This window comes from Rhizobium hidalgonense (genome assembly GCF_002914525.1).
GTDB classification, from domain to species: Bacteria; Pseudomonadota; Alphaproteobacteria; order Rhizobiales; family Rhizobiaceae; genus Rhizobium; species Rhizobium hidalgonense.
Genome location: NZ_LODW01000046.1, coordinates 112,011 through 167,423 on the forward strand (window position 1 = coordinate 112,011; position 55,413 = coordinate 167,423).

The 55,413-nt window shown below is 59.3% G+C and carries 46 protein-coding genes and 4 pseudogenes (1 of these 50 cut by a window edge); 22 read left to right on the plus strand and 28 right to left on the minus strand.

What is annotated here, in order from left to right; genetic code table 11:
- On the minus strand, positions 1-298 hold the beginning of the coding sequence (locus ATY29_RS08685) for an ABC transporter substrate-binding protein (protein WP_097535975.1). Its footprint begins 1,628 nt before the window's first position; 298 of the gene's 1,926 nt are visible here — the first part of the coding sequence; its start codon is at positions 296-298; its stop codon lies beyond the left edge, outside the window.
- 181 nt (positions 299-479) lie between these two features.
- Here ATY29_RS08685 and ATY29_RS08690 point away from each other — a divergent pair, with 181 nt between their 5' ends.
- Positions 480-1,628 carry a LacI family DNA-binding transcriptional regulator gene (locus tag ATY29_RS08690; RefSeq protein WP_244597376.1) on the plus strand — a complete coding sequence of 383 codons (1,149 nt, stop codon included), beginning with the start codon at positions 480-482 and terminating at the stop codon, positions 1,626-1,628.
- A 117-nt stretch (positions 1,629-1,745) separates the two neighbouring features.
- Here ATY29_RS08690 and ATY29_RS08695 read toward each other — a convergent pair.
- Positions 1,746-2,126, minus strand: a pseudogene (locus tag ATY29_RS08695) (potassium channel family protein); the annotation flags it as partial.
- A 1,404-nt stretch (positions 2,127-3,530) separates the two neighbouring features.
- Positions 3,531-3,731, minus strand: a complete 201-nt coding sequence (locus ATY29_RS08700; protein ID WP_097535977.1) for a hypothetical protein — start codon at positions 3,729-3,731, stop codon at positions 3,531-3,533.
- Positions 3,732-4,247: 516 nt separating this feature from the next.
- Between ATY29_RS08700 and ATY29_RS08705 the strand changes: the two genes are divergently transcribed.
- Positions 4,248-4,532: a helix-turn-helix transcriptional regulator gene (locus tag ATY29_RS08705; protein WP_165779411.1), complete on the plus strand. Its 285-nt coding sequence runs from the start codon at positions 4,248-4,250 to the stop codon at positions 4,530-4,532.
- Positions 4,522-5,844, plus strand: coding sequence for a type II toxin-antitoxin system HipA family toxin (locus tag ATY29_RS08710; protein ID WP_097535981.1), 1,323 nt, complete (start codon positions 4,522-4,524; stop codon positions 5,842-5,844). The genes ATY29_RS08705 and ATY29_RS08710 overlap by 11 nt, the downstream gene beginning before the upstream one ends.
- A 526-nt stretch (positions 5,845-6,370) precedes the next feature.
- On the opposite strand, the gene ATY29_RS08715 is transcribed toward ATY29_RS08710, so the two are convergent.
- Positions 6,371-8,584, minus strand: coding sequence for an amylo-alpha-1,6-glucosidase (locus ATY29_RS08715; RefSeq protein ID WP_097535983.1), 2,214 nt, complete (start codon positions 8,582-8,584; stop codon positions 6,371-6,373).
- A 7-nt stretch (positions 8,585-8,591) separates the two neighbouring features.
- Entirely contained in the window at positions 8,592-9,686 is a 1,095-nt protein-coding gene (locus ATY29_RS08720; protein WP_097535985.1) for a glycosyltransferase family 4 protein, read from the minus strand.
- A gap of 509 nt (positions 9,687-10,195) precedes the next feature.
- Here ATY29_RS08720 and ATY29_RS08725 point away from each other — a divergent pair.
- Positions 10,196-10,636, plus strand: a complete 441-nt coding sequence (locus ATY29_RS08725) for a lipid-binding SYLF domain-containing protein (RefSeq protein WP_097535987.1) — start codon at positions 10,196-10,198, stop codon at positions 10,634-10,636.
- A 422-nt stretch (positions 10,637-11,058) separates the two neighbouring features.
- On the plus strand, positions 11,059-13,242 hold the full coding sequence (locus tag ATY29_RS08730) for an ATP-binding protein (RefSeq protein ID WP_097535989.1): 2,184 nt from the start codon (positions 11,059-11,061) through the stop codon (positions 13,240-13,242).
- Between the two features lie 515 nt (positions 13,243-13,757).
- Here ATY29_RS08730 and ATY29_RS08735 read toward each other — a convergent pair.
- Positions 13,758-14,621: an NmrA family NAD(P)-binding protein gene (locus ATY29_RS08735; protein ID WP_097535991.1), complete on the minus strand. Its 864-nt coding sequence runs from the start codon at positions 14,619-14,621 to the stop codon at positions 13,758-13,760.
- A gap of 117 nt (positions 14,622-14,738) precedes the next feature.
- Here ATY29_RS08735 and ATY29_RS08740 point away from each other — a divergent pair, with 117 nt between their 5' ends.
- Positions 14,739-15,638 (plus strand): LysR family transcriptional regulator, encoded by a 900-nt coding sequence (locus ATY29_RS08740; RefSeq protein ID WP_097535993.1) that lies wholly within the window; start codon positions 14,739-14,741, stop codon positions 15,636-15,638.
- A 253-nt stretch (positions 15,639-15,891) separates the two neighbouring features.
- On the opposite strand, the gene ATY29_RS08745 is transcribed toward ATY29_RS08740, so the two are convergent.
- The 3 genes and pseudogenes from ATY29_RS08745 to ATY29_RS38500 all read right to left on the minus strand — a co-directional run.
- Positions 15,892-16,245, minus strand: coding sequence for a VOC family protein (locus tag ATY29_RS08745; protein ID WP_244597368.1), 354 nt, complete (start codon positions 16,243-16,245; stop codon positions 15,892-15,894).
- Between the two features lie 213 nt (positions 16,246-16,458).
- Positions 16,459-16,881: an SDR family NAD(P)-dependent oxidoreductase gene (locus ATY29_RS08750; protein WP_097535995.1), complete on the minus strand. Its 423-nt coding sequence runs from the start codon at positions 16,879-16,881 to the stop codon at positions 16,459-16,461.
- Between the two features lie 42 nt (positions 16,882-16,923).
- Positions 16,924-17,016 (minus strand): annotated as a pseudogene (locus ATY29_RS38500) (Y-family DNA polymerase); the annotation flags it as partial.
- A 244-nt stretch (positions 17,017-17,260) separates the two neighbouring features.
- Between ATY29_RS38500 and ATY29_RS08755 the strand changes: the two are divergent.
- Entirely contained in the window at positions 17,261-17,515 is a 255-nt protein-coding gene (locus ATY29_RS08755; protein ID WP_025418446.1) for a hypothetical protein, read from the plus strand.
- A gap of 461 nt (positions 17,516-17,976) precedes the next feature.
- On the plus strand, positions 17,977-18,237 hold the full coding sequence (locus tag ATY29_RS08760) for a sunset domain-containing protein (protein ID WP_375164590.1): 261 nt from the start codon (positions 17,977-17,979) through the stop codon (positions 18,235-18,237).
- Positions 18,238-18,869: 632 nt separating this feature from the next.
- On the opposite strand, the pseudogene ATY29_RS38325 reads toward ATY29_RS08760, so the two are convergent.
- From ATY29_RS38325 to ATY29_RS08780, 4 genes and pseudogenes are all read right to left on the minus strand, one after another.
- Positions 18,870-19,096: pseudogene (locus ATY29_RS38325) on the minus strand (hypothetical protein).
- A gap of 591 nt (positions 19,097-19,687) precedes the next feature.
- Positions 19,688-20,326 carry an RES family NAD+ phosphorylase gene (locus tag ATY29_RS08770; protein ID WP_097535997.1) on the minus strand — a complete coding sequence of 213 codons (639 nt, stop codon included), beginning with the start codon at positions 20,324-20,326 and terminating at the stop codon, positions 19,688-19,690.
- Complete coding sequence (locus tag ATY29_RS08775; RefSeq protein WP_097535999.1) at positions 20,326-21,102, minus strand: hypothetical protein; 777 nt, start codon at positions 21,100-21,102, stop codon at positions 20,326-20,328. Before ATY29_RS08775 ends, ATY29_RS08770 begins: the two co-directional genes overlap by 1 nt.
- 273 nt (positions 21,103-21,375) lie before the next feature.
- A complete protein-coding gene (locus ATY29_RS08780; RefSeq protein WP_097536001.1) occupies positions 21,376-22,305 on the minus strand; it encodes a LysR family transcriptional regulator in 930 nt (309 codons plus the stop codon).
- Positions 22,306-22,401: 96 nt separating this feature from the next.
- Between ATY29_RS08780 and ATY29_RS08785 the strand changes: the two genes are divergently transcribed.
- Complete coding sequence (locus tag ATY29_RS08785) at positions 22,402-23,487, plus strand: aldo/keto reductase (RefSeq protein ID WP_097536003.1); 1,086 nt, start codon at positions 22,402-22,404, stop codon at positions 23,485-23,487.
- Between the two features lie 540 nt (positions 23,488-24,027).
- Here ATY29_RS08785 and ATY29_RS08790 read toward each other — a convergent pair.
- The 3 genes from ATY29_RS08790 to ATY29_RS08800 form a co-directional block, all read right to left on the minus strand.
- Positions 24,028-24,243, minus strand: a complete 216-nt coding sequence (locus ATY29_RS08790; RefSeq protein WP_097536005.1) for a hypothetical protein — start codon at positions 24,241-24,243, stop codon at positions 24,028-24,030.
- A gap of 266 nt (positions 24,244-24,509) precedes the next feature.
- Entirely contained in the window at positions 24,510-25,136 is a 627-nt protein-coding gene (locus ATY29_RS08795; protein WP_097536007.1) for a response regulator transcription factor, read from the minus strand.
- A gap of 51 nt (positions 25,137-25,187) precedes the next feature.
- Positions 25,188-31,136 (minus strand): AAA family ATPase, encoded by a 5,949-nt coding sequence (locus tag ATY29_RS08800; RefSeq protein WP_097536009.1) that lies wholly within the window; start codon positions 31,134-31,136, stop codon positions 25,188-25,190.
- Positions 31,137-31,952: 816 nt separating this feature from the next.
- Here ATY29_RS08800 and ATY29_RS08810 point away from each other — a divergent pair.
- The 3 genes from ATY29_RS08810 (at position 31,953) to ATY29_RS08820 (ending at position 33,452) form a co-directional block, all read left to right on the plus strand.
- Positions 31,953-32,477: a SixA phosphatase family protein gene (locus ATY29_RS08810; RefSeq protein ID WP_097536068.1), complete on the plus strand. Its 525-nt coding sequence runs from the start codon at positions 31,953-31,955 to the stop codon at positions 32,475-32,477.
- Positions 32,478-32,793: 316 nt separating this feature from the next.
- Entirely contained in the window at positions 32,794-33,156 is a 363-nt protein-coding gene (locus ATY29_RS08815) for a hypothetical protein (protein WP_097536011.1), read from the plus strand.
- 26 nt (positions 33,157-33,182) lie between these two features.
- Positions 33,183-33,452, plus strand: coding sequence for a hypothetical protein (locus ATY29_RS08820; protein ID WP_097536013.1), 270 nt, complete (start codon positions 33,183-33,185; stop codon positions 33,450-33,452).
- 486 nt (positions 33,453-33,938) lie between these two features.
- Here the strand turns inward: ATY29_RS08820 and ATY29_RS08825 are convergent, their stop codons facing one another.
- Positions 33,939-35,009, minus strand: coding sequence for a LacI family DNA-binding transcriptional regulator (locus ATY29_RS08825; protein WP_097536015.1), 1,071 nt, complete (start codon positions 35,007-35,009; stop codon positions 33,939-33,941).
- Between the two features lie 316 nt (positions 35,010-35,325).
- Between ATY29_RS08825 and ATY29_RS08830 the strand changes: the two genes are divergently transcribed.
- The 4 genes from ATY29_RS08830 (at position 35,326) to ATY29_RS08845 (ending at position 39,842) form a co-directional block, all read left to right on the plus strand.
- Positions 35,326-36,072 carry an ABC transporter substrate-binding protein gene (locus ATY29_RS08830; RefSeq protein WP_244597377.1) on the plus strand — a complete coding sequence of 249 codons (747 nt, stop codon included), beginning with the start codon at positions 35,326-35,328 and terminating at the stop codon, positions 36,070-36,072.
- 58 nt (positions 36,073-36,130) lie between these two features.
- A complete protein-coding gene (locus ATY29_RS38175; RefSeq protein WP_097536019.1) occupies positions 36,131-37,639 on the plus strand; it encodes an amino acid ABC transporter permease/ATP-binding protein in 1,509 nt (502 codons plus the stop codon).
- 22 nt (positions 37,640-37,661) lie between these two features.
- The gene (locus tag ATY29_RS08840) at positions 37,662-38,465 is read left to right on the plus strand and encodes a Gfo/Idh/MocA family protein (RefSeq protein ID WP_310856043.1); all 804 of its coding nucleotides are present in this window, start codon (positions 37,662-37,664) and stop codon (positions 38,463-38,465) included.
- Positions 38,466-38,711: 246 nt separating this feature from the next.
- Positions 38,712-39,842 (plus strand): NAD(P)/FAD-dependent oxidoreductase, encoded by a 1,131-nt coding sequence (locus tag ATY29_RS08845; protein ID WP_097536021.1) that lies wholly within the window; start codon positions 38,712-38,714, stop codon positions 39,840-39,842.
- Positions 39,843-40,062: 220 nt separating this feature from the next.
- On the opposite strand, the pseudogene ATY29_RS37575 reads toward ATY29_RS08845, so the two are convergent.
- Positions 40,063-40,284, minus strand: a pseudogene (locus ATY29_RS37575) (hypothetical protein).
- A gap of 393 nt (positions 40,285-40,677) precedes the next feature.
- Here ATY29_RS37575 and ATY29_RS08855 point away from each other — a divergent pair.
- Positions 40,678-40,890 (plus strand): hypothetical protein, encoded by a 213-nt coding sequence (locus ATY29_RS08855; RefSeq protein ID WP_097536025.1) that lies wholly within the window; start codon positions 40,678-40,680, stop codon positions 40,888-40,890.
- A gap of 1,359 nt (positions 40,891-42,249) precedes the next feature.
- Here ATY29_RS08855 and ATY29_RS08865 read toward each other — a convergent pair.
- The gene (locus ATY29_RS08865; RefSeq protein ID WP_097536029.1) at positions 42,250-42,486 is read right to left on the minus strand and encodes a hypothetical protein; all 237 of its coding nucleotides are present in this window, start codon (positions 42,484-42,486) and stop codon (positions 42,250-42,252) included.
- 88 nt (positions 42,487-42,574) lie between these two features.
- Positions 42,575-42,757, minus strand: coding sequence for a DUF3606 domain-containing protein (locus ATY29_RS08870; protein ID WP_097536031.1), 183 nt, complete (start codon positions 42,755-42,757; stop codon positions 42,575-42,577).
- 498 nt (positions 42,758-43,255) lie between these two features.
- Between ATY29_RS08870 and ku (ATY29_RS08875) the strand changes: the two genes are divergently transcribed.
- Genes ku (ATY29_RS08875) through ATY29_RS08885 form a run of 3 tightly spaced genes read left to right on the plus strand, consistent with a single transcriptional unit; the run spans position 43,256 to position 45,253 of the window.
- The gene (gene ku / locus ATY29_RS08875; protein WP_097536033.1) at positions 43,256-44,164 is read left to right on the plus strand and encodes a non-homologous end joining protein Ku; all 909 of its coding nucleotides are present in this window, start codon (positions 43,256-43,258) and stop codon (positions 44,162-44,164) included.
- 12 nt (positions 44,165-44,176) lie between these two features.
- Complete coding sequence (gene ku, locus ATY29_RS08880; protein ID WP_097536035.1) at positions 44,177-44,986, plus strand: non-homologous end joining protein Ku; 810 nt, start codon at positions 44,177-44,179, stop codon at positions 44,984-44,986.
- Positions 44,987-44,989: 3 nt separating this feature from the next.
- Positions 44,990-45,253: a hypothetical protein gene (locus ATY29_RS08885; RefSeq protein ID WP_097536037.1), complete on the plus strand. Its 264-nt coding sequence runs from the start codon at positions 44,990-44,992 to the stop codon at positions 45,251-45,253.
- Here ATY29_RS08885 and ATY29_RS37580 read toward each other — a convergent pair.
- Positions 45,141-45,659: a response regulator gene (locus ATY29_RS37580; protein WP_097536040.1), complete on the minus strand. Its 519-nt coding sequence runs from the start codon at positions 45,657-45,659 to the stop codon at positions 45,141-45,143. The genes ATY29_RS08885 and ATY29_RS37580 overlap by 113 nt on opposite strands.
- A gap of 563 nt (positions 45,660-46,222) precedes the next feature.
- Entirely contained in the window at positions 46,223-47,752 is a 1,530-nt protein-coding gene (locus ATY29_RS08900) for a cation:proton antiporter (protein WP_097536042.1), read from the minus strand.
- A gap of 97 nt (positions 47,753-47,849) precedes the next feature.
- Here ATY29_RS08900 and ATY29_RS08905 point away from each other — a divergent pair, with 97 nt between their 5' ends.
- On the plus strand, positions 47,850-49,085 hold the full coding sequence (locus ATY29_RS08905) for a flavin monoamine oxidase family protein (RefSeq protein WP_097536044.1): 1,236 nt from the start codon (positions 47,850-47,852) through the stop codon (positions 49,083-49,085).
- 762 nt (positions 49,086-49,847) lie between these two features.
- Positions 49,848-50,096 (plus strand): hypothetical protein, encoded by a 249-nt coding sequence (locus ATY29_RS08915; RefSeq protein WP_097536046.1) that lies wholly within the window; start codon positions 49,848-49,850, stop codon positions 50,094-50,096.
- Between the two features lie 186 nt (positions 50,097-50,282).
- Here ATY29_RS08915 and zwf read toward each other — a convergent pair whose 3' ends face one another.
- From zwf to ATY29_RS08940, 6 genes are all read right to left on the minus strand, one after another.
- Positions 50,283-51,752, minus strand: coding sequence for a glucose-6-phosphate dehydrogenase (gene zwf / locus ATY29_RS08920; protein WP_097536048.1), 1,470 nt, complete (start codon positions 51,750-51,752; stop codon positions 50,283-50,285).
- A gap of 393 nt (positions 51,753-52,145) precedes the next feature.
- Complete coding sequence (locus tag ATY29_RS08925) at positions 52,146-52,331, minus strand: helix-turn-helix domain-containing protein (RefSeq protein ID WP_097536070.1); 186 nt, start codon at positions 52,329-52,331, stop codon at positions 52,146-52,148.
- Between the two features lie 66 nt (positions 52,332-52,397).
- Positions 52,398-52,547, minus strand: coding sequence for a hypothetical protein (locus tag ATY29_RS36810; protein ID WP_165779404.1), 150 nt, complete (start codon positions 52,545-52,547; stop codon positions 52,398-52,400).
- A gap of 1,093 nt (positions 52,548-53,640) precedes the next feature.
- Positions 53,641-54,234: a general stress protein gene (locus ATY29_RS08930; protein ID WP_097536050.1), complete on the minus strand. Its 594-nt coding sequence runs from the start codon at positions 54,232-54,234 to the stop codon at positions 53,641-53,643.
- 27 nt (positions 54,235-54,261) lie between these two features.
- The gene (locus tag ATY29_RS08935) at positions 54,262-54,579 is read right to left on the minus strand and encodes a hypothetical protein (RefSeq protein ID WP_097536052.1); all 318 of its coding nucleotides are present in this window, start codon (positions 54,577-54,579) and stop codon (positions 54,262-54,264) included.
- A 323-nt stretch (positions 54,580-54,902) separates the two neighbouring features.
- On the minus strand, positions 54,903-55,413 hold a 511-nt coding region (locus ATY29_RS08940), incomplete at its 5' end, for a sensor histidine kinase (protein ID WP_133118193.1).

Genomic DNA, 55,413 nt, shown 5'->3' on the forward strand with positions numbered 1-55,413 from the left:
AATCGGGCGTGTAGCGCAGGAGTGGCTCGTAGGCCTGATAACGGAACAACATGGAGAGCGAACCGCCGCCGACAAGGGCCATGTTCCAGTCGCCGCCGTACTTGCCGATACTATCCACCGGCTTGATGACCAGGGGATTTTCGGGCAGTCGATCTTTCAGCGGCGGCAATGCGCCGCCCGAAACCTTGTCCTTCAGGATAGCGGCTTCTTTGTAATCCGCCGCTAGCGCAGGCAGTGCGGGCAGGATCAGAACGGCCGAAGTCCCGGCCAGAAACGCACGACGTTTCAGCTTGATCATAGGGGGTTCTCCTCCAGAAATCGTCCGCTCTCCTGTGATTTTTGCCTATCAAAGCGGACCGAAGAGAAGAATACAGTTGGATATCGTTAGGTAAAGCGTTATGTTTTATTAGTAGGAAAGTTGCGTTTGCCGCGTGAAACGTGTAGCGAACGGGCTGCAGCGGTCATGGACGAGGTGGAGAGTGGGAAAACGTGGGCGGACTACCTTACAAACGATCGCGCAAGAGGTCGGCCTCTCCAAATTTGCCGTCTCCCGCTCGCTGGCAGGCAAGAGCGGCGTCAGCGAGGAAACGCGCGCGCTCATTCGCGCAACGGCCGAGCGGCTGGGATACACGCGTCCTGCCGGCCAATCGCAGTCAAACGACATTGCCGTCGTGTTCCACGATCTCGATGCCGTTAACAGCGAGCTTTACATGCAGATCCAGAACGGCGTCCAGCGCGAGGCGCACAGGCTGGGGATGGCGCTGCGCATCCGCTGGACGCATAGCGCCGGGCAACTTGAGGAATTGGCGCACGCATGCTCGGGCCTGATGCTTGTCGGTCCGCATGATCGCGAAGCAGTGGCGGCGGCAACGGCAACCGGCATACCGATCGTGCGTTTCGGATGGGTCGATCCGCTGGAAGAGGCTGATCAGATCACTGGGACAGACCATGAGGCGGGGCAGGCGGTGCTTCAATATCTGGTTGGCCTCGGCCATCGATCAATCGTCTATGTCAGCGGCTCACCCGGCTTCCGCGGGCGGCGTGAGCGGTTTTATGGGGCGCGTGAGATCGCCGAGCGGCACGAGGACGTCTCCTTGCAGGTCTTGGAGTTCGATGAGCAAAACGGCTTTGGCGCGGCATTCCGGGACCTGAAGAAGACGGGTATTCCTCCGACGGCCTTTTTCTGCGCTCATGACGGTCTTGCGTTGACAGTCGTTTCCGAATTGCTGGGGCAGGGATACCGGATCCCCGACGATGTTTCGGTCGTCGGCTTCGGCGACTTTTCACCGGCGACCCAAATTTCGCCGCCACTGACGACGGTGAAAATGGAAGGGCAGGAGGCCGGCGCCGTCGGCCTGCGCCTGCTCATCGAACGCATCGAAAATCCACGGCTCTCCGGTATGCCTGCCCGGCGGGTGATGATTGCCTCACGGATCGTCGAACGCCGTTCTGCTGGTCCTTGCACAGGCTGCACCGAACCTTCCAGGGCGACGCTGGGGGGGGGGAGCCGAGCGCGCGCTCGATACGCTCCAGATGATGGCTTCGTACTGCTCCGGCGGGAGGATCCTCGTAGATTTGAGCGGAAGCTTTTGTACGACAGCATTGGTGGCGATGTCGCGCTCCACTGAAGCTACTCGACGGCACGACGACCGCGGCCGGCGCCGTTATCCTGCCTTATGAGTCGGTAAATGCGTCACCTCCACCCGCTGCGGCAATGCCGCAGCCGTCAGGCTTGAATTGTTCCTTGGGCGGCCCGCCCCGGCGGTCCAGCGCCGTTGGCGGAGAACCTCTTCGTAGAAGCCGGTGGCGAGGATGCCGGCCCAAAGTGCAAAAATGCCGATCCCGCTCGTCATCACCAATCCGGCCAGAACTCGACCTGCAAGGCTCTGCGGGATCTCGTCACCGTAGCCGGTCGTCGACAGCGTTACGACCGCCCACCACATCGCCTGCGGAATGCTGTCGAACCTATCGGGCTGGACGTCTCGCTCGATGATATAACCGGCCAGCGCAGCGCCAAAAAGGACGATGCCGAACACCGATGTCACGCCAATCAGATTGCGCGATTCATTCGCGACCACCTTTGCCAGCAGGCTGAAGAAGGTCGAGTCACGCAACGGCTTGAGAAGGGCGCCCAGCGCATCGCCTTCCTCCAGGCAAGATCCAAATCAATCTCAACTTTCCCGCCTTCGCTCCACGTACTGCGCAATTCAGGTGCGGTTCGATCTCACTGATGAGACGCTGCCGCATGGCGGTCGGCACCAGGCTTCTATCAAATTCCCTTTGCTCTCCGCATGTCAGACAGGCGGCCATGATCATATGTGCTGCGGAGCGACGTTGAGATATCCCGGCGCCCAGTCTTTGACTTCACGAAATTTCGGCAAAGACTTCCTCTCCTCTTGCGAGATTGTTCTAAGTCGCGTGTGTTTTTGAACAGCGCTTCCGCGAGAGCGATGTTGCTAATTTGGCTGGCGAATCAATACCGCAAAAAATAGCCCCGTCGAAACGGGGCAATTAGGGAACGAGGGAAAGGCGAGACCGCGCAAGGGGCGAACCAAACGAAAGTCTTTGCAGAGCGAAGCTTTTCGCGCGCGGTCCCGCTGCTAAACGCCGGGCGCTGTGTCTGGTTTCCGTACGCTTTCGAACCGATACATCAGCCATTGACGGCTTTGAGCGCTAAAAAAGGAACCCCGCGATGAGCGGGGATCAGTAATAGGGGTGTTTTCTAAGCATCGCGCCCAGCCGCGATGCAAGGACAATAATGCACATCTTGCCGATACTTTCAATCATATCATTCCATAAGCATTTGGTTTTACGCTTATATTAACCAAGTCTAAAAAGTAAAATCTACAATTTCCCTTTTAAGCATTTGATCCGTCGAGAATATAACTACAATTTGCAACAATGTTTGATATTGTTAGTTCGGCCGCTCAGTGATCACTTGCTAAACCCTAAGCAACGGGTCTCCTGTACGTTGGGCGGCCGTCACTTTCCCGCCGCCGACAAAGGTCGGTAGTGATCAGTTCAGCCAAAACCTTGCTTCCTCGCCCTCCGTTATTCCGCATCAGTCGGTGGTAATATTCCTCGACTTTCCGTCACGCGGTTCGGCTTCGAATCCGCGATGTCTCACGCCGGGAGCCCGCGCAGAAGGGTTGGAGAAGGAGATGACCATCGCCCTCTGCGCGGCCCGAACCCCGTGGAGGGGGTAGATCGCGACTAGCGCAGGGCAACGCCAGCTAACGATCCGAAGAGTTAACTATCAATGCGAGGCGGTGGTTCCTGTGGCACCAGCCGTTTCACCGCCTTGGGGCGGACGCCTGTGGGCCGCACGGACGCTGCGAACAGGGGGTGCTGACGCAGCAGTACAAGATACTGAAGCCGTGCGGCCCGTCGTCAAAACCCTTAACTACCTGAAGAGGTTCCCGGATCCTATGTTGACCGCGAACAAAAAAGCCCGGCACTGGTTGGCGGGACGAGTCAGCGTGCGTTGAAACGGGCACGAGAGGCTGCGAAAACTCCGCCGCCGAGTGCAGTTAAATCAACAGCCGCAGCAATGCGTCCTCGTCCTTTACCCCGTGTTGGAAAGAATGGATAATCCGTGTTGCGAGATCTTCGCGCGCGGCATCTGTCTCTATTAATTTCAGCGCGACGATCTGGTCATATACCCTTTGGCAGACGGCTATGTCCGCTTCATCCAGCACGTTCTGCGCCTGCGCTATTGGCGATGGGATCATGATAGCCCTCACTTTCCCCGACGAGCGAAGGGTAGTGCTGGGCAGCGAATGTTCAAGCAGGATCGCAACACGAAGTATTTCTACCGTTAATCACACCAATCATTCCGTCGCCTGGGGGCTCCCCTTCAGGCGGTTATCCTGCCTGCTGCCTCCATCAGAACGGGACCGTTTGCTAATGCTCTCCCGCGTGAACTTGATTTGGTCACAGCATGATTTCGTTTGGCGACAGCCGACTGCTCGCGCCGTGATGAGCAGGTCAGAGTTCATAGGAGAACATCACCACCGGCTCGGCTGCGGCGCCCCTGAGCGCTGCGGGCGCTCCTTGTTCAAAATACTGGACGGGAAATGCCCCTATGTGCAATCAACTGAACAAACCTTGACTGCACGTAGAGCTCCTGGCACAATGCCGAAAATTCTGAACGTGATAGGCTTTCGCGTACAAAAAAATTGAGCATGAGGGTGACACACGTGCCGCGCCAGAGAAGCTATTCAAGAGTCACGCGACAAGCCCTCGCCATGCTTGGCAAACTGATCCGCGTCGCCCGGGCTGCGCGCGGACTTACCGCCCAGGAGTTGGCCGACCGCGCTGGCATCAGCCGGACAACACTGTCCAGTATCGAAAAAGGGGCGCCGGGGCCCGAGATCGGCACCGTCTTCGAAGTTTGCGCACTCGTCGGTTTGCGCCTGTTCGACTATGACGAGCGCAGCCTGCAAATGCACAATACCCGCCTTGACGAAAAACTGACCCTGCTGCCCAAGAGTGTCCGCCACACGATGAAGGAGGTCGATGATGACTTCTAGGGTGGACGCTACAAGGGCCTATGTCTGGATATGGCTGCCAGACGCAACGGAACCGGTGGTGGCGGGCCGCCTCGACCAGGATGGCGAGCGCCTGTTCTTCACCTACGGCGCCAGCTACCGGCGCCGCAAGAACGCCATTCCCATCTATGAGCCGGAACTCCCCATTCAGGAAGGCGTCATTGTGCCCATCAACGGCTTGTCCATGGCAAGCTCTATCCGCGACGGCTCACCCGATGCCTGGGGTCGCCGCGTCATCATCAACAGGTTGACAGGCAGAACGCCCGACGCTGCCGGCGTACCCGAGATCAGCGAGTTGACCTTCCTGCTCCAATCAGGGTCCGACCGGATTGGCGCCCTCGACTTCCAGGCGTCGGCCACGGAGTACGTTCCCCGCATTGCCGCGCAAGCCTCGCTCGACGAACTCCTCGACGCCGCAGCCTTGATCGAAAGAGGCGTTCCCTTAACACCAGCGCTCGACCAGGCCCTCAATCACGGCACGTCGATCGGCGGCGCGCGCCCCAAGGTGCTGATCGAAGATGGCACGAAGAAGTTCATCGCCAAGTTCGCGGCCAGCAACGACACATACAGCGTCGTGAAGGCCGAATTCATCGCCATGAAGCTGGCGACAGCCTGCGGCCTCAGCGCCGCAACAGTCTCGATGACCCGCGCCGCACAGAAGGACGTCCTCCTGATCGATCGCTTCGACCGCACGCGCACCAGGGACGGCTGGACGAGACACGCCATGGTCTCCGCCCTCACCATGCTTGGCCTTGATGAGATGATGGCTCGCTACGCTTCCTATGAGGATCTCGCCGAGCTCATTCGCCATCGTTTCACCGATCCAAAGGTCACGCTCAGGGAACTCTACGGACGGATTTGCTTCAACGTGCTGTCCGGCAACACTGACGACCATGCGCGCAACCATGCAGCGTTCTGGGACGGCAAGATGCTTTCTCTGACGCCGGCCTATGACATCTGCCCGCAGGGCCGTACTGGCACCGAGGCCACACAGGCTATGCTCATCAAAGGCCAGGGCCGCGCCAGCACACTCGCCACCTGCCTCGCGGCCGCCGCGGACTATCATCTGAAAGAAGCGGAAGCCGCCGCACTGATCGAACACCAGGTCGCGACCATCGCCGAACGGTGGCAAGCCATCTGCGATGAATGCGAACTGAGCCCGGTCGATCGCAAGCTGTTTGCCGGGCGTCAGTTTCTCAACAGTTACGCCCTTGAGGGAATGAATGGTCAGGCCGCGCTGCACGACACGTTTCGCGCCGCACAGGAGGCGCTGATCGCAAGCGCGGGCGCTTGACCGCGCGGCATTCCATCGACGGCTGGCGCGCGTCGGGCCAAGGCGGTCTGCCCCGCCCCGCCGTCTTGGACGAGCTGGCACCGCGGATCCGGAGCTTCCTCGATCGCAATATGGCGAAATGAAAAGTACGGGCTTCCTGCACCGGCCGAAAACGGTACAGGAAGCCGCCACCGGGGAGGAACGTCACAATGGTGATGGACTTCGGTCCCTGGCTCCTCTTCATCGAACCAGTTCTTAGACGCGCACCTGCGTCGTTTCTTCAGTATCGTTGTCGGTTTGGCCGGGTCTGCGTCAGAGAGTGTTTGCTCCAAATCAGAATGCATTTTCGCGATATACAATCGGGATAACGCGCTTGAAACAGGCCCGGCTTAACGCCGGCGCCTTCAACGGACCTGCCCCACAGAAAATGAGATCGGGGTTGCTGCAATCCGCTGCGCTCGGGAACTTATGACAGTGTAGAAGTTCGCGGATAAACTGTTAGGCCTTATAGTCGTTTGTTTGGGAAGAACGGGTGCAGCCATGACGTTTACACAGTCGTGACGACTCGGATATCGCCTTTACGATCAATGACGTCGACCACGACCTGGCGGCCCGAGCGGCGCAATGCAATATCCGCGGAGCCGGCGCCGATCCGCAGGCGCCGCAACACGACTTCGTCGAGAAAACCGGGAAGCTGCGGCTCATGAAAGCTGATCTGCAACTTCCTCGGATCGAAATCGAGGCCAAGGCATGATTGTAGAAGGAAGAGCGGTGCTGCCGCCGCCCAGGCTTGAGGCGAGCAGGCCACTGGATAAAAAGTCGGGCCCTGCGCTCGCTGACGTGCCAGCCCGCAGAAAAGTTCGGGAAGCCGCCGCAGATCGATATAAGTAGACGCCGCAAAGAGGCCGTCGAATATCCTCGCCGCGGAGGTTCGATAGCCATAGGCGGCGAGACCCTTGGCGATCAAAGCATTGTCGTGTGGCCAGACCGAGCCGTTGTGGTAGCTCATCGGGTTATAACGCGCCTCGGTTGAGGCGACGGTGCGAATGCCCCAACCGCAGAACGATGACGCGCTCATCAGTGTGCGCGCAACCTCTTCGGCCCGTTCTTGATAGGCGATGCCGGTAAATAGCGCATGGCCTGCATTTGACGATCGAACTCTGCAAGGTCGCTTATCACCGTCGAGTGCCATGACATAGGTGCCAAGCTCCTCATCGAAAAAGTGTTCGTCGAAGGCATTGCGTAATCGGTCGGCGCTCGCAAGCAGATCCGCCGCGCGGCCTGGTTTACCGCAGCGCTGGAATATTTCTGCCGCCGACTTCCAGGCCCCGTAAACATAGGCCTGGACTTCGGCAACTGCGATAGGACCCTTGGCTAGACGTCCGTCGGCATGGAAGACGGAATCATGGCTGTCTTTCCAGGCCTGATTGATTAATCCTTCCTCAGTCAGGCGGCCATATTCTACGAAGCCGTCGCCGTCGCGGTCGCCATAGTCCTCGATCCATGACAATGCCGCCTCGATCTGGGGCAGAAGACGCTTGATTGTTACAATGTCGCCGGTTCGTCGGACATAGTCGCCCGCCAGCATGACGAACAGTGGCGTGGAATCGATGCTGCCGTAGTAGCGACGAAACGGAACCTCGCCAAGTTCGGCCATTTCTCCGCAACGGACCTCGTGCAGAATTTTCCCAGGCTCCGCGTCGCGGGCCGGATCTAATTCCTTCGCCTGGTTTGCCGCCAGATAACCCAGAACGCCACCGGCAATCTCCGGTTCGAGCCAAAGCGTCTGCATGGCGGTTATGAGTGCATCCCGGCCGAAGACGGTGCTGAACCATGGAATGCCTGCGTAGGGATAGGGTCCCTCCGGCATTTCGGTCACCAGCATATGCAGATCCGCCGCGCATCGCCTTGCTGCCTCGTTGAAGATCTCGTTGGAGGTAAGGATCGAAGCGGTTTTCGACGATGAGGTTCGAAGGGCACGCCGGGCGTCACGCAAGGCGAAGAAGAAGGACCAGTGGCGCGATTTTTCGTCTTCTCCCGGATCGCACGCAATCTCGATGAACAATGAGCGGGTTTCGTGCGGCGCAAGCCGCAGGTTATATCGGACGAGCACATCGCCGGATTCGTCTGGGGGAGGATCGAAAGAGAGTCTCGTCGACCGCCGACGATGGTCGAGACCTTCATAGGAAAGAAGGATTGCCTCACCCCTGACGATCGGCGTCAGATGTTGGCCCCGCTTGGCTCTCGCAGTTCCGCGTACCTCGAAGAGATCGGCGAAGTCTGCTGCAAACGCAATCTCGATGCGGACGTGCTGCGGAGCTTCGTCGTAGTTGCGCACCGTCAGCCGCTCGTGACACCGCGAGTTCCACAGGAAACGGGTGCGTCGCAGATGCACCTGATCGTGGCCAATAATGAGTTTTCCGGCTATGTCGAAAAGATCGGGATTGGTCAGGTCGCAGGTGAGCGTAGCATTGTCGTCGCGCAATGTGGAAGACAGCAGGATCGGCCTCTGGCCATTTATCGCCAGGGTCAGGTGGGAGAGGTAGCGAGTGTCGCGATGGAAAATTCCCTCCGGACTGTCCGGTCCGGACAGGACGTCACCATTGTGATCGAAAACGCCGAAAGTATCGCCGTGTTTCAGAATTAGTGGCTGTCGCTCGGTGAGGGAAGCGGTCGCCGGTATCGTAAACTGGGCGATCGGCATACCTGAGGCCGCCGGCGCTGGGAGACTGTCGGAGGAATCGATCGGCATTTTTCCCATCCTCTAATCAATTGATGAGCTCCGTACTGACGGCATAGCCGTCTGAATGGCGCAGTCGAGGGATGTTTGGGCGAACACCAGGCAGCCGCCGATATATGTCCAGATAATCCGTAGCCATTCGTTCAGCAGTGAAGCGCTTCTCGAAGGCTCTGCGCACTCCGCTGCGATCAAGCTTCAACGCCCATTCGACATTTGCCGCGGCTTCGGCGACGTTATCCACCAGAATGCCGGAGACGTCGTTGTCAATTAACTCGGGCACCGAACCGCGGCGAAAGGCGATGACGGGCGTGCCGCAGGCCATTGCCTCGATCATGACTAACCCAAAGGGTTCTGGCCAGTCTATCGGAAAGAGCAGCGCACGGGCGTTGCCGAGAAAATCTGCTTTCTGGCCGTCATTGATCTCGCCGATGAATTCGACATTCTGATGACTTCTGACCATCGGTTCAATCACCGTCTCCCAGTAGGTTTTGTCCGCCGCGTCAATTTTTGCCGCAATCTTCAGGGGCATACCGGTTCGGTCGGCAATCTCGATTGCGCGGTCAGGGCGTTTCTCGGGCGCGATGCGGCCGAGAAAGGCGAGGTAATTGCCATTCGGCTTGTCGGTGAGGGTCAACAGGTTGCGCGGTAAACCATGATAGACCGTTCCGGACCAATTTACTGGTGGCATCGGTCGGCGCTGATCGTTGGAGACTGACACCAGCGGAACGTCTGCGAAAACTTGATAGAAAGAACGCAGGTCGGGCAGATCCAGGCGCCCGTGCAGGGTGGTAACCGCTCGATCGGCGAAATCGTGAATCAACGGAAAGTGCAGCATATCGATATGGAAATGCAAGACATCGAACTCACTCGCCCGGCGTCGAACCTGCTCCAGCATGAGGATGTGATACGGCAGTTGATCCTTGACCGCTGAATTGAGCCTCAGAGCAGTATCCGAGCATGGTATCAGCTTCGCGCCGGTGACCGAATCGCCGCTGGCAAAGAGGGTGACGTCGTGGCCCATGGCGACGAGTTCTTCACAGAGAAAAGAAACAATGCGTTCAGTTCCGCCATAGAGCCTCGGCGGAACACTTTCTGCAAGCGGCGCAATTTGAGCGATCTTCATCGCCAATTCTCCTCAAAAAGAGCAACGAACCGTCGGCAGGAAACATGCCCGTAGACCGACACGGCAGCAGGCAAGTGGAAACCCAGCGGGGCAGCAAGCTTTGAAGAGATTGACAGGACAATTCGATGGTGCGGCGTGAAGACGTCGCCGTCGTTACTGTGTGGCCTCAATGCTTCCAGAGTTTCGTTACAGGACATCGTGCACTTCATCAGTGGATAACGGTACAACGCGCTCAAAGTTCGATTACTTCTTGCTGGACGCAAAACGGCGGCAGGAGTCAGATGGCCTTAAAGTTGTGCGGTAAAATAAAACCTGTGCTTCGGTCATGGTGACAACATAGAAGAGCGGTTCGCCTGCACTCCGAGTCTTTTCGTGGCGACGTTCTCGCAGCCGGACTCTACCCGCTTCTCGGAACCAACGACGGGTGAGATTGTTTCAGCTGTAATATTGTCATGACCCTGGCTGCCCTCCTGGCTGGGCAAGCTTCGATTTCTAAGGAGACTCGCATCATGAAGAAATCATCCACATTTCGTTCAGTCGCGGCTGCGGTTGTCGCCGCAGCAGGAATTAGCTTTGCCGGCGCCGCGCATGCCGACAGCGGTACGATCACCTTTGCAGTCTACAAGGCTGCCTTCTTTGTGGGTGGTTCTGGAGGCGAGGGCACGCTGACCTTCCATGGTCGCCGCTATCCAATCTCTGTCGGCGGCATCTCGGGGGGCCTCGCCTTCGGGGCTTCTAAGACCAACTTTCACGGTACCGTTCGCCATATTCGCCGCGCCCGAGACGTGACGGGGGTCTACGGTGCGGCGGGCGGTGGCGGCGCGGTCGGCAAAGGAGCCCAGGTGATTGTCATGACCAATGACAAGGGCGCCCAACTCGAACTCTCGGGCAAGCAGGTAGGCCTGCAAGTCAACGCCGATCTCAGCGGTATTGCCATCACGGTAAAGTAATGGATGCTGGAAGTCCCACCGAGCCGATGTCACGAACCGCTAGACGGCGGCCCGAAAATAAGCGGTGTCTGGCGGTAAGGGACGGCAGCGCGACGATGGCTCGAGACCGCGGGCTGGTGCCGGTGCGCCAGCGGACGTAAAGCAGAAAGAGTGTCCGTCACGCTTGAAGACGGGACAGGGATCGGTGATCTGATTGTCTGGTCAGGGTCTTCCAAGGCTATCGAGGGCGATCCTCGGCGCCAGTACCAGCGCGTCTCGTTGATCGCTTATGTGCTACGCCCGTCTTCTCAGGGACGAACCGCCTACTTATGACGGTCGTGCCGCTTGGTTGAACCATAATAAAGCAGCGAGCCCTTTTTCTCCTAAGCGCTTGTGATAGGGTGCGTGCGAACGATCCGCATTCTTACTCCCACTGGTAGAATATGAGTTCATCCACGTACCTGCCCGCCGAGCGGCTCCAGCAGATCCTCGATAGTGCAGTGGACACGGGCATCATCGTTCTCGATATGGACGGGACCGTCGTCGGCTGGAGCAAGGGGGCCAGCAATCTCCTTGGCTGGACTGAAGATGAGATGGTGGGAAAGACCCTTCTCGAGATCTTTCCACCAGACAAGGATGCAGCAGGCTTGCTTGCGGCAGAACTTGCTGATGCAAAGGCTCACGGCAAAGGTGGCGGCGAGGGATGGCGATATCGCAAGGATGGCGGCAAAATCTGGGCGGTTGGCGAGACCACACCGCTGTTTGCCAATGGACAAAGCCTCACTGGCTTCGTGAAGATACTCAGAGACCGCACGACACAGCGACGGACGGAATCCGCACTTCGTGAACGCACCCGCGCACTCGAGGTTCTCAATCGCGCAGGGGCCATCCTGTCGCGAGAGAATGACCTTGAAAGGCTCGTCCAGGCAGTGACGGACGCAGGCGTCGAACTGACCCGGGCGCAGTTCGGCGCCTTTTTCTACAACGTCACCGATCACGCCGGGGAGAGCTATATGCTCTATTCGCTTTCGGGCGTGCCACCGGAAACGTTCTCTCAGTTTCCGATGCCTCGCAATACCGCGGTCTTTAACGCGACGTTCAGCGGTGAAGGGATCGTGCGTTCGGCCGATATTAGGCAAGACACTCGCTACGGGAACAATCCGCCTCACGCAGGTATGCCGGAAGGTCATCTTCCCGTGCGCAGTTATCTGGCAGTGCCCGTCGTGTCCCGCACCGGTGATGTGATCGGGGGATTGTTCTTCGGGCACGCCGCTATTGACATGTTCAGCGAGGAATCGGAACGAGGGCTGATGGGGCTTGCGGGCGAGGCCGCCGTTGCCATCGACAACGCCCGCCTTTTCGAGGCCGCCCAACGCGAACTACAGGAGCGACGTCGGGCGGAAGACGCGTTAAGACAGTTGAACGCTCACCTCGAAGATCTTGTTAGCCAGAAGACGGATGAGCTCAGCCGCAACGCTGAGGCTTTGCGACAGGCTCAAAAGATGGAGGCAATTGGTCAACTGACCGGCGGCGTCGCTCATGACTTCAATAACCTGCTGCAGATTATCGTAGGCAATCTCGACACGCTCTTGCGAAATCTTCCGGCCGATGCAGGCCGGCTCCGTCGAGCCGCCGTGCAGGCGATGAACGGCGCCGGGAGAGCGGCGGCGTTGACACAGAGGCTCCTTGCCTTCGCAAGGCGTCAGCCGCTCGACCCGAAACCGGTCGATGCCAATACCCTCATTCGCGGAATGTCGGACCTTCTGCATCGAACGCTGGGAGAAATTTACCAGATCGAAATCGTTCTCGCTGGTGGCCTCTGGAAGACGGAAGCCGATCCGAATGCGCTGGAAAGCGCTCTTTTGAATCTCGCCATCAATGCGCGAGACGCGATGCCGGACGGCGGCAAGCTCACGATCGAAACCTTCAACGCGCACCTGGATGAGGCCTATTCCACAAATCATGCGGAGGTGATGCCAGGACAATATGTTGCGATATCGATCTCCGACACCGGGTCGGGCATGGACGTTGACACCGTCGCGCGCGCTTTCGAGCCGTTTTTCACGACCAAGGAACAGGGCAAAGGCACCGGGCTCGGACTGAGCCAGGTTTACGGCTTCGCCAAGCAGTCGAAAGGGCATGTGAAAATATATTCAGAGCTTGGCGAAGGGACGAGCGTCAAGATTTACCTGCCGAGACTGTTATCGGGGCAAGTCGAGGAGGAAACCATTGAACGGCTGCCGCTGCCCGAAGCAGCAGCCGGCGAAATCATTCTCGTCGTCGAAGACGACCCAGATGTTCTGGCCTATTCCGTCGAGTCTTTAAAGGAGCTAGGCTACCGCGTTTTGGAAGCCAAGGACGGTCCGACGGCTCTGCAGATCCTGACGGCTAACCAACCCGTGGATCTTGTTTTCACCGACGTCGTCCTGCCAGGCGGCATGAGCGGCGCGGATGTCATAACGAAGGCGCGGGAGGTCCAGCCTTTCGTGAAGGCTTTGTTTACGACCGGCTACTCACGCAATGCGATCGTGCACCACGGCCGCCTCGACAAAGGTGTCCATCTCCTTCAGAAGCCCTTTTCGCTGAAAGATCTTGCCGTGCGTATCAGAAGCGTTCTGGATCGCTGACATCAAACTCCTTCCTCTGGAGATGAACCTGATGTCGGCGACCTCACGTGCCGTGCGGAGAGGCGGCGGCATGCAATCCGAAGTCAGTCTTCCGGCAACACTCTCAGCGAATGGTTAGCAGCACGGTTTTGTATCGTTGCAAATTTCTTCCTTATAAGAGACACCGGCGACTCAGTTGGGCAAGGCTATGCCTGATATGGTCTAACGGAGTGCCGATGAAGTGTTCTGAAGCGCTGGTTCAAAGGCGATCGTGAAAGCGACAAGATTCCAGATAGGAGCGACAGAAACCGGGATACCAAGTGCGCGGCGACGGCGCTCTTCATAGCCACCCTTCCAAAGCCCTGATAACACGAGGACCTGAGGCTCCAGTTCGGGCCAAAGCTGGAGAAGGCATTGATCGTCTCCTGGCATCGGAGGAAGCCGGCTATATCGTCGGCCGCGAGCTGATCATCGATGGCGGGATGAGTAATCTTAGACATCCTAGGGGCCGCGGCGCCGTTGACGCCTCGGCCTCGTTATCTACCGCTTTCGACCAGCGCGCGGATAGCGGTCTCGAAGGTTGTCTCGCCCTTGCGGGATCCGGCCTCACCGCCATCGAACTCGATCCAGCCTTCGTTGAAGCCATCGAGCATGCGCATACGAGGTCCGGGGTTCTGCATGCCCTGACTGCGGAACAGGGCCTCCCAAGCATCTCTGTCGACCTTCTCGGCATGCACCGGACGGCCAAGCACCGTGGCAAAGGTTTTAGCCATCTGCAGCGGTGTGATGCGGTAATGACCTTCGAGTTCGATGATACGCTTGCCGGTCCAGTTCGCCTGCAGCATCTCTGCGGCAACGGCGCCGACATCGCGAACGCCCACCATCGGGACAGGCTTATCGAGAGGCTGCAGGAAGCTCGGCATCACGCCCTCGCGCGCCGCGGCGATATCCCACGCCGAGTTTTCCATGAACCACCCGGCGCGCAGAAAGGCGATCGGCATGGGCAGCGCGGACAGAGCCTTCTCGACGAGGCCAAGCTGCGTCAGCAGATTTTCTTCCTTCGCCTGAGCGCCGATTGTGGAAAGGCAGACGACTTTCTTCGGTGCAGCCTTCACCAGAGCCGTCTTCAGGGCTTCGATGATTATCTTTGCCACTGGAAAGCCCGATGCCGGATCGAAGGCGGGAGGGATCGACAGGAAAACGGCTTCCGCTCCGGCAAAGGCTGCACCAAGCGCCGCTGCATCCGTCATCTCGGCGATGGCTATTTCGGCACCGCGATCGCGCCAGCTTCCCGCCTTATCCGCATTGCGCATGCAGGCGCGAACTGGCAATCCGCGCTCCAGCAATTTCGCCCCGACAACGGCGCCGACCTGGCCTGTTATTCCGGTTACAGCAAACATGTTCGAACTCCTTTTGACAGCGGCGGACGCCGCGATGGCCAAAGATGCGCCAACGCCGCCTTTGACTGAACTGCGCTTTTGTCAGATAATTCGTGACTTAAAATCAGGAATTGAATGATGTTTGACGGACGATTGGTGAATGGGGTCAGCGTGCTGGCCGCCGTGGTCGAGAGCGGCAGCTTTGCGCGAGCGGCCGAGGCGCTGGGGCTGACGGCATCGGGGGTCAGCCGGGCGGTGGCGCGGCTTGAGAGCCGCATTGGCGTGCGCCTGCTCGACCGGACGACGCGATCGCTGCGGCTGACCGATGATGGCGCGCGTTTCTACGAGCAGGTCGTGCCGCTGCTTGGCGGCATCGAGGAAGCCGCCGCCTATGCTGCCGGAACGACGCAGGCGGTGCGCGGGCGGCTGCGAATCAATGTCGATCCCTATTTCTCCCGGCTGATCCTCGGACCGAAGCTCGGCGTCTTTCTCGACCGCTATCCCGACTTGCAGATCGAGGTGGTGACGCGCAACGAGATCGGCGATCTCGTGGCCGACGGCATGGATGTGGCGGTGCGCTTCGGCGAGATTCCAGCGAAGAGCTCGCTGATTGCCCGTCAGCTTTTTCGAACACGGGTGATCACGGTTGCGGCGCCCTCCTATCTCGCAAAGCATGGCACACCGAAGCTGCCGGCGGACCTCGCCTATCACACATGCATCCAATATCAGGATCCGCTGAGCGGCAGACCTTTCGAATGGGAGCTGCGGCGTGGCAAGAAGGTGGTGCCGATTGAGACCCGCGGCCGCGTCCTGGTCAACGATGCCGGGACGACGCTCGCCACCTGCCTTGCCGGGATCGGCATTGCCCAGGTCTTCTCGCTCGGTATGGAGCCCTATCTCAAGGACGGTCAGCTGGTCGATCTCTATCCGGATTGGCCGGACGAGACCTTTCCGCTGCACTGCTTCTATCCATCGCGCTTTCACGTGCCTGGCAAGGTCCGCGCTTTCATCGATTTCTGTGTCGAAATCATCGGCTAGATGTCGCGGCTGAGACTTGTTTGGCAGATGCCTGCGGCCTCGAAGAAGACATCCAATCACTCTATCGTCCGGCGGTTTCGCCTCGGGTGTTCATAGTGGCGTACGAACTGATTTCGCGAAGTCGTGGAGGAGCCGGTGATCACTTGCTCCTCCGGCAACGGTGGAACAACGCCACAGAGTACTTCAGTCACCCGGCCCCCCTGCAGCGGACATGTCCATCCAGACTGCCTCCCAGACATGCCCGTCGGGATCGTCAAAACTGCGATTGTACAGGATCCCAAGCCTGCGCAGGATTGATGTCGGCTTGTCCGCCATGTGAGGCGGCAGCCTCGTTCATCTGATCGACCGAGTCACGGCCCTCGTAGGAGATCGCGAGCATCACTTCACTTGACGTTGTCGGCGGGATCGGTCGGTTGGTGAAACCGCTCCTCTTGGAGTGGGTCAGGAGCATGACGTTAAGGCTTTGGCCCGCGCCAAGTCCGTCACTGGCATGTTCACAAAAAGCATCTTGGTCATCGCAACTCCAGAAACTGGCAGAGACGAAAATTGCGCCAAGATCGACGGGGGTAGCGGTTCGCGCTTGAGTTGGATCTGCTGTTATCGGCATGATTGGCCTCCAGAGAGTTTTCTAGCGATCGCACTCTGCCGCTGCGCAGGCCTCTACCCACCCCTGATGGGATCTCAAGAGCATAGTTCACGAGGTCAGCTTGCGACCCCACTGCTAAAATTCCACCCCGCCTGAACGCGACCAAACAGGGTGATGAACAGAATTTCTCGATTGCTAAACAGGCTGACAGCTGCATCGCTCAAACCACGATTTCTATTTCATGAAGTCTTCTCTCACCAATGGCTTTGGACGGTTCCCATCGATGTCAACGACCCCGTATTCTCGTGCCAGCTCTGCAACGACATGCGGGCGGCCTGACTTTTCCAGCAAGGCGCTGTCGTTCCAAAGTCTTGCAATCACGCGGCCGACGAAACGAGGCGATTCCGAGTTGGACAGATCCATGAATTCGGCAGCGCGCATCACCGCTTCGGTTCGTACCAAACCAGGATAAAGTGCAAGAGCCGAGACGCCATGCGGCATCAAATCATGCGCACAATCAGCAGCGAGTTTGTTTGCACCGGCCTTAGCGACGCCGTATATGGCGTTGCCTTCGAAGAGTTCGGCTGCCCAGAAAGAGATGTTGACGATTAGGCCGCTCTTCCTCGCGATCATTGCACCGACCGGATCCGGCGCCATGGCGCAATCCGTGCCTTATAGCTCGCTGCCCTACGCCGCGGGCGCCGATCCGCCGATGGCAATCGGTTTGCGGCGCAAACGGATTATCGCGCTGCCGACCGATGCATAAAACCCGTCCATGTCGACATGAACCATTTTTTTCGCACGGCGGTCGGCTCATATCTGTCGGCTTTAGGGATCGCGATGTGATCGGCGTTAAAATTCACGCCGAAACAAAATGAAAACATAACAGAGCGGGATATCAACCGTTACGATGTGCACGGTGTCGCGGTGCGCGAAACCAGCAGCCACCAGATGTGGAATTGGCGCAGCTCCTCGCTGCTTTCACAATTGGCAGGAATCGTGCGATGATTGCGCTGTCCTGCCGACAGGAGTTGCCATGAACCCCAACACCCACAACCGCCTTGTCCTGGAATTCATGGCCATGCGCGCCATGAAGATCACTGACAGCGTGCCGGTCGATACCATCATGGACTATGGAATCGACAAGGGGCTCAGCTTGGGCGAAGTGGAGGCCGCGTTAATTCACGCCAGCACCCAGGAGTGGATTTTGCTGGTTGGATCGAATGTGCATCTGTCGCAAGCTGGATATGCGGCGATCGGGCCAGCGAACGACAACTCGCTTTCCGGCTAATTCTCTCGCAGCAGCGCTAACTCAGACATGTTGCCTTCCGCGCTTTCATCCCAGGATTTCTTGGCGATGAAGTGGGGCAGGGCTTCACAAAACTGAAGTGCGCAGTCATGCGGAGCCTTTCGGCTTCTCGCTCATGCCAAAGACCGCGGTAGTCCTGGACCTCGTTACTTGATCAATTGCTGGACCAGCGGCATTAGATCGATTCTGCCTGGCCATCGCCGATACCCTCGAAATAACCGCCTTCATCGCAGCCCTTGTCGCTGTTACGCAAGGTCCGGATGGGCGGTGCGAAGCCAAAGTTATTTAGCTGCATTTTAGGGATCAGCCCAGATCGGGATTAACTACCAGCTCAACCAGAGCTTGCGTTGCGGGGTGGATTTCGCATGTTATGGGCCATGCCGACCCATCGCTCATTGCCGCCAAGAGATGCTACCAGGAAACAGGGTCGCCCCCGGTTCACGATGGAGGCGCTCTATCTAGCTGTCATCGCGGGAGGCGTAGTTGGATACTTCGGCGTCGAAATAGCAGCTGCGCCATTTGCCTACTTTGCCAGTCGCTGCAATATCAAAGGCAATGTGAGCATCGGCAGCGGTGAGCGGATCTATCATGTGCCGGGGCAGGAGTATTACGATGAAACCAAGATATCTCCTCAGTACGGCGAGAGGTGGTTTTGCTCGGAAGCTGAAGCCCGTGCTGCCGGCTGGCGGCGGGCGGGCAGGTAGCGCGGATTGCGGGCAAATCGGTGCCGAAAACCTAATTCTGTCGTGTGGTCTTATCGCACCGAAAGCGGCCGCGTCCGAGTTAATGATGGCCCGCGTCTGCACCTTTTCGACACCGTCGTCACGGAGGAACTCTAGAGCCGCAGCGCCAACTTGCCCACGCTGACCGGTCCTCCAAGCACAATCGCATTTGACCCTCTCCCTCAGTTTTGGCGGTCGGCTTTACGTCGGGATCTCACATACAGCCGCATGGACACACGATGGAAAACTGTGCGAGCGCCACGACGATACCGAGGTGCACACGATTGAATGAAGTTCGTTATGTATTTCGGGGACAAAGCCCCGACGAGATATTCCGGATTGTACGCTTGTATCGAGGTTTGTTGTCGGGGCAGGGATTCGAACCCCGCGTCACAGCTCGAAAGCTGGAAGCAACCTCGGATACCCGAGGGATAGGGAGAGCGCCACGCTCCGATTACGCTTACGCCCGACTAAACCATTAACTCATTGGCCCTTGCGATTGTTCCTGATAGGGTGGCCTTGGGGGTCACAAAGCACAAGATTGACGAGTGTCTCCACATATCTCGGATCCTTTCCAACGAACGTTCATGCACCGGCGCACGCCTGCGGCGAGGTCAGTGCACTGAGTCGGAAGATGGGGCGTGATGCGAGTAGCGGCGAGCCCGACATACCTCCCGATTTATCGTCGCCATCTCCTCGACCGATTGGCCGCCGTGGTCTTAGAGGCCGCATCGCAAAGAAACGACGAAGCCTGATCGTCCCACTCCACCTCGTAGTACCGATACCATTCACGGACAGCTTTCGACATGATGCGATAGCCGTTTGAAGTGTCCCTTGTCATTGGAAGACCTCAGAAAGGCTTCTGCTTAGACGTGGCGGAATCGCCGGTTGATTGGCCTTGAGAGCATTGGAAACGGATCAATGCCGGCGGGTATCTAGGCAAAAGGAAGAAGGCGCTGGCTCGAATGGAGGCGGCGGAATGAAGGGGCGGGCATAGTCTCAAAGCTCACATGAGGATTTCGCCGTCAAGATCAATCATTGTTTCATAGCGTGCTCCTTTCGGTCGTATCGGATCCATGGTCTGAGCCAGATTGCATGACGCGGCACGTTTCCGTCGCCGTTGCAAACTCACATACGGTTGCCGTTCGTTCGTAGCACCACTATCCCGCTTGCGTTGCGGCAAAAGACCGTGGATCGATGGTTCAAATCCTTTCAAGGCAATAGACGGACATTCCATCTGGTTCCCTATCGTCTCTCTGGTTATACCGTTTTTGAAAAACAGTATAACGCCGAAGCCAGGGGCGCCTGCGGTGAATGCAGCCGCAGGGAAACGACTGCTTCTTCGAAGGCTTGATCCGTCACTGGATATGGGCGTTGGCAGAAATGTACGGTTCGGGAGATCCATTCTGCCAGTCATAGCCGTTGTCAGAGCTCAGATAATCGTTATCCCAGCTCGCCGCCCGTATCCTCGAATTTCCAAAACAAGGTTTGGATCCGAACTGACATCGATGCAGTCCACAACGTCAAAGTCGGCTTCGTGAACGCGGTCGCCGAAAAAGATCACGCAGCTGTTCGGATCGCATCGCCGTGAGGTCCAGACGAGGCCATCCACGTCGGGGTATGCGTTGTGGATCGCACTCGCCCACAACACCGTCTTCCTATATGTCGACTTCGGCGTCTCGATCAGATTGGCGCGCGAAATGCGCCACGCCTTGAGGTCGGGCGCGTAGAGGCTAACGACCCTCAGGTCCCTCTTCGGCCGGATCCGGCTGGTACTGCGGGCCAGGACGGTCGCCAGCCGAACTGTCTTGAAACGGGCGCTCGGGGCGATGTCGTGAAAAATGCTCTCAAAAGCGGCGGCCTCGCGCGTCGTGGCCGCGTAGAGCGACGGCACGCACAGGCTGGCAGCATCGTCGAACGGTGCAAACCGCGTGGGCTGCCCTCGGCACGGATTGAACTCGCCTGCACGGAATGCGGTCGCATGGGTGCGATGGAGCGTGTCTCCAGCTGCAACTGTTTTGACATTGACCGACGCGAAGGTGGAAGGCGGCGGCGGAACCTTCGTTCCCATCAGCCGACTACCTCCTCATGCTCATGCCTCGCAGCCGTTTCGAGCGCTTCAACGTCATCGAGCCGGTCGATGGGCTCATCGTCATCCAGCCATCCGTTGGCAGTGACAAACCAAAGCGCCCTTTGCCAATTGGTCATGGATGCAGGAAGTGTCTGAAGCACTCGCTTAATTGCCGGATGCGGTCGACCGTCCTCAAACTGAAAGGCGGGAAACAACTCGCTTCCGCGGTATGAAAGCGAGAAAATATCCCCGTTCTTCTTCCAGCGCGCCGCCGTGGCGTAGCTGTTCTTTGCGTTGGATCCCGCAAGTTTATTGACGTCGGTGCTGCTTAAGTGAGGGACTTCAGCCATAAACCGATCGCGCAAATCGACGTTGTCGGCGGCCAGGATCCCGCGTGCCCTTTCCAGGTCATCGGGCAGCAGGACTTCCGCCAACTTCCCGATTGCCGCTTCGAGGCGTGCCTCATCGACCGTCTCAGTCACCCGCACTAGTGTTTCCGTGAATGTTCTCACGGATTGACGCTCAGCGTCCGAGAGTTCCGGCTGGAGCCGAAGGACGACGGAGCGGCCAAGCGCGGTCGCAGCCATGGCGTTGGCAAGCTCCGTCAATCTTGGGCCAAGGTCGCCGAAGGGGAGGCGGCCGGCAACCATCGTCGAGGCCATGATCTTGGCAATCTCCTTCGACAACTGGGAAAACAGGGCCTTCTCGTCCTTTTCCGACAAGCCGACGGAGCGCATTTGATCTGGCAGGAGCGACTCTTCAAAGCGGAACAGCATGGAAGTCTCGTGATACAAGTGAGAAGGGTAGGTATATAACTAATATCACGTGATGTCGAGTTGAAGCCTAGGCCTAGCCGAATTCCGAATTCCGGTCTCCTCCGAGCCTGTTGGCGGCTTGGGACGGCCACCCATGTCCGGCGCGGCAGAAATCTGGTCGGCTTCGAAAGGCTGGAAGCCGCTTCCGATTCCTGACCCTAACGCGACGCGGCAACTCGTTTGCTCGCCTCATCGGGTGATACCGATCGAAAGATCGCATGGATGCTATAGCAGCTACTCCTGGCCGACTTGTGTCTCTGGAGGCGGTCTCAGAGAGTTGCTGCGGACAAAATCCACGAAGGCACGCAGCGGCGGCGGCATTTGACGCCGGCTGGGATAATAAAGGTGAAAGCCGGGGAAGGGAGGTGTCCAGTCGTCAAGCATGCTGACCAGCCGGCCCGCGACGAGATATTCCGCCACATGATGATCGAAGAGATAACTGATGCCGATGCCATCAAGTACAGCCCGCAGCATAAGGTCGTTGTCGGTGGTGCTGAGTGGCCCCGAGACGGCCACTTCGAGCTTCTCGTCGCCGCGTTCGAATTCCCAGTGATAGAGGCTGCCATCTGTCGGCCAGCGGGAGGCGACGCAAGAGTGGTCGCGCAGGTCGCGCGGCGTTTGCGGCATGCCGTGGCGCCCGATGTAGTCGGGCGAGGCGATGACGACGAGCCGCATTTCACCGCCGAGCTTTACGCTTACCATGTCTTTTTCCACCATCTCGCCCAGTCGGATGCCGGCATCGAAACGACCGGCGACGATATCGGAAAGTTTGTCATCCACGATAATGTCCATCATGATCTCGGGATAGACTGCATTGAAGGGAGCAATCAAAGGCGCCAACGTGTGGACGATCGCGACCCTAGGTGCGTTGATGCGCAGGAGACCGGCAGGCCTGTCGCGCAGCGCCGACACATCCGCTACCGCTCGGTCGAGATCGGCAAGCGCCGGCAATAGCCGGGAAAGCAACCGCTGCCCAGCCTCGCTCGGCGCCACACTACGCGTCGTGCGGTTGAGCAGCCGGATACCCATCCGTTCTTCGAGCGTGCGGATCGTCTGGCTGAGTGCGGAAGCCGACATGCCGAGCCTTGCGGCCGCGCGGGCAAAATTGCCGTGTTCGGCAACTGCCGCAAAGGCCCTGAGTTCTGCATAGTCGCTGCCGCGCATTATGTACTCTTTTCTAAATAACTCATGCTGATAATGTAGCATTGTGGTGAGTGTCGGCAAGGCGCATCTTCTGTCTGCAACACAGGAGATCTATCCATGTCAGATAAAACAACCAACACACTGTCTCTTGACCGCTATCGTCTCCTCGGCCGTTCTGGCTTGCGCGTCTCGCCGCTCTCGCTCGGCGCCATGACCTTTGGAACCGATTGGGGCTGGGGCGCCGATGAGCAGGAATCGCGTCGCATGTTCGACGCCTATGTCGATCGCGGCGGCAATTTCATCGATACTGCCAACCAGTATACGGGCGGCACGTCGGAAAGACTCGTCGGTCGCTTTGCCGAGGGCCGCCGCGACGAGCTTGTCATCGCCACCAAATATACTATCACCTCGCGCCCGAAGGATCCGAACTCCGGCGGCAATCACCGCCGCAGCATGGTTCGCTCCGTCGAAGACAGCCTGAAGCGGCTGAACACCGATTATATCGATCTCTTTTATCTGCACGCCTGGGATTTTACGACCTCCGTCGAGGAGGTCATGAGGGGGATGGACGATCTCGTCCGTGCCGGCAAGATCGTCTATGCTGGCATTTCCGACACGCCGGCCTGGCAGGTAGCGCGCATGCAGACGCTGGTCGACCTGCGCGGCTGGGCGCCGCTGGTAGCACTGCAGATCGAATACAGCCTGATCGAGCGCACGGTTGAGCGTGAGCTGATCCCGATGGCGCTTGAACTCGGCCTCGGCGTTATCCCCTGGTCACCGCTCGGCATGGGCGTTCTTACGGGGAAGTACAGCCGCTCCGATCTTGACATCGGTGCCGGCACAGCAAGTGCGGTCGGCACCCGCAAGAATGTGGCGGCCGGCAACGGCTCGCTGACCGAGCGCAGCCTCGGCATCGCCGATGTCGTGAAGCAGGTTGCGGACGAAATCGGCAAGACGCCGGCGCAGGTGGCGATCGCCTGGACGCTTACCAACCCTGCCGTGACTTCGCCGATCATGGGTGTGAAGACGATAGCCCAGCTCGAAGAAAATCTCGGTGCGCTCGATGTCATATTGTCTGATGAGCATTGCACTCGCCTCGCCGAAGCCAGCGCCATCGCTCTCGGCTTCCCGCATGATTTTCTCGCCAAGCCGTTGACGCGCGGCGTCATGTTCGGCGAAGTGACCATCGAGCCCCGGCGCTGAGACAACCAGTCGGCGCATAAAGGCGCGGCGGTGGTCGAACAATCGAACACCGCCGCAGTTCCAGTTGAGCATGGACGCGGAAATCGGAGCGGCTCGCGCGGCGGTTTCATGCCATCCCCATGCCCGCGACGAGCTGCGCACCTCCCTTCGGCAGCGCCTTGATCCGGTCGATTGGTTGGAGCACCCGATGTCTTTCATCGAGTCGCAGCGGCATCTTGTGCGCCGGGCACCCAAAAGCCCAATTGTGGGATTTTGCGCACCGGCCGTGCGTGATGCTCGCGACCTTGGTGTCGAAATTCGTTCCCTCTGTATCAATTCCAGCCGAGGGGACTGAACGCTCGAGCGACCGACGATGACAGCCGGTTCGCTCTACGGCGAGGTCTCCCCGCTATGGTCAAAAGTGGCATGTCAGGTTGCAGGGCCGGCTCGCTTTGTTTGCAGCTTACCATTGTCGCAAGCGCCTTTAGGGTGTCTGCGCCCTCTATCGATCATCTCGTCACAGTCTAAGGACGAGCGGTCAGCCAGATGGCGCTCGAAGAGTTACTGTCGTCTTCGATCGCGGTGCTCCCTTTGGGCAGGCGCAAGGATAGCATGGGATTCTGCACGGTTCAGCGTGTTGACCAATTCTTCGGCTTCATCGACGGTAAGCATGTCCATAACGAAGCCATCGACGAGAGCTTTCCGGTCTGAAACCGTATCGATTACCGTCCAGTAGATGTTGAGGTTCTTCTGCAGGGCGTATCTCTGGTTTTGCATGGATGATACCTTTCTTCAATCTTTCAGTTACTCGCATTGCGTCAACTCCGATGAGCGTCCATCCCATGGTAGGTGCACGGACCCGACGCAGATTCTTGCACCGAGGCGCACGTCCGTCCTGTCTCTGCATATTTTTTCAGCTGGGAAGAGGATAAAGCCGGCGGCCTTCGGAGCGTATTGCCGAATGAGATAAGCGACCAGCCGAATTGGCGCCCCGACTATCCACCCGTGCCAGACGCCCGATACTTTGGTCTAGATATGCGAGCCTACCTGACCCACGCCGGCTTCGTCGTCAATCCGAGGCTGTCCGCCATCCGGACCAGATCAACGAGAGATCTCGCCTGCATCTTCTGCATGACGTGGCCGCGATGAACCTTGACGGTCACCTCGCTCAGGCCAATCTGAGCAGCGATTTGCTTGTTGACGCTGCCCGCGACCACCAGGTTCATGATCTCGCGCTCGCGCGGCGTCAAGGAATCATAGCGCGACTGAAGCTCGGCAATGAGAGCGACTTGCTGCCTGCGAGCGCAATCGAGCTCGATCCCGGCATAGGCGGCATCGAGCAATTCCTGCTCGCGCAGCGGCTTCGTCAGGAATTCGATAGCGCCGGCTTTCATCGCCCGAACAGAGATCGGAATGTCGCTGTGGGCACTGATAAAAATGACCGGAAGCTCAATTCCAAGGGACGTGAGCATGCTCTGAAATTCCAGGCCGCTCCGCCCCGGCAGCCTGACATCGAGAATGATGCAGCCCGGAACGTCAGGGCGCTTGCTATCCAAAAACTCCTGGCTGGAAACGAATGTCAGTACCTCAAGTCCAACCGAGCGCAGGAGATCGCCGAGGCCTTCGCGGACGGACGCGTCATCATCAATGATGTAGACAATCTCCTTCATCCATGTCCCCAAGTTTTGCGCCGGTCAGGCGGCGCCCCGGACATGGATGCATTATTTCTCGTCAGTTGGTAATGTAAACTGAAAAATGGCACCGTGAGGCGCGTTTGGCGTGGCCCAGAGCTGGCCTTTGTGAGCCTCTATGATCGAACGACTGATCGTCAGTCCCATGCCCATACCCTTGGGCTTGGTACTGTAGAACGCCTCGAATATATCGCCGATCTTCGCGAGGTCGAGGACAGGTCCGCTATCGCGGACTGCCACTAAAACGGTATTGGGGGCTGCCTTTTCAGTGCTTACGATGAGTTCGCGCGCTCCTTTTGGCATCGCCGCCATCGCGTCGTTGGCGTTCATGATAAGGTTCAGGATCACCTGCTGGATTTGCACTTGGTCCCCGACGATCGGGGGCAAGGCGTCGGAGAGGTTTGTACGAAGCGACACCGCACTGCGTTCGAGGTCCGTAGACACCAGCCCAATCGTCTCGGACACGATATCGTTGACGTTCAGCCGGTCCCTGCGTTCGGGTGATTTCTTCGCCATTGCCCGAATCCGGTCGATGACCTCGGATGCGCGAAAGGCGTCGCTGATCATGCGCTCGATGGCGCGACGGGCGGAGACGATGTCACGGGGATCCGCGTCGAGATAGCGAAGGCAGGCATTGCCGCTGCTGACCAGCCCGGTGAGCGGCTGTCTGACCTCGTGGGCGATGGAGGCTACAAGTTCTCCCATAGTGGTCAATCTGCTGACATGGGCAAGTTCTGCTCGCGCTAGCTGAATAGCATCCTCGGCTTGCCTGCGGTCGGTGATGTCACGCGCCAGCGAAAGACGGAACCATTGCTCTTCCTGTCGGAATTTGCCGACGCGAACCTCGACCGGAAACGTTGTTCCGTTCTTACGTCGGTGGAGCGTTTCGAAAGTCATTGGCCGCCCTGCGTCGACGCGATCCACCAATGTCGCGAGCGCCTGTTCGTCGATAGCTCCGTCAAAGTCGCGCGGGTGCATGCCAATCAATTCCTCCCGGCTGTAACCGAGGCTTTCACAGGCTTGGCGGTTGACGTCTATGCAGGTCAGATCGTCGGTATGGAGGAAAAAGGCATCGGTGGCATGGTCGACGAAGGTCCGAAAGCGCGTTTCGCTCGCTCGCAGCCTTTCCTCGGCTCGCTTGCTCTCGGACAGGTCGAGCACGAAGGCCACGGCTTGGCTCCCGGCCCCCTCGAAACTTGCCTCGCCGATCATCACCGGTACGTGACCGCCGTCCTTTCGCCGGTACACCTTTTCAAAGGGGCGGACGCTGCCGGTCACTCTCAGCTCGGTCTCGGTTTCGACGTCACGCTCGCGCCATTCCGGCGGTGTCAGCTCTTTCTCGAGCAACTGACCCGCCAAGAGTTCGTCACGGCTGTAGCCTACCATTTGCAGGAACGCCTCGTTGGCCTCGATAATCCGACCGCCGATATCTCGGATAAAAATTCCGATGATGTTCGCTTCGACAAGCCGGCCTATTCGCGCTTCACGTTCTGCCAGATCGCGGTAAAGTCCGGTGATTTCGAGCGTGCTGGCAGCTTGCGAGGCGATCAACTTCAACACCGGAATGCGCCCCGGCGCGAAGACACGGCCCGCCAGAGTGTTTTCCAGATACAGCGCACCGATCAGCTTGGCGTGGTTGATCAGCGGCAAACAGAGAATGGATCTGGCCGCGCGATGGCGGATATAGGGATCGGCCGCAAAGGCGTTTTCAGCCGAGGCATCGTCGAGGCTGACGATTTCGCGCATACGCAGGACGTAGTTGAGAACTGATTCCGGCATCACGCCGGCGATGGCCTCATTGCGCAACTCTATGTGGACCGCTTCGCCGCGGATCGTCGCCTCAGCGGCAATCCGCGGTTCGCCTCCACGCGACAGGATCAGAAGACCACGTTCGGCTCCCGCCTGCTCGACGGCCATTCGCAGCACCGTATCGATCAGCTTCTCGACGACGATTTCGCTGGAGACTGCTTGCGACACCTTGATGACGGTGGCGAGGTCGAGATGCTCGATCGGCGCTTCGATCGTGCTTGTTGCAGCCGGTGCCGATTGTCCATCCCGCAGTTGGGGGTAGGTTTCTTCGAGCTGCCGTACCTTGCCGTCGGCTCCCCAACTGAGATAACAGCGACGGGCGTTTTGAAGATAGAGGCGAGCAATCTGATCGAAGCCGCGCGCCCGGTAAAAGGCGGACGCGCGCTCATAGGCGATCGCTTCATCCTGTGGGAGCGCGTGCGCATGCGCCAACTGTATCGCCTGTTCATAGAGGCGCTCGGCATGCAACTCACGGTTTCCCAAGCGGGCGATCTCTGCGGCAAGCAATGTTGCGCGGCTTGCGAAATTCTCCGGGCAGTGCGCGGCCCAAGTGTCGAGCTGCCGGCGGTGAGCGTGTATGGCCTTGCGATAGAGAGCTGTTTCGGGGCACGATCCTTGCAAGGCAGAGGCCAATGAAAGGCCGGTGTAGAAGTGATATTCCGCCCGCTCGAAAATTGCGGGAGTCATCCAGAGGAGGCTTTCTGCTTTCGCCGCTGCCGAAAGTGCTGTGAGGGTGTCCCCGGCAAATACACATGCCTGTAGCTTGCGGATCCAGTACAGGCAACTGCCCGGCTTGCCGTCGGTCTTAAGTTCGAATTGCTGCTCGTCGAACCCTTCATCGTTGAAGCATCCGAAGATTGGCGTCAGCCCGCGAAGCGTTCGGATGAGTTGGAGCTGCCCGCTGATGAAACCGACGGCGACTCCGAAGCCGGCCTGACGCGCGAAGTCCAGGCCGGCTTCCGCATCGCGCTGAACCTGCGAGAGGGGCTCGCCAGCGGCCAAAAGATAAGTCACAAGGTTATTCCGGCTTAAGACGGCGTAGGTGAGATCGCCGACCTGCTGTGCCGTTTCGAAGACGCGCTGCGCAAGCGCACGGCCGGTGCGGACATGACGCGACGACGATTTCGCAAGGTTACCGAAGGCAAGGTAGACTCGTGCCTTCAGGCGTTCCATTCCAGGCTGTTCCGTCAGGTCCAGTCCGAGCAGGCCGAACCGAAAACCGGCTTCATAGTTGCCAAAATAGGGCCCGAGCACCGTGCCCACAGCAGTGAAGGCATAAGGCGATGTGTCGCTGTTGCCGTGCTTGAGGCTGATGTTGCCCATTCGCCCGATAACGAGGCAGCGCAGATTCTCGTTGGTAAACAGGGCCGGAGTAACAAGTGAAGTCAGAACGTCCATGGTCGCGAGCGCGACCGGATCCGCCATAGAGGGCGAGTTAAGCAACGCTTCGATAGGGCGGCCCCCGAGTTGTCGCCAAAGCCGCGCGTATTCCTGGCGCACCTGGCTCCTGGTCGGGCGGGACGACCACGAAATGCCGACCCGGTGCAGGTAGTCGAGGCCGAATATGATGGCCTGATCGCTACGACCCAGGCTCATGAAAAGATCGACGCGCAGGCGCGTGACGCGGGCCAGATCGGCGAGGCTGGTGGCTCGGCTTGCCAATTCCGCGAGGCGGGCCTGCGCCTCCGCCGGTGCCCCGGTCAAGAATTCGCATTCGGCCCTGTGGAGTTCGAGGGCGAAAGCGAGTTCGTATCGGCGCTCCCAGGCGTCGTTCGGCAGGTAAGCCGCACCCGTGCCGGCATAGGCCAGCGCCGCTTCGTAGGCAGCCGACGCCTTGGCGCGGCGAGTGGCAAGCAGGTTCAGGTCCGCGAGACGCTCGCGCTCTTCGCCGGACGCGATGAGCGCGCCGCCGCAGTTGAGTTGGCCGACGATCTCGAAAATATTCTCCTCGAGTGCCTGCGGCGGCGTATGCATCAGCAGGAGGCGGCCAATGGAAAGATGCGCTGCCGCCCGCTCATCTTCAGGGATCATTCCATATGCGGCCTCCTGGACACGATCGTGCAGGAAGCGGTATGATGACCCCTCTTCAAGCAGCACGAGTCCGGCCCGCGCCGCGGCCCAAAAGGCTGCATGAACCGCGTCGTGATTTTCGCTCCTGATCAGGGCCAGGGTATCAACCGCCGCGCGATTGCCGAGACATGCTAGCATGTTGAGGGCAGCCTGCGTGGTATCGGGCAGTCGTCGCAGCTTGCTTAGCATAAGATCCACGACGTTATCGGTATAGCCTTTGGCTCTTATGCGATCGAGATCCCAATCCCAGTGCGTCTGTTCGCGATTGAATTCGAGCAGGCCTTCGTCCGGCAGCGTGCTCAGGAACTGGAGCGCGAAGAAGGGATTGCCTCCGCTCTTTTTGTGTACTAGCCGCGCAAGCGGCTGGACACGCTTGCTTCCGCAATGAAGTGCGTCGGCCAGCATCCGGGTTAGATCTTCCAGCCTAAGCGGTGTCAGTACGATTTCATGGACTTGGCCACCGGCCTCCCGGATCGCTGTCAGCCGGCGGATCAGCGGATGGGTGGACGATACCTCGTTGTCGCGATAGGCGCCAATGAGTAGCAGGTGATGCATATCCTGCTGGGTGCACAAATCTTCAAGCAGATCGAGCGTTGCTGCGTCCAACCATTGGAGATCGTCTAGAAACAGCGTGAGCGGATGTTCTGCTGTGGCAAACACTCGCAGTAGGCGCCTGATGTTCAATTGGAAGCGGCGTTTGGCGTCCTGAGGAGGCAGATCCGTAACCGCCGGGAGCCGGCCGATGAGAGATTCAAGTTCCGGAATAAGCGTTACCATCAGCCGACCGCTCGCGCCCAGTTCTTCGGTCAAAGCAACGCGCCAGGGCGCGAGTTCCGCTTCACTCTTGCCCAGAAGCACTCGGACGAGGCCTTGCAGGGCCTGCGCTAGGCTCGCATAAGGAATGTTACGCTGGTTCTGGTCGAATTTGCCGGCGGCAAACAGCCCACGCGGCGGCACGAGCGCGCGGTGGAGCTCATTCACGACCATGGATTTGCCCACGCCGGCATGACCCGAAACCAGCACCAGCGTCGGCCCGGCACCCGCGACGACCCGGTCGAATGCGGAGGTTAGGGCGGCGATCTCGCGTTCGCGGCCGTAGGGCCGCTCGGAAATCACCAGTCTGTCCGGCACATCGCGTGTCCCGAGCGGAAATTCTGCGATCCGCCCATACTTCTCGCTCTCGACGAGGGCACGTCGCAGATCCGCCTCTAGCCCGGCGGCCGTCTGGTAGCGTTCCTCTGCGTTCTTGGCGAGCAGCTTCATTACGATTGCCGAGATAACGCCTGGTAGCTCTCTTACACGCTCGGACGGCGGCACCGGTCGCCTGGCAACGTGGCAGTGCACCCATTCCATCGGCTCCGAAGCAGTGAACGGCAACTGGCCGGTGATCATTTCGTAGAGCGTGATGCCGACGGCGTAGAGGTCACTGCGCGAATCCACCGATCGGTTCATGCGGCCGGTCTGTTCGGGCGCCATGTATGCGAGGCTGCCAGCAATGACCTCAGGGGGCTCGACGGCCTGGCGTGCACGAGCAAGATGCGACGCCACTCCGAAGCCCGTGAGACGGACCCGCCCTTCCGCCTCGTCCGCCAGTATATTCGCCGGCTTGATGTCCCTGTGAATGAGGCCGCATCCGTGAGCCTTGCCGACTGCCGCCGCAATGCCCTTGGCAAGACGCAAGAAGACAGTGAGTTCGGCGGCCATGCCATGGCTGTGCCGTCCCATCAACTGCGGCAGGGGCACGCCGCCGCAATCTTCGAGGACCAGCACGATACGACCATTTTCCGTTGTGAAATCCAGCGGTTTGGCTGCCCACTCCCGCTCGAGTTCGTCTCTCAGGCGATATTCGTGGGCCAGTCTGTCGAGGCTGGTTCGACTGGGATGTTCGGCTGCAAGCTGCACCCTCAGAACGGCTTTTGATGCGCCGTTGCCGCTCCGGATCAGCACTCGTGTGAAGATGCGATCGCCGTCACTCCAGGACGATTGTGGCTCGTGGTACCGAAGGTTAGTTGAAGTCTGCTGGCCGATCGACGCGAGAGCGCGCTTCCGTCCGAACATGTTCTTCCTGGTCTTCTGCTCATCCTTGACCGTGTCGTCCATGGCACACCGCTCGCTTCGATGCCGCCCGCATATCATCTGAGGTGCAGGCATCGCAGATCCAATCAAGCTTCACCGACTTTCCTCTCATGTCAACGAGCCTATGCTTCGGATTGTTGAGGCGGTCGCATCGCTGCTGACCTTCCCCCGACGCAGGTTCCGGGGATGCTGTTAAGGCAGTTCCGCGAAGAGCAAAGCTGCGGCAATGTGGTTGCATGCTTTAAGAGGCGCCGCGCCGGCAAGGGTGAAGGTCTTGCGGTCAAGCAAAACGCCGGCGCGGCAAAGTCGGCCCGTGATGGGAGGGCGTTTCTTTTAGGGCCGCTGCAACATTAACTCTGCCTGGAGCACCCTCGCTATTATGCCGAAGTATATTTGTTTAGCCCTTTCGCCCGATTTCCTAAACCAGACCGATTCTTCCCTGCCGACCTCCTCGTGCAGAAGTCATGCGATTTGCTGGCGCAGCGCGTTCGATCAGCGGACCGCTCTCGAATTGGCGCGCACGGTACGGCACGCTGCCGAGTAGATGAAGGGCCTTGAGGCAAATCGTCGGGAGCGCCTGCTGCAAAGGTAAAACACTTCCGAATTTCTCCGAAACCCAGTTCGAAGTAGCTGCAGCGTAGGACTGCGACAGCATCCCGTTCCTTGCGCATACGTAAGGATGTTCGAGTATCGCAAATGTAGGTCGAAACAACTGGACCTGCCAGTGGCATAGGCCTAGTTTGCGACCTGTATCGGAGGCCCCTTCATGCTGCAGGGGTCAACACGAAACGAAGCTCTCGCTGACGACATCGGCCTCGCGTTAAAAGAAGGTTGAACCCGATCCTGCCGAAACACCGCCTCATCCTTCTGCGCCACGCGAAGTCCGCCTGGCCCGACGGTGTTGCCGACCGTGAACGGCCATTGGCGGATCGCGGGCGCAAGGCAGCCCCCGTCATCGGCGCTTATATGGTGCGCGAAAAGCTGATCCCAGATATCGCCCTCGTCTCGCCGGCCCGCCGGGCGCAGGAAACCTGGAAGCTCGTCCGCAGGGCTCTTTCGAAAAAGGTCTCGGAAGTCGAAGCGGCCGATATCTACGAGGTGTCGGCCGAGCGCATGCTCGATGTGATCCGGGCCGTCGAACCTGGCATCCGCACGCTGCTCATCGTCGGTCACAATCCCGGTATGGAGAATGCGGCCTCGCTTATCGTGGCGGACGGCAATGCCGATGCCATGTGGCGTATGCGGGAGAAATTCCCGACGGCGGGACTCGCCGTCATCGACCTCGATCTCGACGGATGGGACGAGATTGCGGCTGGCACCGGTTATCTCGAGCGGTTTATAACCCCGCGATCCCTTGGAAAATAAGGCCACTTTCCGGTTTGAACTTGGGGGACATGGTGTAGGGCCCTGGTTCTACCCCGCGCCGGTTCCGAACGGGCCGCTCACGGTTCGACAACGGCGAATTGGTCGCAGAACCTATTCTCGTCAACGAAGCGATGGTGGACCGTCGGAGCGCCATCTGTCACCACGAACTGGCGTCCGATTTCCATTGGTCCTCTCTCTTCTTTCCACACTTTCTGAAAGGAAGAACTTCATCTCTCGAGCTTCCTAACATTGGTATGGTCTACACGGAACCAACCGGACGACCGGGCGTTTTTGGGTCGCGGGATTGGAGGTCGAAATGGCAAAGAAAAATAGCATTCCGAAGAAAATCGCTGGTTACAAGGTACCGAAAGCCCTTCGCAAGTCTTCCCTGATTAACGGATTGCTCGGGAGCGACATTGGTAGAGGCATCCTCGCCAATGCTCTGACGGCAGCTGCGGGTGCCGCCGCGGCGGTATTGGTTGAAGAGCACGACGATGTCGCAGATGCAGCCGACCGAAACATGAGAAAGGGAAGGCGGGCGCTCGGAACTGCGGGGACCGCAATGAGCCGGGCCGCCGAGGCCGCGATCGAAGCGGTGAAGTCATCCACGCGGGATGCGCTCCCCAAGCGCGTGCGAAAGGACATGAAGAACCGCCCTTCGGAAGGCGCGGTGCACTAGCAGCCGCGCCCGAAGATGCGGGTTATTTGGAACGCTACGCAGTTCAACGCTTCGCGCGCTCCGGGGTCGAAAAGGCCGCGGTGTCGGGTATCGCACGGATGTTTGTGCGCCTGGTCAAACGACATCCGCTTGTCGCAGCGGAGCTTCTGATCGCAGGGGCTGGCCGCGCAGGCAAGGTCGGCTGGGGCGAGCTGGAACAGCGGCTCACTGGCCGACGCAACGACGATGTCGAGCCGATTACGCACTCCGTCCCACTTATCGGATCATCGAACCAGGGAAGCGATGAGGCAGAATAGTCTCAACCGGCGCTCCACGCGCACGTCAGCGGTGACTATATAGAGTCTTGGATGCCTACCATCAGTCCTGCCGCTTATGCCGGCATTCAGGATCTCGTTTAGCATTCAACTCTACCCGCCGCAGCGGCTCGCCGCAGGACGCACATACCCGGCAAAGAGCTGCCGATGTGCGAGCCTTCCTATCGGAAACTCATTCACTACAATCGCGTGCCCAAAGATGGCCATTTCGCCGCCTGGGAGCATGCGCAGCTTTGCCGCAGAGCTGCGTGCAACCTTCCAGTCCCTTCGTTGAAGCAGGTCATTCCGCGGCCAGCAAGACGTCCATGAAGGCCTCAGGCATGGGCCTTCATGGCCCGCTCACCGCCACAGGCGGGCCGCCGTGGAAGAAATTCCGCTTCGAAGAGCCAAGCAATTGATTTGATTCGAACTGCCGATGGCCAATATGGTGCCGAGGGTTCGAGTCCGCTCAACTGCAATCTTACAAACTCAAAAACGCGCTTCTCGCGTTGAGGCGCGTTCAACGATTTCGTTTTTCAGCACCACCTTGCGGGGCGTCTGGGCTTCGCCATTCAACCGCTCGACCAGGAGTTTAGCCGCTGTGGCTCCGAGATCGTAGACCGGTTGGCGTACGACGGTAACGGGGGGCGTCGTGACAGATGTCCAGTCCGCATCGTGGAACGACACCAGCGACAGGTCGTCCGGAATGCTAAGCCCCAGTCGACGGTGAACCTTGAACACCTCCAGGCCGATTATACTGTCCGATGCAATGATAGCCGTCGGAGGCTGCGCCGATTGGAGCATCTCGGTAACAATGCGCTGCGTATGTTCCGGGGTGATGGCGCCGACGTGGACCCAATCCTCCGTGCCGATCATGCCAGCCTCGCGGCAGACGCCAAGAAACCCTTCGATGCGCCGCCGCACCGAGCCGGTACCGATGTCTTTTGCAGTGCGGAAGCGATGGTCCGGTGTGTCGCAGGCGGTAAGATAGGCGATGCGGCTGTGACCGAGCGCAATCAGCCTGCGCGTTATGTTTTCGGCGGCATGCCGGTCATCGGCAATGACGGTGTCGACGTCGAGCGTGTCGCTTCCGCGATCGAGCAACGCGAGCGGCAACCCGGATCGAACAGCCTCATGCAGGTGCTCGACATCGTTTTCTTTGGCGGGCGAGACGATCAGGCCGTCGACACGCTTGGCAAGCAGTGTCCCGATGGCCGCCCTTTCCGCGACGAAGTCTTCCCCCGAATTGATGAGGATGACAGTGAAGCCCGCCTGCCGGGCGACATCGGTGATGCCGCGCACGGCGAGGCTGAAGAATGGGTTTTCGATATCGCCTACGACGACGCCGATCGTGCCGGAGCGACCGGTCGTCATGCTGCGGGCAAGCTCGTTTGGCCGATAATCAAGTTCGCGCGCGGCGGCGGTGACGGCCTCGCGAACCCGGTCGCTGACGGTTCCATATCCGCCTAGAGCCCGCGCAGCCGTCGCCTTCGAGACGCCTGCCTTGTGCGCGACGTCGGCGACCGTCACGGAGGTGTTTCTGGGTGAGCTTTGGTCCATGAGCATAGCCTTACAAGAGATATTGGCGAGTGGCAAATGCGAAGACAGCACTTGACAAACGTCAAAGAGACCGGTCTCATCTCGACTGAGACCGGTCTCAGTAAGAAACGCACCTCCGGGTACGCTCATCACCGAACTGGACACACGGCACGCGCCGCCGTCCGCTTGGGACCTCGTGTGCCTTTGAAGACGAAGCAGATCACCACCACCAGAGGAGACGAAACCAGTGCAATTGATCCAAGCCCCTAAAATCGTCCTTGCCCGAGCGCGCGCCGCAGCTATCGCGGTTGCTCTGGCCGTACTGGCAGGTGCCGCAATGCCGGTCCATGCGCAGGAAAATCCGCTCGGCCTAATCGACCCTGCCGTCATCAGCGTCGGCACGATGGGCGATGCCAAGCCTTATGCCTTCACCACGGCTGACGGCGGTTTCACCGGCTTCGACATCGAGCTGTTCCTCAATGTCGCCGGCCGCCTGGGCTTCAAGAAGGAGCAGGTCATCTTTACCGGTCAGGAATTCTCGGCATTGATGCCTTCGGTGGCCAATAGCCGCTTCGATGTCGCCGCCGCCGCCATCGGGACGACGGAGAAGCGCAAGGAGACCGTCGATTTTTCGGATGGCTACCTGGCCGGTTTCCTCACCGTGCTGACGCCGGATGCCGGCATCACCGATGCGGCCGCCCTCAAGGGCAAGCGCCTTGGTGTGGTGCAGGGGACCTTGCAGGAAATCTATGCCGAGAAGAATTTTACCGGCGCTGATCTCGTCAAATTTCCGGATAACAACTCCGCCGTCTCCGCGCTCAATAATGGCACGGTCGACGCGCATTTCCTCGACTATGAAGCGGCCAAAGATTATTCGACGCGCTATCCAGAGCTGAAGGTCGCCGTCAACATCCCGAGCTTCGATGCGCCGGCCGGTTTCGTCGTCCGCAAGGGGAACGATGCCCTGCGCGAAGCGCTGAACAAGGGTCTGCACGAGGCCATGCAGGACGGTACCTGGAAAACCCTGCACGAGAAGTGGTTCCCGGGCACGCCAATGCCGGACGTTTATCTTCCCAGGCCGTGATGCCTCCGGCCGGTCCGGCCCTCCCGTCGGACCGGTCCCTCTTTCAAGGGACCTCCTGATGAATTGGCTTGAAAACCTGCGCCGCAGCTTCCTCGACTGGAACGCCATGGCCGAAGTCCTGCCGACCATGATCACCGTTGGCCTGAAGAACACGCTGATCCTTGCGGCGGCCTCGACGGTGCTCGGCGTGGTCATCGGCATGGTGCTCGCCATTATGGGCATCTCCAGATCGCCCTGGCTACGCATCCCCGCCCGTCTCTATACGGATATCTTTCGCGGCCTGCCGGCCATCGTCACCATTCTACTGATCGGCCAGGGATTTGCCCGTATCGGCCGGCAACTGTTCGGCCCGTCGCCCTATCCGCTGGGCATTCTTGCGCTAAGCCTGATTGCCGGCGCCTATATCGGCGAAATATTCCGCTCAGGCATCCAGAGCGTTGACCGCGGCCAGATGGAAGCCTGCCGCGCGCTGTCGATGAGCTACGGCCAGGGCATGCGGCTCATCGTCGTGCCCCAGGGCGTGCGCCGCGTGCTACCCGCGCTCGTCAACCAGTTTATCGGCAACGTCAAGGACTCGAGTCTCGTCTATTTCCTCGGTCTGCTCGCGACCGAGCGCGAGATCTTTCGTGTCGGACAGGACCAGGCCGTTGTGACCGGGAACCTCTCACCGCTTCTCCTGGCCGGGATCTTCTATCTTGTCGTCACCGTGCCGCTCACCCATGTCGTCAATGCTATCGACAATCGCCTGCGGCTCGGCAAGCAGCGCCCGGCAATCATCACCAGCGGGCTGGAGGAGGTGAGCGAACTCGATGGCGCCGGCCGTGCATCCGAGGCCACCTTTAAGGGCGGAAGCCTCGATGTACGCAATCTTGGCATGGCCTATGGCGAACTTGATGTCCTGAAGGGCGTCGAGCTCTCTGTGAAGCCGGGCAGCGTTACCTGCATCATCGGTCCGTCCGGCTCCGGCAAGTCGACATTATTGCGCGGGCTGAACCGCCTCGTCGAGCCGAAGAGCGGCGACATCCTTATCGACGGCGAAAGCATCCTTGCCATGAAGCCGGAAACGCTGCGCCGCCGTGTGGGCATGGTGTTCCAGCACTTCAACCTCTTCCCCGACCACACGGCCCTGGAAAACGTCATGCTCTCACTGACGAAGATCAAGGGCCTGCCAAAGGCCGAGGCCGAGGGCATAGCCAGAGCGCGGCTTGCTGATGTCGGCCTTGCGACCCGGCAATATCACCGCCCCGGCGGCCTCTCAGGCGGGCAGCAGCAGCGTGTCGCCATCGCCCGCGCGCTTGCCATGGACCCGGAGGTCATTCTCTTCGACGAGGTGACGAGCGCGCTCGATCCCGAATTGGTCAAGGGTGTGCTCAATCTGATGGCCGATCTCGGCAAGCGGGGCATGACCATGGTGGTCGTCACCCACGAAATGGGCTTCGCCCGCCGCGTGGCCGATCAGGTCGTGTTCATGGACGAGGGGCGTGTGGTGGAAGCTGGCACGCCTGAGGCGGTCTTCGACAACCCGCAAAGCCCACGCCTCCAACGCTTCCTTGCGGAAGTACTCTGAGCACGCGACAGGGGAACATTTAATGACACGAAAGATACGATGGGGCGTGCTCGGCTGCGCGGGCATCGCTGCCAAGGCGGTCATCCCCGCCATCCAGTCCAGCCGGCTCGGCCGTGTCACCGCCATCGCCTCGCGAGATCCGGGCAAGGCGACAGACATGGCAGCGCGCTTCGGCATCGCCAGCGCCTATGGCAGTTACGAGGCGTTACTGGCCGATCCCGATGTCGACGCGATCTACAATCTGCTGCCCAACCATCTGCATGTGCCGCTGACGGTCATGGCGTTTGAGCACGGCAAGCCGGTGCTCTGCGAAAAACCGATCTCCCTTGATGCCGCTCAGGCAATGGAATTCTCGGCGGCGCAAAAGGCCGCCGGCCTACCGGTCTGCGAAGCCTTCATGGTACGCCATCACCCGCAATGGAAGAAAGCGCGCGCCTTGGTCGCCGAAGGGCGGCTTGGCGAGGTGAGGACTATCCAGACGATCTTCTCCTATTATCTCGACGATCCTGCGAATGTGCGCAACCAGGCGGGTATTGGTGGCGGCGGTATGCTCGACGTTGGCTGCTACGCCGTCAGCACGGCCCGCTACCTGTTCGGCGCCGAACCGCTGCGAGCAATTGTCCTGATGGAGCGGGCCGACCTTCGGCACGGACCGCCTGACGAGTGGACTGCTGGCATTTCCAGAGGGAAGGCAGCTCACTTTTACCTGTTCCACGCAGCTTGCGCTCACGCAGAAGGTGACCGTGCTTGGAACAGGTGGGCGCCTGGAAATCCCGATCCCCTTCAACCCGCAGGCCGACAAACCGACGTTGCTTGTGCTCTATGATGGTCGCGACTTTGACGGCGGAGGGCGCGAGGAGATCGCCATGGAACCGGTCGACCAATACCGCGAGCATGGCCGATGCCTTCGCCGAATCGTTACTCTCCGGCACCCCGCTCGATACGGGCCTGGAAGCGCGATCGCAAACATGAAGACCATCGACGCGCTCTTCCGCTCCGCCGTCAGCGGCCGATGGGAAGAGCCCTGACCGACCCATCAACCCCATGACCAACCGAGTTGAAAGACACTACCATGACCGACAACACCATCTCTTCCGCCGTCATCATCGGCGCCGGCATCTTCGGCGTCTCCACGGCGGTCCAGCTAGCGCGGCGCGGTGTCCGCGTGACCATCCTCAATGACGGGCCGCCGGCCAATGGCGCTTCCGGTCGCTCCCTCTCCTGGCTGAACTCGGCACGCATGCGCTCCGAACCCTATCATCGGCTGCGCATGGCCGGCATCGACCGTTATCGCACGCTTTCTGCGCGGTTTCCGGATGCCGATTGGCTTCGCTTCGACGGCGGCCTGACCTGGGACGCCGATGACGAGCACAACGAGATTGATGCGGCTTATCGGTACGAGGTTTCGCTCGGCTATGATGCACAATGGCTGTCGGCCGCAGATGTCGCCGGCGTCACGTCCGGCGTGAATGCCAGCGCGATTACCGCCCAAGGCGCCATTTTCAATCCAGGCGAGGGTTGGGTCGATCTGCCCGCGCTGATTGGCCTGCTTCTGAAGGAGTATTCTACACTCGGGGGCGTGCTGGTTACAGACCAGGGAGCCGCACGGCCCTTGATCGAGGGCGGCCGTGCGGTCGGTGCCGAGACGACGATGGGCGTGCGCTTCCTGGCTGATGTCGTCGTGCTTGCTACCGGTCCTGCCGTGCCGAGGATGGCCGCCGAGAGCGGGCAGACCATCGGCGACGGGACCCCGGTTGCTCTTCTCGTGCAGACTAGGCCGCTCGCCCATCCCCTGCGAGCCGTCCTGAACACGCCGCGTGTCGCCCTTCGTCCCGGGCCGGGCAGCACTTTCTCGATCGACGCCGATTGGGCGGCAGACGAAGGAGTGACGCTACGCGAGGACGGCGGATACGATATCGACAACAGCGTCGTTGCGGCTCTTCTGGCCGAAGCTGCAAAGGTAATGGAAGGCAATCCGAAGCTGGAGGTCGCCACGATCGGCGTCGGAGGCAAGCCGATCCCCAGCGATGGCGAACCGGTCGTCGGTGCCCTCAAGGCCATTCCAGGCTGTTACGTTGCCTTCAGCCACAGCGGCGCAACACTCGGACTCATCCTTGGCGAGTTGCTCGCGTTCGAGGTTGTGACGGGCTCCGAACACCCCCTGCTCTCGACCTTCCGGCCTCAGCGTTTTGCCTTGAGTTAAGCCAAGCGGGTATCGGGAAGATCAGCCTGCCGCTACGGCGGCGGGCTCATCTTTTTCTAACACGTGAATGCAGACGTCGGTTCGTATCTCATTAATGCGAGCATTGAGCGTTGCTTGTTCATCCCTTGTATGCGCTCATCTGCAATATTGACCGGGGCCATGATGCTAACGCTCGCGGATGGCCATCGGCCATGACGTTCGCAAATGAGGGACCGAGCCCCTACCAGGAGCAAGCGATGGGCCCTGAATATTTGCTTGTCAGATCGTCATAAATTTGCACGGTGCCCTTGGCGGCATTGGCGCGGTCGAGCACCTGGCGCTCGCGTGCAAGAATCGCGATACAGGCCCGCCTTCGACGGCGGGCGCATGCGCTTCCTGCCAGCGCAGACCCCGGGCAGGGCGGTAGAATGAGACCTGCCGCTGCCACCGAGGCCCTGTTCAGCCGCCCAGTGGCGGGCAGCCCTTGACGATCAGCGGCAATAACGGCGCGAGCGCAGTTCGTCTCGGAAAGCTGGAGTTCATACGATCGGATCTCATCTTTGAGTCTGTCTTCGGCGGCCTGCTCCGCGGCCTCGGCGCCGGCCAGCCGCTTGCGGTGCTCTTCGGTCGCCTGGGCGGCCGATTGCGCTGGCGCGGCGCAATCGTAACATCGCCGCCGCGCCGATATAGAGCGCGAGCCCCGACAATGGCACCATCATTCGGCGTCGCCTCCGAGGCCGGAGGCCGGAGCCGTTGATGGATCCGGTCTATTCTCTCCTTCGAAAATTAAGATACGCAGCAACAAACAGCGACTTTGGTCGTTCAAGCGCAGTGTGGCTAGCGTCGGGAGGAAAAGATGCGGCTGGTGCCATTCCACTACGCGGGCACAAATGACCCGATAGTCTACATCAACCCCGAGCATGTGGTCGCCGTAAGGGCTTTCACCAGCAGCACCCATATTTATGTCAGCGTGCTGGGGAAAGATGCCTCGCCGAGCTACTACCCGGTCAGGGAGACGCTTGAAGAGGCTGTGTTGTTACTTACCGCCAGTTTATCAGGCGCTTGCTAATATACGCGGTTTGACGGAAAGTTCTTGGCGTGCCCCTTGGGGCCTAAGCAGCCTGGCAGAATCGGAGAACGCCGTGCCTCTCAAATGCATTTTGGCCGCAATAGCGATCGTCTTCGTGACACTCTCGGGATGCGCAACTAGTGGATCGGACAACACAACCTATGCACAGCCGCAAGGTATCGGTCCAATTCGCGGCGATATTGGCGGTTACTAGCCCGTCCCCGGTGTTTACCATCATCTGGACAAGCAGGCCCTTGAAGATCCAAGACTGCGATGTAGGTGCACGCTCAACTGCGTGTACGAGATGGGAACTCAACCGTAAGAATCGCTTTCGCAGTGTCGACTTCAAGGTGCGGACGGGCAGGGGTCGTTTGCGCGCGGATCGTCTCTAACCAAAGCAAATCAACAGGACGGCCGCCAGGGTGTGTTGCGCGGGAAATCTGCGTCGTAGCGCGCCATTGACGCGTGGATCGATCCCTCGCCGCACGTGAAGATCGGTAAATGTGGTCTCTTCGAAAGTGTACCCTATATTCCCCTCTATCGTCGGCAACCGAAAATAGGCGCTGACGGCTGAGGGTTACCATGTGCTCCCGCCTGCAAATAGCGGTGTACCCTCATGCGCAAGACCTCCGTCGATGTTACCCTGTCATCTTCCCACGACCTTCTAATTCGATCATACGAGTTGTTGAAATCAACGAACCGTCTCGTAAATGAGGCACCCCTGTTCCCCCACTGGCCTAGGAACGACGGTTCAGATCCGACGTCAAAACCAAGCGATGCTCACTCGGCCAAAAAACGACAGCGCTGTCTCGCCGGATGCGGCGATGGATCTACTTTCGCGCAAGGCTGTAATAATGGGTAGGTCAGTAAAGGGATGCAAGCGCCAGATTCGAAATCGCTCTGATCGAGAAACTTTGTTGGCCTACGTCGCGACGTATTGATTTCGCCTTGGATTGCAATATGCGGCTCTACCTGATTCGGTAAGAGCCTGCTCGTGCCGTGTTACCCAGGGGATGTTCCATATGCGTTTTGATCGCCTCGAAAAGCGCGACCGACGTTGTCGCCGGAAAGCCACCATCCCGACAGCAAAGCGAATCGCCTCTCGCAAAAGCTCGCACTCCAGTGGGAACATGGTGAACGTCACACTAGTCTTGAATTACATTGGTGACCAAATCGATGCCATCATCGTCAAGGTTAAGGAGATACTGCAGTCACCATGCTCTCCAATCGGGCGGTTAGTACAAGTACCCGGCTTTCAGGTGCTGTCAGCCTACACGACGTCGGCTCACTGCAGAGCCCGAGAGCCCGCTTTCACCGTCTCCGCGCTCGTTGGTTTCGCGCTCGCGGCTGACGGCGCTCTCAGTGGACCGAGCTAGACGTTGGCGCGTTGATACGAGTAGCGGCGAGCCCGACATACCTCCCGATTAAAATCGTCGCCATCTCCTCGACCGATCGGCAGCCGTGGTCGTAGAGTTCGATCGCCGCATCGCAGAGAAACGACGAAGCCTGGTCGTCCCACTCGACGTCGTAGTACCGATACCATTCCCGGACAGCTTTCGACATGATGCGATAGTCGTTTGGAGTGTCCCTTGTCATTGGAAGACCTCTGAAAGGCTCCGCTTCGACGTGGCGAGCTAAGGGATCGCCGGTTCATTTGGCCTTGAGAGCTGAAATTGGAAACGGATCAGTGCCGGCCGATTTCGGTTTCAACCTTCTTCCGTGAGTTTCCGGCGCTTTTGACGGCCTTCTTGACGGTGTCCTTGGAGACGCCTTCTTTCTTCGCTTCGTATTTCACCTCATGATCCTGGCCGCCGGCGACGCGGGCGCGATCCTGTGTGCGGCCTCGGGATGTCTGTTTCTTTGCCATCGGGTTTCTCCCTTGATGAAGGTCCGCGAGAGAAACTCGCCACGATTTCCGTGGTTCCCCGGAAACACGCATGTCCGTATGCTTGGCTTCAAGCGACGGCCGAACCGGCTATGCATTTTCGGACGAAGGATAAATAGGGTGACGTACAGACCTATGGACGCTGGAGGCACGATGGGCGGGAACCACACGGTGATCGATACCGTCGAGCCTCCGAGCCCTCCGCACTGGGGCTGCCAGGGGTCATTGCATCGGATGGGGTGGTGACGACGCTTCTGATCGATGAAGACGATGACAGTGTTGCCACTCATTCCTCGATCCGCGGGTGGAGGCTGCGCGTGAAGCGGATGGGTAGCTTTTGCTCAACCACCAGGACAAGTCTTCATCAGAATCAATTTCTGAACGCACTTCCGTAAGTTATTGAAAAATGATTCGTTTCGTGTCGGAACGAATCACCCTGAGACGTCTTTGAGTCGCGACAAGGTGATTCGGAGAAGCGTCATGGCAACAGGGCATCGCGCGCAGTGGAAGGGCTTCATTAAATTCGGTGAGGTCTCCTGCGGAGTAGCGCTTTATACGGCGGCAAGCACGTCAGAGCGCCTTACGTTCAACACGATCAACAAGGCATCCGGGAACAGGGTGAACCGCGTCTTCATCGACAGCGAGACAGAGGACCCGGTTCCCAAGGAGCAACAAACCAAAGGCTTCGAGATCGAGAACGGCCAGTACATCATCATCGATCCCGAAGAGATCGCCGCGACGATCCCGGAAAGCAACAAGACGCTGGAGATTGAAGCCTTCATTCCCTGCTCAGATGTGGACGACGTCTACTTCGACAAGCCGTACTACCTGACCCCTGACAAGATGGGCGGCGACGCCTACGCAGCTCTGCGCGACGCCATGAAGAAGTCAGACGTCGTCGCCATAGCCCACACCGTTCTCTTCCGCCGGATGCGGACCGTGCTGATCAGGCCGCATGGCAAAGGCCTCATCGCCACGACAATGAACTATGACTACGAGGTGCGCTCGTCGAAGAAGGCCTTCGAGGAAATTCCCAAGCTGAAGATCGAGGGGGAGATGCTCGATCTCGCCAAGCACATCATCGGCACCAAGAAGGGAACCTTCGACCCTGCGACCTTCGACGATCGCTATGAAGCCGCTCTCGCAGACCTGGTCAAGGCGAAGATCGAGGGCAAAGCCTTGCCGAAGCCCAAGAAGGTCGAAGTGTCGAAGCCGAACGATCTGCTCGCCGCCCTCCGCGAAAGTGCAGGGATGATGAAGGCGGCGGCGGACAAGCCGAAGCGCACCGCCGCCAACGCCAATCAGGGCACTGGCCGACAGCGCGCCACACGCGGCGCAGCTTCAAAAGCCACCGCTTCTGGAACTGCACCGCGTCGCAAGGCAAGCTGAGGAGATTGACCGATGGCACCGCGTTATTATTGGAAAGGCTACCTGAAGCTCTCGTTGGTCACCTGTCCTGTGGCGATGACCCCCGCGACCAGCGAGAGCGAAAAGGTTCGCTTCCACACCCTCAACCGCGACACTGGAAATCGGGTCGTTTCGCAATACGTCGATTCTGTCACGGGCAAGCCTGTGAAAGACGAGAATGAGGCTAAGGGCTACGCCCGCGGCGAGAACGACTACGTGATCTTGACCGAGGACGATCTGGATCGGGTGGCGCTCGACACGGTGAAAACCATCGACATCGAAAAGTTCGTTCCGGCCAACAGCATCGAGTGGATCTACCTCGAGAAGCCCCACTATCTGATGCCTGACGACGCGGTCGGGAACGAGGCTTTCGCCGTCATCAGGGACGCGATGAAGGCCGATAAGGTCGTCGGCGTTTCGAAGCTCGTCATGGGCCGGCGCGAGCGTGCCGTCATCCTCGAACCCCGCGACGAAGGCATTGTCCTTTGGTCGCTAAGGTTCGGCGACGAAGTACGTCCGGAGGAGAATTACTTCGAAGACATCGAGGCGGAAGCCGATCCCGATCTCGTTCCACTTGTTCAGCAACTCATCAAGCAGAAGTCGGCCCGCTGGTCCACGAACATGGTCAGGGACCCGATCCAGGCCAGCCTGGTGAAGCTGATCGAGGAGAAGAAGAAGCTGCTGAAGCCCAAGAAGACCGCAAAGGGTAAAACAGCGCCAGCGCCGGCATCGAACGTCGTCAATATCATGGACGCATTGAAAAAGAGCATCCAGGCCGACCTCAAAGGCCGGAAGGCGGGGTGAGTCATGCATCTGACCGACACCAAGGTAGGCCACGACAACACGGGCTGGCGGATCGACTTCGTCGGCGACGACGGCGACGCGGTCACGGTCCACGTTGCCGCCGGCGGGCATCTGGACGAAGAAACGGCGGTGGAGCGCGCTCGGGCCATATTGGTCAAGTTGACCGCGTTCGGGACGCGCGGCGGCTGCAGGAGCCTGAATGCCTACGATGCCGCCAGCAACGGCAACTTCGACGACGACCAGCCACTGATAGGCACTCATCATTAGGCGCCCGTCTTCGGGGCGACCGCCACTTGACCAGTTTTCGAACGGTTTCGATGAGACGGTCCATATCTGTTGGCTTTCCCAGGTTGAGCGCGCCGGCGAGGACTGGATCAGATGCAAGTTCATGGTCAGGACTCGCCGTCGCCAGGACGAACGGAACATTGAACTGCCGAAGCTTCGCCGCTACGGGACTCACTCTTGCCCCGCCGAGATGGACGTCGAGGACGGCGATGTCAGGGAGCTCCTGCTCCAGCAGATCGAGAGCGTCCTCGTTGGATGATACCGGCCCAAGCACCAGCAATCCTGGAGTGGTCGGATTGCGTCGGAGTTCATCGGCGATGAAGAACTCGTCCTCTACGACGAGAGCCTTTGTCTCGCCCCCGGTTCTCGCGCTGACATTGTCTCTCACATCGCCTCACAGTGGGATACCTCGATGAGCAGGCCAGGCAGATCGCGCATCTCGATACCACTTTCGCGATAAGCGGCGGCGCCGATGCGGCCTGGCAGTGTGGTCGGGAATTTGAGTTGAGTGGGCCGCACAGGCTACTCATGTGCATGGTTGTCAGGGACTACACAATTCCCGCACGGCCCGCGAGACTTACGATCCGCGCGGGCCCTTGTTCCCGACGGCGAACTATCCGAGGTGCGCTGAACTCGACGTCGCCCAACTAAATTGGCAGTCCCCGGTGAAAGCGCTTACGTTGAAAGTGGTGCCAGTAACAGGGCTCTTAGCGGCCCCGGGGATGGGTATGAGCGCTACGAGGCTCGGCGCGTCATGTGCGATGTGGCCAAAGCATCGTTTCGCGGAGACGGCGCTCCGGTGATCCGCCGAAATCCGAGCCTGACAGACATACGGTCGATGTCCGCAGTGGCGGCCAGAAGACTTCGCCGAAAAGGTTGCCACAGCGCGCAATGCAGTTGTGATGCCAGTCTGGTATGGCTCTCTAACGGGAGCCACAAGGCGGATTGGCCTCAGCTTTCTGTGATCCGCCTGTCTTTCTCGGACTCCGCCGCCAGCTGCTGCCAGTCCAGATCCTCCTGCAATTCGAGATATTGCGTCGGACCGATGAGATCCCCGTCTCTCAGTTCATCGAGGCGCTGGCGCTGAGCTAGCGTCGCGGCACGCAACAGGCTGCCGCGACGGTCGTCGGAAAGGCCGCCTGGATCGGCTGCGGTCTTGGCATAGAGAGCAATCAGAGCTGCCGCTTCCGGACCTTCTTCCAAGGCCAACCTGGCGATCGCGGCTTCAGCAAGGCCGGCTCGCGCGGCATCGGTCTCTTCGCGGACCATTGCTTGACGCCCTAGCTGGAGAAAGTGGATCATAGGAGCCAGTGTTGCGCCTTGGATGACCAGCGTTGCCAGCACAACCGCAAAGGCGGCGAGGACTACGAGGTCCCGCTCGGGGAAATCTGGCGGGAGAGCGAAAGCTGTCGCGAGAGTGACGAGGCCACGCATTCCCGCCCAACCCACCAGCATTGTCTCTCCGTGTAGGAATGGTGCGAGATAAGCTCCCCTGTCGTGTCGGTAAGTCACTACCGCGTGAAACAGAAAAGCAATCGCGATCCTACAAACAATCACACCTATGACAACAATCGTGGCAAACCAGATAGCGCGCGCTAGCTCATCGGGGGACATCGTCCGGACGATGTTCTTTGCCTGCAAGCCCATCAGCAAGAATGCTACGACATTCAGGAGAAAAACGACGGTTGTCCATACGGCAAACGAATGGACCCGCATCCGGGGCGAGTCGTTGACGGTCGCCAGGGTGGCGATAGTCATAGCGCTGGATACTGTAGCCAAGACCGCCGACAGATGCAGTCTTTCGGCGATTATCCAGGTCGCGAACGCGTAAACGAACTGGAGAAGCGTCCCGCCTACCGTATTTTCTGTGAGTGGTCTGAGTCTGGACAGAAGATAACCAAATGCGATACCGAAAAGTATCCCTCCCGGTGCCGCGACCGCAATCCTAATTACGGTCGCAGACCCCAAGCCGCCACTGGCTTGGACGCTCAGAGCCGCACTGAAAAGTAGCAGGGCGGTCGCGTCGTTGAACAGGCTCTCGCCCTTAAGCAGCGTATCCACCCTGCGATCGACGGGTAGTCCCGACAGGACGGCGGTTGCTGCCGCAGCGTCCGGAGGAGCAACGATCGCGCCAAGAGTGACGGCAACGGCTATTGGGAGGCCGACGGTCATCGCGCTGATTGCAACGACGACACCCGTAGTAGCGAGAACGGCGACTACGGCATAAACAAAGATCGGCAAGAGCATGCGCCTTGCAGCGCCGATAGGAAAGTCGTACGCGGAGTCGACGAGGACCGGCGCAATGAAAAGCGCAAGCGCCGTATGGGGATCAATTGGGATATTCGGCGCACCGGGCACCATCGCGACGGCTACTCCGGCCGCGGCGAGAATTCCCGGGTAGGGCAGGCGGAGTCGCCGGGTGATCTGGAGCAGAATCACGGCCACTGCCAGAAGCGCAATTAGGGTTTCGAAAAAGCTCATGATTGTACACTAACAAAGATCTTCGGACGTTATAGTCCCTGTAGCTTGGTTCGGGAGAATACGGCGGTTAATTTCACAAATTTTAACGGAGCTGGTGATGGACTTCGAGGTAGCGATAATCGGCGCGGGGGCGGCTGGGATCTCAGCTGCCCGCATGCTGAATTCGCAAGGGCGCAAGGTAGTGGTCATTGAAGCAAGCAGCCGCGTCGGAGGCCGAGCCTGGACCAACGAGATCTATGGTTTTCCGCTCGACATGGGTTGTGGTTGGCTACATTCCGGTGAGCGTAATCCGCTGGTCGATCTGGCAAGGGCTGAAGGCTTCGATGTCATCAAAGGTCGCACTGCTTGGCAAGATCAATGGCGCGATCTCGGATTTCCTCCCGATGATCGAAAAGCTGCCCTCGAGGCTTGGTCGGGAATGTCTAAACAGATGGAAAGTGCCCCACCGACCTCTGACCGAGCTTCAGATGCCCTTGGCCCGGGTGGGAAGTGGAACGCTTACTGTCAATCTCTAAGCGGATATCTTAACGGTGCGCCACTCGATCGCCTCTCAGTCGAGGATTTTCTTGCCTACGATAAGGCCGCGACCCAGTCAAACTGGCGGGTGCGTGAAGGGTATGGGACGTTATTGGTAAGGGGTATGCCGGCTGTTCCTCTTTATCTATCTTGCGCTGCGAGGAAGGTGCGGCTAACCCGAACCGGCGTCAGGATTGAGACCGATCGCGGAGCAATTGATTCCCAGGCGGCTATCGTGACTGTCTCGACTGCCGTGCTTGCCAGAACCCTTATCGAATTCGATACCGAAATGGACGACCACCTGCACGCAGCTGCTAATCTACCGCTCGGCCTTGCCGACAAGCTTTTCTTCGAACTCAGTGGAAATCACGGTCTGGAGGCGGAAACCCATCTTCTCGGCAATCCCGCCAATGACGAAACGGGCAGCTACTACATCAGACCCTTGGGTCGATCTGTCGTTGAGGGATTCTTCGGTGGACCAGGCGCGATCGCAATCGAAAATGCAGGAGTTCTTGATGCTTTCGCCTTCGCCCTTGAGGAACTAGCAGCGCTGCTCGGTGGAGAGATACGGCGCCATCTCAAGCCGATCGCCTCCTCCTCGTGGTGCAATGCCGAATGGATACACGGTTCATATAGCCACGCGCTGCCCGGCCGCGCCAGCGACCGTGAAAGACTGGCGAAACCTGTGGGCGAGCGCCTGTTCTTCGCAGGCGAGGCGACAAATCGATCTGACTTCTCCACAGCTCACGGGGCATGGGAGAGCGGGCTCCGGGCAGCGCAAGAGTTCGCGCAATGCTATCCAGCGAACGTTCTTTAATCGTCCGACCTAACGATTCTTCGGTGCTCGTCTCGGTCGTAGCTCGGCCGTCATCCCCGCGTAATGCTTCGGCCCATAGCGCCTAATCCTGCCAGCGAAGGCGGCGAATGTAGCCGAAAGAGGGTTCCTATTCGCGGGCGGCTGGAAAATGATTTTGAAAACGGAGATCAGTCCGGATTCCATACTGCTTGCCCGAAAGCAAAACCGCCAATGGCATGATGATGCGCTTTGAATTGCGACGGGCCGACAGTGCAATCTCGCGTGGACCCATCTACGGAAGCTAGCAATGACGGCGGGCGACCGCTGGATTCTTTCGGCGATGGTGCTTGACTGACGGAGTGGCGAATTCACCTTGCCTACCCCGCGTTACGCGATGAAACAACGCCGGTGGCGGTCGTCGCCGGATCGCTTGGCTATTCGTCGTTAGAGCGCCTCCAGCAAAGCATTCAAACGAAGGGGCGTTCGCCAGGCTATCGGATCGCCTCTGCTCGGCAATGATCGCAATTGGCTTTTGAGAACGCCGATCATTGCCTAGCAGGGGCGTCGGTTCCATTCTCGAGCACCAAATGGGCGGGGCTTACGGCTGAGTCGTACTGATTGCCGCGAGTCTTTCTAGCAACACCGATGTGAGAAGTGGAATTATGGACGGATTTGGCTGGCTTAAATCGTTTCAGTTGCGGTACCTGTAGCACTGCAAAAGCGATTTGCACGGCCGGGACAGCTGGAAAAACCACGTCCCCATCTCCTAGAGCAGGACCCTTGATGAACGCGGATATGATAGCCGACTGGGCGGTGGAAAACGGATTCCATGCGATTGATTCGCGGAGTTATCGTCGCCATGACAATGCAGGCGTGATTACGATTGAAATAAAGAGGATGTCATTCCTCCTCATCGATGAGAGGCAAGGACTGCGACCGCGCCTCATATCACGGTTATTTAAAGACATTCCCCTAAATAGCGGGCGTGGCCGCTTGCAAGGGTTTCTTCTTGACCGCTATCCCAATCGTTGAGTCCTGACGCGATCAACCAGCCCAGCCAATTTACCAAGGCGCCAGACCGGCGGTATCGAGTTGCCATACCGATCAGCAAGGCGATAGTGATCCTCAGGAGGCGTGCCATTTGAACGATCCGGCCGGGAGATTTTTCGCAATTGGGCGGCGCTATGCTGGTCGCCGGTATCGTCCAAATGTTGACCATCAATCCCGCTTTGCCGCATCCCTCCAGGCGCGCTCGAACGGTAGGCGCCAAGCGTGCGGGGCAATGAGTTGGTGGATCGACTTCGGCCCCCAGCCGCCCTGGTCGTAGAGGCGTACGGGCGGCGGGTTATCGAGGAGAGGTTGGGAAATCTCCCAGAGCCGCTCAATACCCTCGGCCGTAGTGAACAACGTGTGGTCACCGCGCATGGCGTCGAGGATCAGACGCTCATAAGCCTCCAGAACTTCGCCAATCAGGCCGGTTTCGCTCATAGCGAATTGCAGCGAGAGCTTGTCGAGCCGGAAGCCCGGCCCAGGGCGCTTACCATAGAAGGAAAGCGAGACCTTGGAAGCATCAGCAAGGTCGAAGGTGAGGTGGTCAGGGCCCTGTGCCCCCACGCCAGAGCCAGCAGGAAACATCGATTTCGGGGGCTCGCGGAATGCGATCGAAATAATGCGCTGCCCCTCGGCCATCCGCTTGCCGGTACGCAGGTAGAAGGGCACGCCAGCCCAGCGCCAGTTGTCGATGGCGCATTTCAGGGCGATGAAGGTGTCAGTGTCGCTTTCGGGGTCGACGCCTGGCTCATTACGGTAGCCAATGTATTGACCGCGCACCACGTCGCGCGGCTCAATTGGCAACATGGAGCGGAACACCTTGTTCTTCTCTTCCGAGATTGGCGCAGGCTCAAGGGCAGTGGGCGGCTCCATCGCCATGAAGGCGAGGATTTGGAAGAGGTGGGTCACCACCATGTCACGATAGGCGCCGGTGGTCTCGTAAAAGGCGGCGCGGGTGGAAAGGCCGAGCGTCTCCGGAACGTCGATCTGCACATGGTCGATGAAGTTGCGGTTCCAGATTGGTTCGAACAGGCCATTGGCAAATCGGAAGGCCAGGATGTTTTGCGCCGGCTCCTTGCCGAGGAAATGGTCGATGCGGAATATCTGCTTCTCGTCGAACACTTCGTGCAGCTTCTTGTTCAGTGCAACGGCACTGGCAAGGTCCGTGCCGAAGGGCTTTTCCATGATGATACGGGAGCGTTCAGTCAGCTCTGCCTGGGCGAGGAGTTGCACGGCCAGAAGGGCGGCACTTGGTGGCACGGATAAATAATGCACGCGCCGCGTTTCGGCGCCGAGTGCTTCTTCGGCCCTGTCGACCGCGTCCTTGAGAGCATTGGCGCCGGCAGAGAGCGGGACGTAGTCGAGCGATGCGGCAAACGCTTCCCATTCGGACTGCGAGAACTTGCGTGTCAAGAACTTGTCCAGCGAGTCACGGGCGATGGTGCGGAAGGCATCCGCATCGATGTCGTCGAGCGAGACGCCGATAATGCGACATCCTGGGATGAAGCCCGCATTGGTGAGGTGGAACAGCCCGGTCAGTAGCTTGCGCCTTGAGAGATCACCTGTTGCGCCGACGAGCACAACGACCTGTGGATAGCCGGGGCCAACCCGAGTTGAATTCTTGCGCAAAACACTCATCCTCAAGTCTTTCGTTGTCCCTTGGGGGATGGAGGTCGACCCCGCTCCGCGCCGCGAATCGGCTATCTTCGTGCGTAATGCCATGGCGTTGAAGCTCACCCCTCTAGGGTTAAATAGAGGCATGGATTGCCCAGCGGAGCAAGGGGGCGGAAATACGGCGCCTAAGTGCCGGGTCTTAGCGACTTCGGTCCCTCCTTGTCGACTTTCTTTGATAGCGATGTCTTGGCGCCTTAGTCAGCAAGATGACCTGGCTCAGAGGCGCAGGGCGCGGTTGTTGACAGCACGGCTACCGCCGGCTAACCCCAGATGAAGCGCAATGCAAGATAACGTTCGGCGGATTTGCCCCAGTCAGTTTTCGCGGTGTGGAATTTGTTCGGCTGAAAGCGCCGGGTTTTACCTCAGCGCGTGCTCGATCCGCTCGATGTTGCTGGTGGGCACGTTGTCGCCGCGCTCGGCCGCCTCTATTTCGTCGACCGTCAGGCCAGTCGTGATCGCCAGATCTTCCAGGCTGTAGCCCTTGGCAAGGCGGTCCTCCTGCAAGGCAGTGGCGGTCTCGGGATTCCTCGAAACATGATCCATCGTCTTCTCCGATTTTTTGAAATTGAATTCTTGCACGAGGATTCCATGCCTCGATGGCAGCCGCGTTCACTTCAGCGGCGTCGCTTTCGCAGATGCAAGCCTGAGCTGCCGCAGCCGCTCGGTCTTCTCTTCGCGACGCTGGCGTTCCTCGGCGGCTGATTCCTGCGCGATCGCGTTCGTCCTCTCGACCGCGGCCGCGCGTTGGCCGACGGTCAAGGTTCTTTTGATCCTCGATACCATGTTATCCATCTAAGAGAGTTTACCGATATATGGTGTTCAGTCACAGATCTCCAATGCATGGCTGCTCTTCGCTGGGCGCGTGGGTCCCCTATTGAAGGAGGCGGGAGCCGTACTCATTTATCCGTCACACCCCGTATCGACGACCGCACCGCGGCGCTCCCCTCTGTCGCAAGTGCGCAACCGTCCGGGATGAGAGGGCGCTCCCCGGTCGGGTTGAGCGCCCTCTGGTAGCGGACGCCCCACAACGCATCTCGGAACAAAGATCGAGCGGCGGGTTTCCCGATGATCTCAAAGCCAGCTTGAAGGAGCAAACCTTGGTCATATGGTCGGAAATGAATCCAGCTTCTACAAGCTCATCACGAACCTGATCTACCTCGAACCTGATGTCTGCTTCCGCTCCACCTTCAACCGTCCAACCTGCCGCCGGGAGAGCGCCTGTCTTCGGAGTAGGGCTTGCACCGGTCAACTCCGCTACATCGGCCGTGGAACCGACAACTGGGAAGACGCGAGAGGGGGTTCCGTCTGATCCTCCCCACCGCCCATCGCGCTTTCAGGCAGGAGGGCGTCAAAGATTCTGAAGATTGAGAATCTCGCCCTACAGATCTGTTCCATCCGCCCGCTGAGGCCGCCAGTCCGCATTTCACGGATAGGGGCGCGATAGTCGAACACGGCGCCCGGATCTGATCGATCCGGAGACTCCGCACAGGATCGCGCTCGCAGAGCGTCCGCGCCGGCGATAAGCTGGTACCGGTCCAATGAGCCTACATACCGGTCCCATCGGCGTCGTTGCGGTTTGCCCTACCGGTCCAATGCCCGGGCGGAAGGTGCGGTTGTTGACCAATGATCCTGCAGCTCTCCAGCGCCTGGCTCCCAGGCGTAGCCGCCTTCGCTATGCTGCATCGGTAATCAACAGCAATTGCCTAATGATCGCTGCCACTGTGGGGTGTTGGGCTCGGAAAGCTACGGCTTACTACCGGCGGACCTACCGAATCCGAAACCCAGATCGAAAGCTTCGCGGGTCCGGCGCGCGAAACGCGCGCCCACCGCGGGGCGCGCGCATCCATAGAAGTTATAGGCGGTAACGACTACGTTCGCGTTCGATTTGTTCCGGGCCATAGGGGTCGAGCGTGTCGTCGAACCTGGTCCAACCTTCCTTGGTGTAAGCGGCACGGCGTGCAGCCGGGTCGACCCAGCTGGAGCGCTTGAGGATTGCTTCTGCTTCCGGGACAAGCGCGTCCTCGACCTTGGCAGTGACCAGCGAGCCGCCCCGGCGGACACCTTCAGCATAAACATTTGCATCCTCGTCAGACACACCGGAGCTCGTCATTGCGCCGATGATGCCGCCTGTTGCACCGCCGGCGACCGCACCGGCGGCGGCGCCGGCAGCGGTTGCCGCCAGCCAGCCGGCTGCCACGACCGGGCCGACACCCGGGATCGCCATTAGGCCCAGGCCCGTCAGAAGGCCGCCGGCGCCGCCGACAACTGCGCCGATGCCGGCGCCCGCGCCCGCACCCTCGCCTGCATTGGAATGCTCGCCGTGGCGATGGTCGGCATTGTTGGAAACGATGCTGATGTCGTTAGAAGGGACGCCGGCGGCTTCAAGCGCGCTGACTGCAGAGCTGGCGTCGGTATAATCATCAAAAAGTCCAGTTACGGTTCTCATGGTTATTCTCCGGAAGGATTTGTTGCGTTACTTGGCGACGATGTTGCCCTGGTAGTCGAGAGCGATGACGACTGCCTTGCCGTCCTTCCTGCCAGACGCCATCCAGATGCCCTTGTCATCCTTCTTGAGGTCCTTGACCTCAGTATAGCCGGCCTTTTCAATACGGTCCTTGGCCTGACCCTCGGTGAAGCTGTTGGCGCCTTCCACCGGGGCGGTAGGGTTGTTCGAGTCAGGAGTTGCGACGGCCGGCGTCTTGCCGTCACTTGTCGTTGCGGGCGCCGTCTGGGCTATGGCTGACAATGCCGACGCGCCCAGAAGCGCTGCGGCGAAAATAAACGTTTTCATGGGATTTCCTCTCGTGCCGAACTATCAGATTCGCGAGTTAGAAACCCCAGGCAAGCTTCTTCGTTCCACCGTCCGGAACATAAAGCGCGATGCTTTTCTTTGCGGTGAACTCGAAGGTCCGACGCGCGGGCTCGCACGATACCAAGATCACGGAACTAAAGTCCGTGTTGCGGATGCTGCGGTTTGTGATAGCCAGCTGAGGTGGAAAGTTGGAGATGAGGGATGGCGACGACGCTGCCGTCGTAGCCGACCAATACCGAACCAAGCAGCACCTGGGATCGCGCTCTCATCGCAGCTGATTCAATGGCTTGTGCACTAAATGACTAGCTCGGAGAATTGGAACAATTTTGATCTTGCAGGCTCTGGAGCGATGCGTCGAGGCTCAGTACCAGGCCTGTCGGGGCATAATCAACAGCGACATTTCCGAAAGCAGACAGGCTGGAATAGATGAGCCGGGAGCCGAAGCCCCTCCTTTTCGGAGCTGCCACAGCCGGGCCGCCGCGCTCTCGCCAACGGACGTCGAGGCGATCGTCGCCCGCTTCTCGACGCAGGGACCACTCGATTTCGACCACTCCGGTATCCGCCGATAGGGCCCCGTACTTCGTCGCGTTCGTGACAAGCTCGTGCAGCACGAGAGAGAACGCTAACGCAGCCTGGGGGTTCAGTTCGACGGTGGGGCCACGTGCTTTGAAACGTTCCGATCCAAGTCCGAGATTGCTCGCGGTCGCCTCGACAATCGTGTCCATGGTCGCAGACAGCCAGTTTTTCTGCAGCAGAATGTCATGCGCGTGGGCATAGGCGTTGATGCGCGCCGATATCGCCTGCTCGACGTCC

Bases quoted from the DNA above. Each gene is read 5' to 3' on its own strand.
- zwf (WP_097536048.1), bottom strand. From the start codon at position 51,752: ATGAGTGTTTTGCGCAAGAATTCAACTCGGGTTGGCCCCGGCTATCCA.
- ATY29_RS08785 (WP_097536003.1), top strand. From the start codon at position 22,402: ATGTCAGATAAAACAACCAACACACTGTCTCTTGACCGCTATCGTCTC.
- ATY29_RS08725 (WP_097535987.1), top strand. From the start codon at position 10,196: ATGAAGAAATCATCCACATTTCGTTCAGTCGCGGCTGCGGTTGTCGCC.
- ATY29_RS08705 (WP_165779411.1), top strand. From the start codon at position 4,248: ATGCTTGGCAAACTGATCCGCGTCGCCCGGGCTGCGCGCGGACTTACC.
- ATY29_RS08800 (WP_097536009.1), bottom strand. From the start codon at position 31,136: ATGGACGACACGGTCAAGGATGAGCAGAAGACCAGGAAGAACATGTTC.
- ATY29_RS08840 (WP_310856043.1), top strand. From the start codon at position 37,662: ATGACACGAAAGATACGATGGGGCGTGCTCGGCTGCGCGGGCATCGCT.
- ATY29_RS08905 (WP_097536044.1), top strand. From the start codon at position 47,850: ATGGACTTCGAGGTAGCGATAATCGGCGCGGGGGCGGCTGGGATCTCA.
- ATY29_RS08750 (WP_097535995.1), bottom strand. From the start codon at position 16,881: ATGGCGCCGGATCCGGTCGGTGCAATGATCGCGAGGAAGAGCGGCCTA.
- ATY29_RS08735 (WP_097535991.1), bottom strand. From the start codon at position 14,621: ATGTTTGCTGTAACCGGAATAACAGGCCAGGTCGGCGCCGTTGTCGGG.
- ATY29_RS08870 (WP_097536031.1), bottom strand. From the start codon at position 42,757: ATGGCAAAGAAACAGACATCCCGAGGCCGCACACAGGATCGCGCCCGC.
- ATY29_RS08935 (WP_097536052.1), bottom strand. From the start codon at position 54,579: ATGAAAACGTTTATTTTCGCCGCAGCGCTTCTGGGCGCGTCGGCATTG.
- ATY29_RS08770 (WP_097535997.1), bottom strand. From the start codon at position 20,326: ATGGGAACGAAGGTTCCGCCGCCGCCTTCCACCTTCGCGTCGGTCAAT.
- ATY29_RS08865 (WP_097536029.1), bottom strand. From the start codon at position 42,486: ATGACAAGGGACACTCCAAACGACTATCGCATCATGTCGAAAGCTGTC.
- ATY29_RS08700 (WP_097535977.1), bottom strand. From the start codon at position 3,731: ATGATCCCATCGCCAATAGCGCAGGCGCAGAACGTGCTGGATGAAGCG.
- ATY29_RS08855 (WP_097536025.1), top strand. From the start codon at position 40,678: ATGCGGCTGGTGCCATTCCACTACGCGGGCACAAATGACCCGATAGTC.
- ATY29_RS08915 (WP_097536046.1), top strand. From the start codon at position 49,848: ATGAACGCGGATATGATAGCCGACTGGGCGGTGGAAAACGGATTCCAT.
- ATY29_RS08720 (WP_097535985.1), bottom strand. From the start codon at position 9,686: ATGAAGATCGCTCAAATTGCGCCGCTTGCAGAAAGTGTTCCGCCGAGG.
- ATY29_RS38175 (WP_097536019.1), top strand. From the start codon at position 36,131: ATGAATTGGCTTGAAAACCTGCGCCGCAGCTTCCTCGACTGGAACGCC.
- ATY29_RS08845 (WP_097536021.1), top strand. From the start codon at position 38,712: ATGACCGACAACACCATCTCTTCCGCCGTCATCATCGGCGCCGGCATC.
- ATY29_RS08775 (WP_097535999.1), bottom strand. From the start codon at position 21,102: ATGCTGTTCCGCTTTGAAGAGTCGCTCCTGCCAGATCAAATGCGCTCC.
- ku (WP_097536035.1), top strand. From the start codon at position 44,177: ATGGCACCGCGTTATTATTGGAAAGGCTACCTGAAGCTCTCGTTGGTC.
- ATY29_RS08885 (WP_097536037.1), top strand. From the start codon at position 44,990: ATGCATCTGACCGACACCAAGGTAGGCCACGACAACACGGGCTGGCGG.
- ATY29_RS08930 (WP_097536050.1), bottom strand. From the start codon at position 54,234: ATGAGAACCGTAACTGGACTTTTTGATGATTATACCGACGCCAGCTCT.
- ATY29_RS08715 (WP_097535983.1), bottom strand. From the start codon at position 8,584: ATGGGAAAAATGCCGATCGATTCCTCCGACAGTCTCCCAGCGCCGGCG.
- ATY29_RS08710 (WP_097535981.1), top strand. From the start codon at position 4,522: ATGACTTCTAGGGTGGACGCTACAAGGGCCTATGTCTGGATATGGCTG.
- ATY29_RS08815 (WP_097536011.1), top strand. From the start codon at position 32,794: ATGGCAAAGAAAAATAGCATTCCGAAGAAAATCGCTGGTTACAAGGTA.
- ATY29_RS08730 (WP_097535989.1), top strand. From the start codon at position 11,059: ATGAGTTCATCCACGTACCTGCCCGCCGAGCGGCTCCAGCAGATCCTC.
- ATY29_RS08780 (WP_097536001.1), bottom strand. From the start codon at position 22,305: ATGCGCGGCAGCGACTATGCAGAACTCAGGGCCTTTGCGGCAGTTGCC.
- ATY29_RS08795 (WP_097536007.1), bottom strand. From the start codon at position 25,136: ATGAAGGAGATTGTCTACATCATTGATGATGACGCGTCCGTCCGCGAA.
- ATY29_RS08755 (WP_025418446.1), top strand. From the start codon at position 17,261: ATGAACCCCAACACCCACAACCGCCTTGTCCTGGAATTCATGGCCATG.
- ATY29_RS08740 (WP_097535993.1), top strand. From the start codon at position 14,739: ATGTTTGACGGACGATTGGTGAATGGGGTCAGCGTGCTGGCCGCCGTG.
- ATY29_RS08900 (WP_097536042.1), bottom strand. From the start codon at position 47,752: ATGAGCTTTTTCGAAACCCTAATTGCGCTTCTGGCAGTGGCCGTGATT.
- ATY29_RS08925 (WP_097536070.1), bottom strand. From the start codon at position 52,331: ATGGATCATGTTTCGAGGAATCCCGAGACCGCCACTGCCTTGCAGGAG.
- ATY29_RS08825 (WP_097536015.1), bottom strand. From the start codon at position 35,009: ATGGACCAAAGCTCACCCAGAAACACCTCCGTGACGGTCGCCGACGTC.
- ATY29_RS08790 (WP_097536005.1), bottom strand. From the start codon at position 24,243: ATGCAAAACCAGAGATACGCCCTGCAGAAGAACCTCAACATCTACTGG.
- ATY29_RS08760 (WP_375164590.1), top strand. From the start codon at position 17,977: ATGGAGGCGCTCTATCTAGCTGTCATCGCGGGAGGCGTAGTTGGATAC.
- ATY29_RS08830 (WP_244597377.1), top strand. From the start codon at position 35,326: ATGCCGGTCCATGCGCAGGAAAATCCGCTCGGCCTAATCGACCCTGCC.
- ku (WP_097536033.1), top strand. From the start codon at position 43,256: ATGGCAACAGGGCATCGCGCGCAGTGGAAGGGCTTCATTAAATTCGGT.
- ATY29_RS08745 (WP_244597368.1), bottom strand. From the start codon at position 16,245: ATGCCGATAACAGCAGATCCAACTCAAGCGCGAACCGCTACCCCCGTC.